General features: G+C 60.4%; 54 protein-coding genes (1 of these 54 running past the window's edge). 30 read left to right on the top strand and 24 right to left on the bottom strand.

All coding sequences use genetic code 11. The features are described from left to right. Window positions 1-58 precede the first annotated feature (58 nt). Together RBB49_RS25850 and RBB49_RS25855 are read right to left on the bottom strand one after the other, a co-directional pair. The gene (locus tag RBB49_RS25850) at window positions 59-976 is read right to left on the bottom strand and encodes a methylated-DNA--[protein]-cysteine S-methyltransferase (RefSeq protein ID WP_306145832.1); all 918 of its coding nucleotides are present in this window, start codon (window positions 974-976) and stop codon (window positions 59-61) included. Window positions 977-1,061: 85 nt separating this feature from the next. Next, entirely contained in the window at window positions 1,062-1,502 is a 441-nt protein-coding gene (locus tag RBB49_RS25855) for an Lrp/AsnC family transcriptional regulator (protein WP_306145833.1), read from the bottom strand. A 127-nt stretch (window positions 1,503-1,629) separates the two neighbouring features. Between RBB49_RS25855 and rocF the strand changes: the two genes are divergently transcribed. Beyond that, complete coding sequence (rocF, locus tag RBB49_RS25860) at window positions 1,630-2,571, top strand: arginase (protein WP_306145834.1); 942 nt, start codon at window positions 1,630-1,632, stop codon at window positions 2,569-2,571. A gap of 11 nt (window positions 2,572-2,582) precedes the next feature. After that, window positions 2,583-3,668: an ornithine cyclodeaminase gene (locus RBB49_RS25865; protein WP_306145835.1), complete on the top strand. Its 1,086-nt coding sequence runs from the start codon at window positions 2,583-2,585 to the stop codon at window positions 3,666-3,668. A 69-nt stretch (window positions 3,669-3,737) separates the two neighbouring features. Here RBB49_RS25865 and pyrF read toward each other — a convergent pair whose 3' ends face one another. Next, on the bottom strand, window positions 3,738-4,472 hold the full coding sequence (gene pyrF / locus RBB49_RS25870; RefSeq protein WP_306145836.1) for an orotidine-5'-phosphate decarboxylase: 735 nt from the start codon (window positions 4,470-4,472) through the stop codon (window positions 3,738-3,740). A gap of 68 nt (window positions 4,473-4,540) precedes the next feature. After that, window positions 4,541-5,389, bottom strand: coding sequence for an SDR family oxidoreductase (locus RBB49_RS25875; protein WP_306145837.1), 849 nt, complete (start codon window positions 5,387-5,389; stop codon window positions 4,541-4,543). A 178-nt stretch (window positions 5,390-5,567) separates the two neighbouring features. Here RBB49_RS25875 and hisB point away from each other — a divergent pair, with 178 nt between their 5' ends. From hisB to coaA, 9 genes are read left to right on the top strand one after another with little or no spacing between them, the layout of a single operon-like run. Then, window positions 5,568-6,161 (top strand): imidazoleglycerol-phosphate dehydratase HisB, encoded by a 594-nt coding sequence (hisB, locus tag RBB49_RS25880; RefSeq protein WP_306145838.1) that lies wholly within the window; start codon window positions 5,568-5,570, stop codon window positions 6,159-6,161. A 14-nt stretch (window positions 6,162-6,175) separates the two neighbouring features. After that, a complete protein-coding gene (locus RBB49_RS25885) occupies window positions 6,176-6,679 on the top strand; it encodes a DUF2628 domain-containing protein (RefSeq protein WP_306145839.1) in 504 nt (167 codons plus the stop codon). Continuing rightward, window positions 6,676-7,329 carry an imidazole glycerol phosphate synthase subunit HisH gene (gene hisH / locus RBB49_RS25890; protein WP_306145840.1) on the top strand — a complete coding sequence of 218 codons (654 nt, stop codon included), beginning with the start codon at window positions 6,676-6,678 and terminating at the stop codon, window positions 7,327-7,329. The genes RBB49_RS25885 and hisH overlap by 4 nt, the downstream gene beginning before the upstream one ends. Before the next feature lie 16 nt (window positions 7,330-7,345). Further along, on the top strand, window positions 7,346-7,633 hold the full coding sequence (locus tag RBB49_RS25895; protein WP_306145841.1) for a DUF1330 domain-containing protein: 288 nt from the start codon (window positions 7,346-7,348) through the stop codon (window positions 7,631-7,633). A gap of 19 nt (window positions 7,634-7,652) precedes the next feature. Further along, on the top strand, window positions 7,653-7,940 hold the full coding sequence (locus RBB49_RS25900) for a DUF1330 domain-containing protein (RefSeq protein ID WP_306145842.1): 288 nt from the start codon (window positions 7,653-7,655) through the stop codon (window positions 7,938-7,940). Window positions 7,941-7,945: 5 nt separating this feature from the next. Next, entirely contained in the window at window positions 7,946-8,689 is a 744-nt protein-coding gene (gene hisA, locus RBB49_RS25905) for a 1-(5-phosphoribosyl)-5-[(5-phosphoribosylamino)methylideneamino]imidazole-4-carboxamide isomerase (RefSeq protein ID WP_306145844.1), read from the top strand. Continuing rightward, a complete protein-coding gene (gene hisF, locus RBB49_RS25910; RefSeq protein ID WP_306145845.1) occupies window positions 8,686-9,465 on the top strand; it encodes an imidazole glycerol phosphate synthase subunit HisF in 780 nt (259 codons plus the stop codon). The genes hisA and hisF overlap by 4 nt, the downstream gene beginning before the upstream one ends. Before the next feature lie 23 nt (window positions 9,466-9,488). After that, window positions 9,489-9,812 carry a phosphoribosyl-ATP diphosphatase gene (locus RBB49_RS25915; protein ID WP_306145846.1) on the top strand — a complete coding sequence of 108 codons (324 nt, stop codon included), beginning with the start codon at window positions 9,489-9,491 and terminating at the stop codon, window positions 9,810-9,812. Window positions 9,813-9,852: 40 nt separating this feature from the next. Beyond that, window positions 9,853-10,818, top strand: coding sequence for a type I pantothenate kinase (coaA, locus tag RBB49_RS25920; protein ID WP_306145847.1), 966 nt, complete (start codon window positions 9,853-9,855; stop codon window positions 10,816-10,818). A gap of 97 nt (window positions 10,819-10,915) precedes the next feature. Here the strand turns inward: coaA and RBB49_RS25925 are convergent, their stop codons facing one another. The 4 genes from RBB49_RS25925 to RBB49_RS25940 form a co-directional block, all read right to left on the bottom strand. Next, the gene (locus RBB49_RS25925; RefSeq protein ID WP_306145848.1) at window positions 10,916-12,607 is read right to left on the bottom strand and encodes a methyl-accepting chemotaxis protein; all 1,692 of its coding nucleotides are present in this window, start codon (window positions 12,605-12,607) and stop codon (window positions 10,916-10,918) included. A 196-nt stretch (window positions 12,608-12,803) separates the two neighbouring features. Further along, entirely contained in the window at window positions 12,804-14,624 is a 1,821-nt protein-coding gene (locus RBB49_RS25930; RefSeq protein WP_306145849.1) for a hypothetical protein, read from the bottom strand. A gap of 100 nt (window positions 14,625-14,724) precedes the next feature. Continuing rightward, a complete protein-coding gene (locus tag RBB49_RS25935) occupies window positions 14,725-15,282 on the bottom strand; it encodes an ActR/PrrA/RegA family redox response regulator transcription factor (protein ID WP_306145850.1) in 558 nt (185 codons plus the stop codon). A gap of 97 nt (window positions 15,283-15,379) precedes the next feature. Continuing rightward, entirely contained in the window at window positions 15,380-16,705 is a 1,326-nt protein-coding gene (locus RBB49_RS25940) for an ActS/PrrB/RegB family redox-sensitive histidine kinase (RefSeq protein ID WP_306145851.1), read from the bottom strand. A 176-nt stretch (window positions 16,706-16,881) separates the two neighbouring features. On the opposite strand from RBB49_RS25940, the gene secB reads away from it, so the two are divergent. Further along, entirely contained in the window at window positions 16,882-17,385 is a 504-nt protein-coding gene (secB, locus tag RBB49_RS25945; RefSeq protein ID WP_306145852.1) for a protein-export chaperone SecB, read from the top strand. A gap of 85 nt (window positions 17,386-17,470) precedes the next feature. Here the strand turns inward: secB and RBB49_RS25950 are convergent, their stop codons facing one another. The 3 genes from RBB49_RS25950 to hrcA are packed head-to-tail and all read right to left on the bottom strand — an operon-like array spanning window position 17,471 to window position 19,861. Further along, a complete protein-coding gene (locus RBB49_RS25950) occupies window positions 17,471-17,878 on the bottom strand; it encodes a carboxymuconolactone decarboxylase family protein (protein ID WP_306145853.1) in 408 nt (135 codons plus the stop codon). Window positions 17,879-17,923: 45 nt separating this feature from the next. Next, on the bottom strand, window positions 17,924-18,727 hold the full coding sequence (locus tag RBB49_RS25955) for a molybdopterin-synthase adenylyltransferase MoeB (RefSeq protein WP_306145855.1): 804 nt from the start codon (window positions 18,725-18,727) through the stop codon (window positions 17,924-17,926). A gap of 45 nt (window positions 18,728-18,772) precedes the next feature. Continuing rightward, on the bottom strand, window positions 18,773-19,861 hold the full coding sequence (hrcA, locus tag RBB49_RS25960; protein ID WP_306145940.1) for a heat-inducible transcriptional repressor HrcA: 1,089 nt from the start codon (window positions 19,859-19,861) through the stop codon (window positions 18,773-18,775). Between the two features lie 158 nt (window positions 19,862-20,019). On the opposite strand from hrcA, the gene rph reads away from it, so the two are divergent. From rph to RBB49_RS26000, 8 genes are all read left to right on the top strand, one after another. Further along, window positions 20,020-20,733, top strand: a complete 714-nt coding sequence (gene rph / locus RBB49_RS25965; protein WP_306145856.1) for a ribonuclease PH — start codon at window positions 20,020-20,022, stop codon at window positions 20,731-20,733. Window positions 20,734-20,745: 12 nt separating this feature from the next. Continuing rightward, a complete protein-coding gene (rdgB, locus tag RBB49_RS25970) occupies window positions 20,746-21,387 on the top strand; it encodes an RdgB/HAM1 family non-canonical purine NTP pyrophosphatase (protein ID WP_306145857.1) in 642 nt (213 codons plus the stop codon). Between the two features lie 5 nt (window positions 21,388-21,392). After that, a complete protein-coding gene (gene hemW, locus RBB49_RS25975) occupies window positions 21,393-22,556 on the top strand; it encodes a radical SAM family heme chaperone HemW (RefSeq protein ID WP_306145858.1) in 1,164 nt (387 codons plus the stop codon). Window positions 22,557-22,837: 281 nt separating this feature from the next. Beyond that, window positions 22,838-24,442 (top strand): polyhydroxyalkanoate depolymerase, encoded by a 1,605-nt coding sequence (gene phaZ, locus RBB49_RS25980; protein ID WP_306145859.1) that lies wholly within the window; start codon window positions 22,838-22,840, stop codon window positions 24,440-24,442. Between the two features lie 277 nt (window positions 24,443-24,719). After that, window positions 24,720-25,148, top strand: a complete 429-nt coding sequence (locus RBB49_RS25985; protein ID WP_306145860.1) for a DUF2852 domain-containing protein — start codon at window positions 24,720-24,722, stop codon at window positions 25,146-25,148. 132 nt (window positions 25,149-25,280) lie between these two features. Then, window positions 25,281-26,018 carry a M48 family metallopeptidase gene (locus tag RBB49_RS25990; RefSeq protein ID WP_306145861.1) on the top strand — a complete coding sequence of 246 codons (738 nt, stop codon included), beginning with the start codon at window positions 25,281-25,283 and terminating at the stop codon, window positions 26,016-26,018. A 202-nt stretch (window positions 26,019-26,220) separates the two neighbouring features. Continuing rightward, entirely contained in the window at window positions 26,221-26,343 is a 123-nt protein-coding gene (locus RBB49_RS25995; protein WP_306145862.1) for a hypothetical protein, read from the top strand. Between the two features lie 24 nt (window positions 26,344-26,367). After that, window positions 26,368-26,802 carry a hypothetical protein gene (locus RBB49_RS26000; RefSeq protein ID WP_306145863.1) on the top strand — a complete coding sequence of 145 codons (435 nt, stop codon included), beginning with the start codon at window positions 26,368-26,370 and terminating at the stop codon, window positions 26,800-26,802. An 84-nt stretch (window positions 26,803-26,886) separates the two neighbouring features. Here RBB49_RS26000 and RBB49_RS26005 read toward each other — a convergent pair whose 3' ends face one another. The 10 genes from RBB49_RS26005 to RBB49_RS26050 form a co-directional block, all read right to left on the bottom strand. Beyond that, a complete protein-coding gene (locus tag RBB49_RS26005; protein WP_306145864.1) occupies window positions 26,887-29,169 on the bottom strand; it encodes a transglycosylase domain-containing protein in 2,283 nt (760 codons plus the stop codon). A 149-nt stretch (window positions 29,170-29,318) separates the two neighbouring features. Next, the gene (locus RBB49_RS26010) at window positions 29,319-30,254 is read right to left on the bottom strand and encodes a GNAT family N-acetyltransferase (RefSeq protein ID WP_306145941.1); all 936 of its coding nucleotides are present in this window, start codon (window positions 30,252-30,254) and stop codon (window positions 29,319-29,321) included. A 294-nt stretch (window positions 30,255-30,548) separates the two neighbouring features. Further along, complete coding sequence (locus RBB49_RS26015; RefSeq protein WP_306145865.1) at window positions 30,549-32,951, bottom strand: response regulator; 2,403 nt, start codon at window positions 32,949-32,951, stop codon at window positions 30,549-30,551. Between the two features lie 204 nt (window positions 32,952-33,155). Further along, entirely contained in the window at window positions 33,156-34,235 is a 1,080-nt protein-coding gene (gene trpS, locus RBB49_RS26020; RefSeq protein WP_306145867.1) for a tryptophan--tRNA ligase, read from the bottom strand. A 120-nt stretch (window positions 34,236-34,355) separates the two neighbouring features. Then, the gene (gene murJ / locus RBB49_RS26025) at window positions 34,356-35,918 is read right to left on the bottom strand and encodes a murein biosynthesis integral membrane protein MurJ (RefSeq protein ID WP_306145868.1); all 1,563 of its coding nucleotides are present in this window, start codon (window positions 35,916-35,918) and stop codon (window positions 34,356-34,358) included. Between the two features lie 32 nt (window positions 35,919-35,950). Next, window positions 35,951-38,785 (bottom strand): [protein-PII] uridylyltransferase, encoded by a 2,835-nt coding sequence (locus RBB49_RS26030; RefSeq protein WP_306145870.1) that lies wholly within the window; start codon window positions 38,783-38,785, stop codon window positions 35,951-35,953. 203 nt (window positions 38,786-38,988) lie between these two features. Further along, entirely contained in the window at window positions 38,989-39,360 is a 372-nt protein-coding gene (locus RBB49_RS26035) for a helix-turn-helix domain-containing protein (protein ID WP_306145871.1), read from the bottom strand. A 4-nt stretch (window positions 39,361-39,364) separates the two neighbouring features. Beyond that, window positions 39,365-39,934 carry a Smr/MutS family protein gene (locus RBB49_RS26040; protein ID WP_306145872.1) on the bottom strand — a complete coding sequence of 190 codons (570 nt, stop codon included), beginning with the start codon at window positions 39,932-39,934 and terminating at the stop codon, window positions 39,365-39,367. A gap of 3 nt (window positions 39,935-39,937) precedes the next feature. Beyond that, complete coding sequence (locus tag RBB49_RS26045) at window positions 39,938-41,059, bottom strand: murein transglycosylase A (RefSeq protein ID WP_306145873.1); 1,122 nt, start codon at window positions 41,057-41,059, stop codon at window positions 39,938-39,940. A 107-nt stretch (window positions 41,060-41,166) separates the two neighbouring features. After that, window positions 41,167-41,889, bottom strand: coding sequence for a Tim44/TimA family putative adaptor protein (locus RBB49_RS26050; protein WP_306145874.1), 723 nt, complete (start codon window positions 41,887-41,889; stop codon window positions 41,167-41,169). A 379-nt stretch (window positions 41,890-42,268) separates the two neighbouring features. Here RBB49_RS26050 and RBB49_RS26055 point away from each other — a divergent pair, with 379 nt between their 5' ends. The 4 genes from RBB49_RS26055 to polA all read left to right on the top strand — a co-directional run bounded on the left by RBB49_RS26055 (window position 42,269) and on the right by polA (window position 47,578). After that, window positions 42,269-42,790 (top strand): FxsA family protein, encoded by a 522-nt coding sequence (locus tag RBB49_RS26055; protein ID WP_306145875.1) that lies wholly within the window; start codon window positions 42,269-42,271, stop codon window positions 42,788-42,790. A gap of 119 nt (window positions 42,791-42,909) precedes the next feature. After that, entirely contained in the window at window positions 42,910-43,941 is a 1,032-nt protein-coding gene (locus RBB49_RS26060; protein ID WP_306145876.1) for an acyltransferase family protein, read from the top strand. A 118-nt stretch (window positions 43,942-44,059) separates the two neighbouring features. Continuing rightward, window positions 44,060-44,527 carry a RidA family protein gene (locus tag RBB49_RS26065; RefSeq protein WP_306145877.1) on the top strand — a complete coding sequence of 156 codons (468 nt, stop codon included), beginning with the start codon at window positions 44,060-44,062 and terminating at the stop codon, window positions 44,525-44,527. 75 nt (window positions 44,528-44,602) lie between these two features. Continuing rightward, entirely contained in the window at window positions 44,603-47,578 is a 2,976-nt protein-coding gene (gene polA, locus RBB49_RS26070; protein WP_306145878.1) for a DNA polymerase I, read from the top strand. A 316-nt stretch (window positions 47,579-47,894) separates the two neighbouring features. Here the strand turns inward: polA and RBB49_RS26075 are convergent, their stop codons facing one another. Further along, window positions 47,895-48,716, bottom strand: coding sequence for a cyclase family protein (locus RBB49_RS26075; RefSeq protein WP_306145879.1), 822 nt, complete (start codon window positions 48,714-48,716; stop codon window positions 47,895-47,897). A 137-nt stretch (window positions 48,717-48,853) separates the two neighbouring features. Next, on the bottom strand, window positions 48,854-49,762 hold the full coding sequence (locus RBB49_RS26080) for a LysR substrate-binding domain-containing protein (protein WP_306145880.1): 909 nt from the start codon (window positions 49,760-49,762) through the stop codon (window positions 48,854-48,856). Window positions 49,763-50,141: 379 nt separating this feature from the next. On the opposite strand from RBB49_RS26080, the gene RBB49_RS26085 reads away from it, so the two are divergent. Next, window positions 50,142-50,390: a hypothetical protein gene (locus RBB49_RS26085; RefSeq protein WP_306145881.1), complete on the top strand. Its 249-nt coding sequence runs from the start codon at window positions 50,142-50,144 to the stop codon at window positions 50,388-50,390. Between the two features lie 105 nt (window positions 50,391-50,495). On the opposite strand, the gene RBB49_RS26090 is transcribed toward RBB49_RS26085, so the two are convergent. Next, window positions 50,496-50,750, bottom strand: coding sequence for a hypothetical protein (locus RBB49_RS26090; protein ID WP_306145882.1), 255 nt, complete (start codon window positions 50,748-50,750; stop codon window positions 50,496-50,498). A gap of 303 nt (window positions 50,751-51,053) precedes the next feature. Here RBB49_RS26090 and RBB49_RS26095 point away from each other — a divergent pair, with 303 nt between their 5' ends. The 5 genes from RBB49_RS26095 to RBB49_RS26115 form a co-directional block, all read left to right on the top strand. Next, window positions 51,054-52,580: a YifB family Mg chelatase-like AAA ATPase gene (locus tag RBB49_RS26095; RefSeq protein ID WP_306145883.1), complete on the top strand. Its 1,527-nt coding sequence runs from the start codon at window positions 51,054-51,056 to the stop codon at window positions 52,578-52,580. Between the two features lie 102 nt (window positions 52,581-52,682). Then, a complete protein-coding gene (locus tag RBB49_RS26100) occupies window positions 52,683-53,000 on the top strand; it encodes a heavy metal-binding domain-containing protein (protein ID WP_306145884.1) in 318 nt (105 codons plus the stop codon). An 8-nt stretch (window positions 53,001-53,008) separates the two neighbouring features. Beyond that, entirely contained in the window at window positions 53,009-53,602 is a 594-nt protein-coding gene (locus RBB49_RS26105) for a GNAT family N-acetyltransferase (protein WP_336623442.1), read from the top strand. A 116-nt stretch (window positions 53,603-53,718) separates the two neighbouring features. Beyond that, window positions 53,719-55,467: a sigma-54-dependent Fis family transcriptional regulator gene (locus RBB49_RS26110; protein ID WP_306145886.1), complete on the top strand. Its 1,749-nt coding sequence runs from the start codon at window positions 53,719-53,721 to the stop codon at window positions 55,465-55,467. A 169-nt stretch (window positions 55,468-55,636) separates the two neighbouring features. Next, window positions 55,637-56,855, top strand: the 5' portion of a protein-coding gene (locus tag RBB49_RS26115; protein ID WP_306145887.1) for an NAD(P)/FAD-dependent oxidoreductase. Its footprint extends 581 nt past the window's final position; the window shows 1,219 of its 1,800 coding nt (coding positions 1-1,219); it begins with the start codon at window positions 55,637-55,639; the stop codon falls past the right edge of the window.

Here is a 56,855-nt window from a genome sequence, read left to right on the forward strand (position 1 = left end):
CTCCCCCTTGTGGGGAGGGGTTAGGGGTGGGGGTCTGCGAAACGTTCAATCGAACTACTCAAACGCACTCCAGGACCGGCCCCGACAGACCGGTTTCCCAGCCGAGGATCGCGCGTTTACGGGTGAGGCCCCAGTGGTAGCCGCCGATCTTGCCGCCTTTGGCGAGCACCCTGTGGCATGGCACCACGAAGGAGATCGGGTTGCGCCCGACCGCGGAACCGACGGCGCGGGAGGCTTTCGGGTTTCCGATCGAGGCTGCCACATCGGCATAGGTTGCCGCCTGCCCCATCGGGATCTTGAGGAGCGTCTGCCAGACCCGGATTTCGAAATCCGTACCGATCATGACCACGTTGAGCGGCTGATCCTCCTGCCACTGCCCCGGATCGAAGACGCGCGCGGCATAGGTGCTTGTTGCATCCTGGTCGTGGACATAGCGAGCCGCCGGCCATCGGCCGCACATGTCGTTCAGCGCGCTTTCCTCGTCGCCCGGGTCCGCGAAGCCGAGACCGGCCAGGCCCTTGTCCGTGACCATGATCAGCACCTGCCCGAAGGGCGAGGGATGAAATCCGTAGGCAATCTGAAGGCCGGCGCCCCGCGCCCGATAGTCGCCCGGTGTCATGGCTTCGTGTGTGATGAAAAGATCATGCAGACGCGACGAACCGGAAAGCCCGACCTCATAGGAAGCGTCGAGCACACTCGCGGAGTCCCGCAGAAGCGCCTTCGCGTGATCCAGTGTGATCGCCTGCAGGAACTGCTTGGGCGTCAGTCCCGCCCAGCGCGAAAACACGCGTTGCAGCTGGATCGGCTGCAATCCGGCTTCCTTCGCCAGCATCTCCAGTGTTGGTTGCTCGCGCCAGTCCAGCGTGATCCGTTTCAGGGTCTGCCTGACGACTGCATAATTGTCTGCCGCCTCTTTGCCGACGGAGATCGGCTCCGGTCCCGGGGCAAGGCTGGACAGGTCGATTGCCTTGGTCATCTTGAACTCGCCATCTGATCAACTCTGAAGCCAATGTAAGCGCCGTTTCACCCGCATGCGACCCGTTTTGCGAGGCGGCTGTTTGTTAAGTCGGAAGAACAGCCGGACCCTTGCGGGTGTTGAGCAGGATATTGGTCTCCGAGGCGGCAATGCCCTCGATCAGGCGGATCCGGTTGAGCGCATCGTCAAAGGCGGCAAGATCCCGTGTGGCGATATCCAGCACAAGGTCCCACTTGCCGTTGGTGGAATGAATGGCCCGCACTTCCGTCATTGCGCTCAAGGCGCGGATGACCGGATCCGTGTTGTGGCCATCGACAACAAGCAACGTAACCGCCCGGATTGGCAGGTCTCGCCAGTCGTCGCGCAAAACAGCCGTAAATCCGAGGATCTCTCCGCTGGCCTGCAACTTCTCCATGCGTGCACGCACCGTCGCGCGGGACACCTTCAGGTCGCTTGCCAGATCGGACACCGCCCGGCGTCCATCGTGGCGTAGCAGGGTGATTAATCGCAGATCGAGATCGTCCATGTGATCATTCTGATAAGTGAAGCCTATCAAAATGATAAAATTGATTGCTCATTTGTTCAAGTGACCGGATTTACTCCGCCACCGGATGTCCGCACATTTCAAGGCGAAGGTTCGGTTGGAGGCTGATTTGAACGAATTCACGAAAGAAATTGCCCTGGTTGGCGCGCCCGTTGACGACGGTGCGGGTCAGAAGGGCTGCCTGATGGGTCCCGATGCCTTTCGCACGGCGGGTCTTGTTGAGCAGCTCGAGGCGCTGGGCCACACGGTGTCCGATCACGGCAACCTGCGTCCGGCCGATGTCGGCAGCCTGTCGTCCCCCAACCCGGTCTTGAAGAACTTCAGATCCTACGCCGGCTGGACACGTGCGCTTCATGCAAAGGCCACCGGTCTGGGACAACAGCAGCTGTTCCCGATTTATCTCGGCGGTGATCACGCCATGGCAGCGGGGACAGTTTCCGGGCAGGCCAGGGCCGCCGCGGAGCGCGGCCGTCCTCTCTTCGTGCTCTGGCTCGATGCCCATTCCGATTTTCACACGTTTGACAGCACCGGCAGCGGCAATCTGCATGGAACGCCGCTTGCCTTTGCCTGCGGTCTTCCGGGCTTTGACGACCTGCTCGGCGAGCCGCTGCTCCACACCGTCGATCCGAACAATGTCGAAATTCTCGGCGTCAGGTCCATCGACGCGGCCGAGCGTGACATGCTGCTCAGCCACGGTGTCGGTGTCAGCGACATGCGCCGGGTTGACGAGGAAGGCATTGCCAGCCTGATGCGGCCGTTCCTCGACCGCGTGCGGGCGCAAAACGGACTGCTTCACGTCAGCCTTGACGTTGATTTCCTCGACCCGGAAATCGCACCTGCGGTTGGAACGACGGTTCCAGGCGGCGCGACCTTCCGCGAAGCGCATCTGGTCATGGAACTGCTGCACGACAGCGGCCTGGTGACCTCGCTCGATCTTGTCGAACTCAACCCGTTCCTGGACGAACGCGGAAAAACCGCGCGCCTCATGGTCGATCTGACCGGCTCCCTTTTCGGACGCCGCGTTTTCGACCGTCCGACACGCAGCTTCTAGAGGGCTTTTCAATGATACGTCACAACCACAATCCGAAGCCGTCCGAGCTCGCCTTTGTTCCCTTCGTGAGCGTCGACGACATGATGCGCAACATCCGCACCATTGGCGTCGAAAAGGCGATCAAGGGCATAGCCGACTATATCGAGCAGGACTTCCTGCGCTGGGAGAGCTTCGACAAGAAGCCCCGCATTCCGGCCCATGCCCCGCAAGGCGTGATCGAACTGATGCCCACCAGCGATGGTGAGACCTTCGGCTTCAAATATGTCAACGGCCATCCGCAGAACGTGCGCGAAGGCCTGCAGACGGTGACCGGGTTCGGTGTCCTGTCCGAGCTTTCGACCGGGTATCCGGTGCTTTTCACCGAAATGACCATCCTGACGGCACTGCGCACGGCGGCCACCTCCGCCCTGGCCGCGAAGTACCTTGCGCCGCAGGGCTCAACGACAATGGCGATCATCGGCAACGGAGCCCAGTCGGATTTTCAGTGCCTTGCTTTCAAGGAAATGCTCGGGATAACGGATATCCGTGCCTACGACATCGACGTGAAGGCAAGTCTTCGCCTGGAGCGGAACCTTGCCTATTCCGGGCTCAACGTCACCATCTGCAAGACGCCTGAAGACGCCATCGAGGGCGCGCAGATCATTACGACGGTCACGGCCGACAAGAAATACGCAACGATCCTGACCGACAACATGGTCGGCTCAGGCGTGCATATCAACGCGATCGGCGGTGACTGCCCCGGCAAGACCGAACTGCACAAGGACATTCTTCTGCGGTCCGATATCTTCGTGGAGCTGCCTGAGCAGACCCGGATCGAGGGAGAGCTTCAGCAGCTTCCCGGGGACCACCCGGTCACCGAACTCTGGCAGGTCTATGCCGGCAAGGCGGCGGGCCGGACTTCTCAGGACCAGATCACCCTGTTCGACAGCGTCGGGTTTGCCATCGAGGATTTTGCGGCCCTGCGTTACATCCGCGATCTTCTTCCGACCACGGGCCATTTCGAGAAGCTCGATCTTCTCGCGGATCCGGACGACCCGCGCGACCTTTACGGCATGGTGCTGCGATCGGCAGCTGTCGGCGACAATCAGGCGGCATAAGTCAGAAAAAGACCGCCATCTCCAGACTGGCCACCGCGGAAGCGGTGGCTTTTTTGTCTGGCAGGCCTTTCAGGCTCCGCTGAGCGCCGCTTCGATTTCCGCGACAACCGCATCGGCGGCGGCACCCGGGTCTTCTGCCTTCGAGATCGGCCGCCCGACGACGAGATAGTCGCTTCCCGCGCGAATCGCGTCTTCCGGCGTCATCACCCGGCGCTGATCGTCGGCGGTGCTGCCCTTCGGGCGAATGCCGGGCGTCACGATCACCAGTTCATCTTCAAGGATTGCGCGCAATTTCTGCGCTTCCGTTGCCGCGCATACGATCCCGCCCATGCCTGCGTCTCGCGCGTCCCTGGCGCGCGCGGCCACAACGTCGGCAACGGGACCGCGATACCCGGCGGCGACCAGATCGTCTTCGTCCATCGACGTCAGGACGGTAACGCCGAGCAGACAAAGGGCCGGATTGCCTTCTTCCGCGAGACCCTTGACCGCGGCGCGCATCGTCTTCGGATAGCCGTGCAGGGTGACGAAGGTCATGCCCATCCGGGCAACGTTGCGGATCGCGCTGGTGATCGTGTTGTCGATATCGTGGAGTTTCACGTCGAGAAAGATCTTCTTGCCGTCAGCGGCAAGCTCGCGCGCAAATTCCAGTCCGCCGGCAAACTGCAATTCCATGCCGATCTTGTAGACCCCGACCTTTCCCTCGGTCCGGCGGACCAGTGCTTCGGCGTCCTGAATGGTCGGGACGTCGACCGGAAGCATCAGGCGGTCAAGCGCGGTCTTGGGGGCGAACGGGCTGGTCGGCATGGAGCGGGCTCCTTTCAGGGCGGCGGGAAGACGCCTGTCCTTAACACTCCGGTTGCCGTGTGACCAGCCTACGACTTTCCCGATTTCTCGAATTCGGCAAAAGCGTCCTTGAAGTCCGCATGCCAGCGGGAGAGCGGCGGTCTGTTTTCGATAATGTCACCAATGGCCCATTCGGCCCGGCGTTTGTCGCGTGTCGTATCGACGTCGTTGTCCGGACACAGGATATAGAAGTCACCGGCCGACATGCGTTCGAGAAAAAAGTCGACGGTCTGTTCGCTGGTCCAGGCCGATGCCGGTTTTTCCGTGAAGAATCCCGACGTCATGCCGGTATAGGTAAAGCCGGGAACAAAGAGATGGACCGAAATCGGCGCACCTGCTTCGCGCAGTTCGTGGGCAAGTTGCTCGCTGAGCACCTTTACGGCGGCCTTGGTTGCGTTGTAGCCGGGGTTTCCGGGCGGGGTCGTGATGCCCTGCTTGGAACCGGTGTTGATAATGACCGCCGGACGGCCGGCCTCGATCATGCGCGGCGTAAACGCCTGGACACCTCTGAGGACACCAAAGAAATTGACGTCCATCATCCGTTCCCACGCGTCATAAGCCTCCCAGGTCTTGGAGGACATGCCGATCCCGGCATTGTTCATCAGAACGGCGACCGGCCCGGCGCCAAAAGCCGTATTGGCGAGTTTTTCCACCTGCGCCATGTCGGAGACATCCGTCGCGACGCCAAGAACCGGTTGGCCTGCACCCGCAATCTTGCTGATTTCCTGCGTTGCCGCGTCCAGCTTCTCTCCCGGCAGATCGGCCAGAACAACCCCGAGACCGGCCTCGGCGAACCGCTGCGCCGCGACAAGCCCGACCCCGCTCGCGGCCCCGGTCACCACCGCAAGGCCACCTTCCGACACGGATTCCTTGAACATGATACTGCCTCCTGAATCACTCTTCCGGCCGATGATGGCACAGGAATGCAAAAGAGTCGGCACACATTCAAAAGGGCATACCGGCGCGTCTTCGACCGGTTTGCACGATGTGGTTTCTTTAGTCGGCTCTCCCTGCTACAACACCGCCGGTTCCTAACCACAGCAAGGACAGCAGCTTATGCGCACAGCGAGTGTATCGCGCGACACCAAGGAGACCCGTATTTCCGTCGAAATCAATCTCGACGGCACGGGAGCCTATGACGTTCAGACCGGTGTCGGTTTTTTTGATCACATGCTGGAACAACTGTCGCGCCATTCGCTCATCGACATGAAGGTGCGCGCCGAGGGCGACACCCATATCGACTTTCACCACACCGTTGAAGACACGGGGATTGCGCTTGGTCAGGCGATCTCGGCCGCGCTGGGCGACATGGCCGGGATAACTCGGTATGCCGACACCCATCTGGCGATGGACGAAGCGCTGACACGCTGCGCGCTCGACGTGTCCGGCCGTCCGTTTCTGGTCTGGGACGTGACCTTCGACCGGGACAAGGTGGGCGACTTCGACACGGAACTCTTCGAGGAGTTTTTCCGGGCCTTTGCCATGAATGCCGGGATCACCCTTCATGTCGCCAATCTTTACGGCTCCAATTGCCACCATATCGCGGAAACCTGTTTCAAGGCGGTTGCGCGTACTTTGCGCAAGGCTGCCGAGATCGATCCGCGCCAGGCGGATCGCATTCCGACCACAAAAGGCCAATTGGGCGGCTGAAGGACGACCGGCATATGAGTACTTATGTTGTCATGGCCCCGCCGGAGTTTCAGGACCTGGCGGGAGACCCGCGTGAGAGCGACCGGCTGCTGTTTGTTCCGGACCGTTTTTCCGTTCTGGCTTTCGTTTTTTCGTTCATCTGGATGCTCGTGCATCGGATGTGGATGGTTTTGCTGGGGTATCTGGCGCTCACCTTGATCATCGAGTTGCTGGCGCTGTCGCTCGGAAGCCAGGCGACCGGCATCGTTGCGCTGACGATTTCGCTCTTGTTCGGTTTCGAGGCACAGGCTTTGCGCCGCTGGTCGCTGGAGCGCAAGGGCTGGCGCGTCGTCGGCATTGTCGACGGCGCCAGCCCCGCCGAGGCCGAGTTGCGGTTTCTGAACAAGGAAGCCGTCCGCATGACACCGGCACCTGTCCAGCCCGAACCGCCGGCGCGTCCTGTCCGGGCACCGATCGTGCCACGGGTCGGCAGCGAACGGGTGGTCGGCCTGACCCTCGGTCCGGAGGCACGGCAATGACGGTCGCCATCATCGATTACGGTTCGGGCAACCTGCGCTCGGCGGAAAAGGCGTTCGAACGGGCGGCGCGGGCGCATGCGCACACGCCAGATGTCATTGTGACGGCCGATCCCGACCGCGTCCGCAAGGCGGACCGGATCGTGTTGCCGGGCGTCGGTGCCTTTGCCGATTGCAAACGGGGTCTTTGGGCCGTTGACGGGATGCCGGAAGCGCTCCGGGAGGCGGTGCGCGACCGGGGCCAACCCTTTTTCGGCATCTGCGTCGGCATGCAGCTGATGGCTGAACGCGGCCTGGAGTTTGAAACCGTCGAGGGTCTCGGCTGGATTGAGGGCGACGTTTCGGAAATGAAGCCGTCGGACCCAACGCTGAAAATCCCGCATATGGGCTGGAACACGATCGACGTCCGTCCTGATGGTCACGCGGTGTTCAAGGGCCTGGAAACAGGGCCGAAGGGACTGCACGCCTATTTCGTGCACTCCTATCACTTCGCCTGCGCCGGGGACGGTGATCGTCTGGCGTCATTCGATTATGCAGGCACCTTCACGGCTATGGTCGCCAGGGACAACATGATCGGCACCCAGTTCCACCCGGAGAAAAGCCAGCGGCTGGGTCTTGGCCTGATCGCCAATTTTCTCGACTGGACACCGTAGCGCGCGGGAGGCTCACATGAAAAAGGGCTATTGGATCGTTCATGTCGATGTGACGGATGCGGAGAATTATCCGAAATATCTTGCGGCGGACGCAATCGCCTTTGAAAAATTCGATGCACATTTCCTCGTGCGCGGCGGGGACATGACCGGCCCTGAGGGACCTGTGCGCAAGCGCCATGTCGTGATCGAATTCGAGAGCTACCAGAAGGCGCTGGACTGCTACAATTCGCCGGAATATCAGGCGGCGGCCAGGTTGAGACAGAAATTTTCCGACAGTGACATCGTCATTGTCGAGGGAACGTAGGAAAAACGGGAGAAGACGCGTGAGCAAGGGATACTGGATAGCACGGGTGGATGTCCGCGACCCGGACAACTACCCGCAATATGTGGAAACGGCGAAACCCGCCTTTGAGAGGTTCGGGGCGAATTTCCTGGCGCGCGGCGGCAAGGCCGACGCCATCGAAGGCCCGGGCCGGGCGCGTAACGTCGTCATCGAGTTTCCGAGCTTTCAACATGCGGTCGATTGCTATAACTCCCCTGAATATCAGGAAGCGGTGAAAATCCGCCAGAAAGTTGCCGATGGCGAAATCGTCATCGTGGAAGGAATTTGACGAGAATGATCCTTTTTCCCGCCATCGATCTGAAGGATGGCCAGTGCGTGCGCCTGAAGCTCGGCGATATGGACCAGGCAACCGTCTTCAACGACAACCCGGGCGCCCAGGCGAAAGCCTTTGAAGTGCAGGGTTTCGAATGGCTGCATGTGGTTGACCTCAACGGCGCTTTTGCCGGCGAAAGCGTCAATGGCGCTGCCGTGGACGCCATTCTGGCGTCGACGCGGAACCCGGTTCAGCTGGGCGGCGGGATCAGGACGCTCGATCATATCGAAACCTGGCTTTCAAAGGGCATCGCGCGGGTCATTCTTGGGACCGTTGCGGTGCGCGACCCGGATCTCGTGAAGGCGGCGTGCCGCAAGTTTCCGGGTAAGGTCGCCGTCGGCATCGATGCGAAGGGCGGTCATGTCGCCGTCGAAGGCTGGGCGGAAACCTCCGAGCTGACCGCGGTCGATCTGGCAAGGCAGTTCGAGGATGCCGGTGTGTCGGCGATCATCTATACCGACATCGACCGCGATGGCGTCCTGAAAGGGCTCAACATCCCCTCGACACTGGAACTGGCAAGATCCGTTTCCATTCCGGTGATCGCTTCAGGTGGCCTCGCGTCAATCGATGACATCCATCGTCTGCTGGAACCGGACTGCGCCATTCTGGAAGGTGCCATTTCCGGCCGCGCGCTTTACGACGGACGGCTGGACCCGAAAGAGGCGATGGACCTGATCCTGAATGCGCGGAGGAAAGCCTCGTGACCCTCAAGGCCCGCGTCATTCCCTGTCTCGACGTGAAAGACGGCCGCGTCGTCAAGGGCGTCAATTTCGTCGATCTCGTTGATGCCGGTGATCCCGTTGAGGCTGCCAAGGCCTATGACGCGGCCGGTGCTGACGAGCTTTGTTTTCTCGATATCACGGCCAGTCATGAAGGCCGGGACACGATCTACGATGTTGTCCGGCGAACGGCTGAGGCCTGTTTCATGCCGGTCACCGTTGGCGGCGGTGTCCGGACGGTCGAAGATATCCGCAAGTTGCTGATTGCCGGGGCCGACAAGGTTTCGATCAACACGGCCGCCGTCAAGAACCCGGACTTCGTTCGCGAGGCGGCGGAGAAATTCGGCGCACAATGCATTGTCGTTTCCATTGATGCCAAGCAGGTGAATGCGCCGGGCGAGCCCGAGAAATTCGAGATATTCACCCATGGCGGCCGCAATCCGACCGGCATTGACGCGGTCGAATTTGCCAGGAAGGTCGTCGAACTCGGCGCTGGCGAGCTTCTGGTCACCTCCATGGACCGGGACGGCACCAAGGCGGGGTACAATATCGCCCTTACGCGCGCGATTGCTGATGCCGTGCCGGTGCCGGTGATCGCGTCAGGCGGTGTCGGCACGCTCGATCACATGGTCGAGGGCATACGCGACGGACACGCGACGGCGGTGCTTGCGGCATCGATTTTCCATTTCGGCGAATACACCATCCAGGAAACCAAGCAATACATGGACGGCGCCGGTGTTCCGATGCGCCTGGACCCATAAGATTCAAAACGAGCTCTAGCCAAATGACCAAGTTCACACTGGACGATCTGGATGCCATAGTCGCAGCGCGCGCAAAGAGCGATGATGAAAAGTCCTATACGCGCAAACTGGTGAACAAGGGCGTTGCAAAATGCGCCCAGAAACTTGGAGAAGAGGCGGTCGAGGCGGCGATTGCAGCGGTGCAGCAGGATCGGGAAGAACTGACTGCGGAAGCCGCCGATGTGCTTTATCATTTGTTGGTGGTTCTGAATGTATCCAGTGTTTCGTTGAGCGACGTCATGGCGGAACTGGCGAAGCGCACGGGACAGACGGGACTTGAAGAAAAGGCCTCCCGGCCTCAGGACTAGGCGCCGGCCGCAAGGCGGACGCAGCGGAAACTGCGAGACGATGGATCAGAAAGTCGCAACCGCACTGGACATGGATTTGTCCCCCTACCGGGTGTTCAGCGAGCGCCAGTGGTCCCGGTTGCGCGCAGATCACCCGATGACGCTCGACGAACATGAGGTCGAACAGCTTCAGGGCCTCAATGCTCCGGTGTCGATGGAGCAGGTCGAAACCATCTATCTGCCGCTGTCCCGGCTGCTGGCCTTTTATGCGGAAGCCAAAATCGGCATTCACCAGGCAACACAGAATTTCCTGGGCCATCGGGATGGCAAGACGCCGTTCATTGTCGGTGTTGCAGGCTCGGTTTCGGTCGGCAAGTCAACGACGTCCCGCGTGCTGCGCGAACTCCTGGCGCGCTGGCCCGCCAGTCCCAAGGTCGATCTGATCACGACGGACGGATTTCTTTATCCCAACGCGATCCTCGAGGCCGAAGGCCTGATGAGCAAGAAGGGTTTCCCGGAAAGCTTCGACCGTCCCCGCCTTCTGAAATTCCTGTCCGACATCAAGGCGGGGCAACGGCATGTCCGGGCACCGGTCTATTCGCATTTCTACTACGACGTCATGCCGGGTCACACGGTCACGGTCGACAAACCGGACATCCTGATCGTCGAGGGACTGAACGTTCTGCAGACCCGGGAACTGCCCAAGGACGGACGCGCCGTTCCGTTCGTTTCGGATTTCTTTGACTTCTCGGTCTATATCGACGCGGATGAGGACCTGCTTCGCAAGTGGTACGTCGACCGTTTCATGCGTCTGAGAGAAACCGCTTTCCGCGATCCGGGCTCATACTTTCACAAGTATTCGCGTATCAACGACGAGGAGGCCGTCGAGACGGCGACCCGGATCTGGAACGACATCAACCTGATCAATCTGCGGGAAAACATCCTGCCGACACGCCCGCGTGCCGACCTGATCCTGACCAAGAATGCCAGCCACCGGATTTCAAAGGTCGCCTTGCGCAAGGTCTGAAATCAGGAATTTCCGCCAGGCTGCAGTGCCTGTGACAGAAGACATGAAAATGCCCTCTCCCAGGTGGAAGAGGGCATTGTTTCTTTGAGCGGTACCTTTAAGCGACGGAACGCTTGCGGACCTCTTCCAGGAAGGTGGCAACCTGGTTGCGCAACTGCCCGGCATTGCCCTGCAGTTCCTGCGCCGACAGGTCGACCTTCTCTGCCGTGTCCCGCGTGTTTTCGGCAGCGGTTGCAACGCTTTCGATGTTTGTCGTCACGTCGACGGTGCTTCTGGAAGCCTCCGTTGCATTTGTCGCGATTTCCTGCGTGGCAACACCCTGCTCATCGACCGATGCGGCGATCGAGGACGCGATTTCGTTCATGTTGTTGATGATCTCCGTCACCGAGGAAATCGCGCTTGCCGCATGACCGGTTTCTTCCTGGATGGCCGAGATCTGGCTCGAGATCTCTTCCGTTGCCTTGGATGTCTGGTTCGCCAGTTCCTTGACCTCGGCGGCAACGACGGCAAAGCCCTTGCCGGCCTCACCCGCACGGGCGGCCTCGATCGTTGCGTTCAGTGCCAGAAGGTTGGTCTGCTCGGCGATGGCCTGAATGAGCGTGACCACCTCGCCGATCCGGCTCGCCGATTCCGACAGGCCATTCATCCGTTGGTTGGTGGATTCAGCTTCGCCGGCTGCCCGGGCCGCGATCTCGCTGGAAGACTGCACCTGGCGGCGGATTTCGTTGACGGAAGCGGACAGTTCTTCCGCGGCTGCCGCGACCGTCTCGACATTGTGCGAGGCTTGTGACGACGCGTTGGAAACAAGGCCGCTCTGTTCGGTTGTCTGCGCCGCGACGCCGGTCATTGTCGAGGAAGCGGACTGCAGGTTCTGGACCGAACCGTCGATGACGTTCAGCATGTCCATGATCTGGCGGTCGAATTCGCCGCTGAGATGCTGGATTTCAGTTCCCTTGCGGGCCGCATCTTCCTGCGCTTCGTTCTGTTGAACTTCCAGCGAGCGCCGTTCCGTTTCGTTGTGCACGAACACTTCCATCGCGGAGGCCATCTTGCCGATTTCGTCGCCGCGGTCAGTGCCCTCGATCCGGATATCGGTGTTGCCGTCAGCGAGCGTCGCCATATTGGCGGTCAGGGACCGAAGCGGACCGACAAGGCTGCGGATCGCGAACAGGGCAATCGCACCGGCGATGACAGCGCCAATGGCCGCGAGGACGATGATCAGGACGGCCTGGTTCCAGTATGCAGCTTCAAGGTCATCGATATAGACCCCGGTGCCGAGCATCCATCCCCAGTCTGCGAAACCAACGGCATAGCCCCACTTTTCAATCGGTATATCGCTGCCCGCGCGCGGCCAGAGATATTGAAGGCTACCGCCGCCCGCCTGTGCGAGCTTTACCAATTCCGGAATGATCCGAACCCCGTTTGCATCCTTCAGATCGGAGAGGTCTTTACCGATAATCTTCGTGTTCACGTGAGAAAGCGTGACGGACTTGTTGTCGAAAACGAAGATGTAGTTGGTGCCGTCCTCGAAACGCATCGCCGCGATCGCTTCCAGCGCGCGCTTCTGCGCTTCCTCCGTTGTCAGTGTCCCGTCTTCTGCCATTTTGTGGTAACCCGCCGCGATCGTTCTCGCGGTATGGGAGATGTCTTCGATCTTGACGAGGCGCTCCTGCATCATCGCGTCTTTCAGCGAAACGAGCGAAAATGCCGCCAGCGCGACGGTGAAGATGGCGATTACGAAAACCGGAGTGCAGATTTTCCAGGCCAGAGGCCAACGTGTAAATGACATGCCGTGCTACCCAAAGTTAAACTTTGAAATAGCTTAGTCGGCAAGTGTTAAGGAATGCTGCAATGCACCTGTACTTTGGTGCAAAAAATTCGGGCAAATACTTAGGCGATTTTGACAGTATATTCTTCTTATAAGGGAAGAATAAAAACCCTCACCTTCCGGTAGAAGGGCGAATTTTTCAATTCTGCCGCTGACCTTATCTGCGCGCGCAGAACACGTCTCTCAGGCCGGGGCGCGACCAGGTCGCGTTCTGCAGCTGGCCCTTCAAGGTGTGGCCCTGCCCTTCGTAGTGAAAGGTGTTCGGACTGCCGAGCCGCTGCAATGTTACCGCGCCGTATCCCATTTCCGCGACAGTGGCGGACTGGCCATCCGGCGAGAACACGACATTCAGGTCGATACCGGCTGTGCAGAGGTAATCCGCGACATTGGTGCGGGCTGCCTGCTGCTGAAAATCGCCCTGGTTGCCGCCGCCGATACTCCCGGGCGGAACCGGACCGCCGCCATTGTTGGCAAACGGGTCGTTCTGAAAGCCGCCCTGGTCTCCGAAGCCGCCATTATTGCCAAAGCCGCCGGCGCCGTTGTTGCCGAAACCGGCCTGACCGCCGATGACAACCTCGCGGTAGGGCGCCTGAGTGACATAGATGCCCCGGCACTCGCCGGTGGCGCCGCGTACGGTCCAGGCGTGGGAGACATAGGTCTGCTGTTCAAGAACCTGCCCCGGTTCGAGGCGGGCATACGGACGTTCACCGCCGCGATAGTCGACCCAGTTGACTTCAATCGTGTCGCGGCCGGAATTGCGGAACACGATCTGCCCCGGACGCACCGCTTCGACAGACCGCACGCGGCCCAGTTCGTTGCAGGACAGGTCTGCCCCCGCGTCTTGCCCGCCGTCAGCGACGATCTGCTGCGGCAGCGCGCAGGTTGCCACGAACAGCCGGACCGGATTGGCGCTGCCTTTCAGGGAAACCTGATAGGCGGGCAGCCCTTCAATCGAGATCGACAATTCCGATTGCTTGATCATTGCTTCCCAAAGCGGATCGGTCATTTCGATATTGACCTCGGGCAGGGACACGCCCTGGGAATTCGCGTTGGACGAGCCGAAGGCATTGAAGCTGCCCAGATAGTCTCCGGCAGAAATGCGGATCGCCTGGGGCATGCCTTCCTGCAATCCGGCCGGGGCCTGCTGGAAGGTGATCTTCGCAAATCCGGCTTGTGTCGTGCAGTCGGCCCTGAAATCCCGATCATCCGTCTGCGGCACGGCGTGCTGGATGACCGACGGGGAGCCTGGTTGACCGCCGGGATCGGCAACCCATTGCCGTGCTTCGTTCGGCGTCACGACAACCGCTTGTGCATTCGAACCGCCGGATATGCTGTCGCGGATCGTTGTTTCAAAGTCGCCCGGCGCGGTCGAGGCCACCGTGTCGCCGTTCGGATCGGAGCTGGAGATCGGCGTTTCGACCTGTTCGAGCGGCGGAAGACCGCCATTGTCCGACGGCGGCGATACCTCGACGATGGACGTTTCGGTGCCTTGTCCTGCCTGTTCGACGGAAGGTGTTTGTGTCTGGCCTGAACTTGTTGCCGCCGGCGCATTGGCAACGGGCCCGGCAGCAACCCCGGAAGAGGTGCCAACGACCCGGGCGGTTGCCCCCGGTTTGCCATCGCTGCTCACGTCGACGACGAGCGTGCTGCCGCTGCAAAGATTGGCATCGCGATGCAACACCCGGCTGTTTTCCAGCGTGACTTCCAGTTTCACGTCACAGCCGGGCAAGGTGTTGTCGCTGCCCATCGTATCGATCACCACACCCTTGTCGTCGCGGCTGATGATGGGCCGGTATTTCTTGTCCACCGTGATGGAACGGATTCCGGGGTCGGCGGGTTCAACGTTGATCCGCACGGTCTCCGGTACGGACTGGGCAAATGCACCGGCACTGTAGGTCAGGAGACAAAAACTGCAGGCCGCAAGCAGGCGGGTTTTGATCAAAGGTCTGTTTGAACTGCAGGCAGCAAGACGCCGCATGGACGATCTCCGTCGGAGCGCAAGAAATTTCTATCGTGAATACTTAGGCAAAGTGGCGCTGAAAGGGCAACCCTGCAATCGGTTTCAACACAGACCTTTGTCAGCGCGGCGCTCTCTTGGCGAGGATACGCTGCAAGGTTCTGCGATGCATGTTGAGGCGGCGCGCAGTCTCCGACACGTTGCGGTCGCACAATTCGTAGACACGCTGGATGTGCTCCCAGCGGACGCGGTCGGCCGACATGGGGTTTTCGGGTGGCTGCGCCTTGTCTTCCGGCTTGCGGGCCAGTGCCGCGACGATATCGTCCGGATCGGCGGGCTTGGCGAGATAGTCGATGGCGCCGAGTTTGACTGCCGTAACGGCCGTTGCGATGTTGCCGTAACCTGTCAGGATAATCGCGCGCGCATCGGGGCGCTTCTGACGGATTTTCTCGATCACGTCCAGGCCGTTGCCGTCCTCGAGACGCATGTCGACGATCGCATAGGCGGGCGCGATGCGAAGGATCTTGGCGGCAGCATCCTGAACGCCGTCGGCGGTTTCGGTCGCAAATCCGCGCTTTTCCATTGCACGCGCCAGCCGCTGCTGAAACGGCTTGTCGTCGTCGACGATCAGGAGACTCATGTCCCCTGATCCGTTGAATGAAGTCATCTGGTCCGTCATGGCTCGTTACCGTCTATTCTTACGTCTTCTTGCGCAGAATGGATGATCGTTCCGAAAGAAACCTGCCCAATAATCTGCTTTTGTTGTCGTTATGGGGCTAAAAGGGCGTTTCGTCCACTCCAACGGGTCGTTCGAAGACTGTGCGCGGCCAGCTGACGCGGATATGAGCACCGCTCTCGGGCGGGGCTCTGTTCTCCAGTTGCAGCTTGGCACCCGTGCGTTCCAGAAGGGTTTTTGCGATAAAGATCCCAAGTCCGAGGCCGCCGCCCTTGCCTGTTTGCTGGGACCTGTTGCCGCGGACAGATACGTAAGGGTCTCCGATCTTGCCGAGGATATCCATGGAAAATCCCGGCCCATCGTCGCGGATGGAAATCGACAGTGTGTTTTCATCCCACTGCGCGGAGACATCGACACGCGACCTTGCGAAATCAACGGCGTTTTCGACAAGGTTTCCAAGACCATAGCGGATCGCGGCATTGCGCGTTCCAACCGGCTCGGCACCCTCGCCGCCATTGGTGGAGTGAATCGCAACCCCGGTGCCGCGATGGGGATCGACGACGTCTTCAAGAAGTTGCGCGACCGGCATGCGTTGATAGGTCTGGTCTTCCTCGCTGGAAAGACTGGTCAGCTTCTTCAGGATCTCGCGGCACCTTTCGGCCTGCGAGCGGATCAGGGCGACATCCTCGCCGCGATGATCCTGCGCTTCAAATTCGTCGGTCAGCTCCTTGGCGACGAGATAAATGGTCGCAAGCGGTGTTCCGAGCTCATGGGCAGCCGCGGTCGCCAGTCCGTCAAGGGCATTGAGGTGCTGTTCACGTGCCAGAACGAGTTCGGTTGCCGTGAGAGCGTTAGCGAGCTGCCGCGCTTCTTCCGCCACCCTGAACGCGTAGACCGCCATGAAGCCGAGTGTCAGCACCAGCGCGATCCAGATCCCGACAGAATAGATAACGGGCAGCTTGAAGACTTCCGTGTCGGGCCAGGGCAGCGGATAGTGAAAAACCGCCAGAAAGCTGGCACAGGCAGTCGCAAGGACCCCGAGCATGAAGGTGTAGCGCGCGGAAAGCCCGGCGGCGGACACCATGACCGGTGCCATGAGCAGGAACGCAAACGGATTGCCCAACCCTCCTGTCAGGAACAGGAGGCCACTCATCTGCACGATGTCATAGGCAAGCTGCAGGGCGGCCGCGCGTTCCGACAGGCGCATGGCGGACGGCCAGCGGATCTTCAGGAAAATGTTGAGCCAGGCGGACAGCGCCACCATGGCGAAGGCCGGTCCGGCGGGGAGCTCGTACCCAAGACCCACGTGCACGACCAGAAGGGCGGCGGTCTGGCCACCGACCGCGAGCCAGCGCAGGCGCACCAGCGTGTCGAGCTTCAGACGCCTTTGCGTCAATGTGATGTTGGACGCGCTTTCATCCGTCATAATCCCCTTTTGAATCGGAATCCGGGTCCTGACAAGGCCATTGCACTTGTGCCCGCCCTTTTGAGATGTTAGCCAGCCGCTGAAAAGGTTGTTCGGACGACGCGGGCCGGCGGCCATATTGAGGGATACCGGTATTCTTCATCACAGATCAGCACCGCGAAACGGAATGAAACAACATGACCGATACGAATGACGGCGGCGCACAGCCGCAGACGGAAGGCGCTGCTGCTGCACCCGGCATGCATATCCTGGGTCAGTACATCAAGGACTTGTCTTTCGAGAACCCGAATGCGCCGCGCGCCCTGACCCAGGGCGATCAGCCCAAGCTTGATATCAATGTCAACGTGGGTGCCCAGCAGATGGGAGATGACCAGTTTGAGGTCGTTTTGACGCTGACGGCCAAGGCCGAACGCCCGGACATGGTCATGTTCAATGTCGAACTGGTCTATGCGGGCCTTTTCAAGCTGACCGGCGTTCCGTCCGAACACATGCACCCGTTCGTCATGATCGAGTGCCCGCGCATGATCTTCCCGTTTGCGCGCAACATTCTGGCCGAAGCAACCCGGAATGGCGGCTTCCCGCCGCTGATGCTTGATCCGATCGACTTCGCCCAGCTTTATCGCCAGAACATGTCACAGCAGGCTGCCGGACAGGGTGAAGGCGCGGCAAAGCCGAACTGACCTTCCCGATCCCTTTCAATTCGGAACCCGCGTGGTGTTTGGCTCCACGCGGGTTTTTTGATGCCGGTTCGCAAGTTTCGCGCGTTCAGCCGACCTCGAATTCCGGGTCGACCGGCACCTGCAGCGACGTGACCAGCGTGTTGGTCATCGCGGCCAGTCCGATAATCTGCAGCAACTCGCCGTGCTCTTCATCGCTCATGCCCTTGGCCCGGGCCGCAGCCGTGTGCGAGTGGACGCAGTAGCTGCAACCGTTTGCGGCGGAAACGGCGATATAGATCATTTCGCGGGTCTTCGGGTCGAGAGCGCCGGGGACCGCCATCACCGATTTGACCTGAGCCCAGGTCCTTTGCAGGCCCGGTGGGTCCTGTGCCAGTGCGCGCCAGACATTGTTTATGAAATCGGACCCGCGGGTTTCGCGGATGTCGTCAAAAACAGCTTTGACTGCGGGGATCGCTTCAGCTTCCGCATCCGTCATCAGTTTTACAGTCGCCATTGCTTCCTTCTCCGAATTGTCGTGCCGATTGCCTGACCGCCGAACTCAGGCTTCTTCCAGAAGCGCTGCCCAGCTTTTCGGGTCAGACCCGTTGAGCGGGTTTTTCGCGGAGCGTTTGTAGCGAATGGTTTCCATCCGGAAGCTCCTTGCATCGAACATGATCATGCGCCCGACCAGTCCCTCGCCCGTCCCGGTGATCTCCTTGATCACTTCCATGGCCTGCATGGTTCCGACAATGCCCGTCAGTGCACCCAGGACGCCAGCTTCCGCACAGGTCGGCAGCAGACCGGCACGCGGCTTGCGCGGAAACAGGCACCTGTAGGTCGGATTGGGTTCACCGCTCGCGTTCTCTTCAAACGGTCTCAGCGTGGTGATCGATCCGTCGAACTGGCCGACTGCCGCCGTTACCAGAGGTTTCTGAGCAAAAAAACAGGCATCGGACACCAGGTAGCGCGTGTCGAAATTGTCCGAACCGTCGACCACGAAATCATAGTTCGAGATGAGGGCAAGTGCATTGTGGCCGGCGAGCCGCGTGGGATGGGGTTCAACGCTAACATTCGGGTTGAGGCGGGCGATCGCTTCCGCGGCGCTTGCCACCTTGGGCTCGCCAAGCCGGTCCGTGTCGTGAATGACCTGGCGCTGAAGATTGGAGAGCGACACCGTGTCATCATCGACGATCCCGAGCGTGCCGACACCGGCAGCTGCCAGATACTGCAGCACCGGAGCTCCGAGCCCGCCCGCCCCGATCACGAGGACACGGGCCTTCTTGAGCTTCTGCTGCCCGGCACCGCCGATCTCCTGCATCACGATGTGGCGGGCATAGCGTTCAAGTTCTGCGGGCGAAAGCATTCTCAGGTCCTGCGAAGTCGGGTTTGAAACGAAATCTGTGCGCGCTTACTTCAGGATCCGGCTGACCAGGCGCGCGGTGTAATCGACCATCGGTATGACCCGGGCATAATTCAGCCGTGTTGGACCGATCACGCCGAGAACACCGACGATTCGCTGATTGCTGTCCCTGTAGGGAGACACCACGAGCGACGATCCGGAAAGGGAGAACAGGTTGTTTTCCGAGCCGATGAAGATGCGCACGCCGTCGCCTGATTCTGCGAGGCCCAGAAGCTGGATCAGATCTTTCTTGTTCTCAAGATCATCAAAGAGAAGACGGATACGCTCAAGGTCTTCAACAGCGTCAAGGTCGGTGAGGAGATTTGAGCGCCCGCGCACGATCAGCGTGGCCGGGTCGCTGGCGGTCTCGCCGCCCCAGACAGCAAGGCCGGCATTGATGACCTTCTGGCTGAGCTGGTCGAGTTCGGCCTGATCGGCATCGCGCACCTTTTCCAGTTCACCCTTGATGTCGGAAAGTGTGCGGCCCTGAATCTGGGCATTCAGATAGTTCGTCGCCTCCACGAGCGCGGATGCGGGCAGATTGGACGGAAGGTCAATGACCCGGTTTTCGACCGACCCGTCCTCGCTCACGAGAATGGCCAGCGCTTTCAACGGCTCGATCCGGACGAACTCGATATGCTTCAGGCGCATGTCGTTCTTGTGCGTCATGACCACGCCGGCGCCCATGGACAGGCCGGAAAGCATCTGGCTGGCTTCTGTGAGAACCTGCTCCGCCGAATTTGCTTCGTTTGAAGCGCGTACCTGAACCTCGATCTGCTGCCGCTCGTCTTCCGTCAGATCGCCGACTTCCAGCAGGGCGTCGACAAAAAAGCGCAGGCCGATCTCTGTCGGCAGACGTCCGGCGCTTGTATGCGGTGAATGCAGCAGGCCCAGGTGTTCCAGGTCCGACATGACATTGCGCACCGACGCCGGCGACAGCGACATGGACAGATTGCGCGACACATTGCGTGAGCCGACCGGCTCTCCGGTTTCCAGATAGGTTTCCACGATCGAGCGGAAAATCTCGCGGGATCTCTTGTCGAGGTCGCTGAGGCTCAAGGTGTCTTCTCCAAATGCACACTGCCGATACTGGACGATTTTCGTCTTACACCCAAGATATAGGCGCAAAATGGGGCTGACGTGAAGCTGGCCCTTTACCTCGGGCGAATTTGAGGTCTACAAGGCGCAGGAGATCAGCAGGAAACAGTCGTTTCCGGGCAAAAGCAATCCGCTGGCGAAGGTCGAAAGGAAATTTCATGCGTCCGTCAAAACGCGCAGTCGATGAACTCCGGGCGGTCACTCTGGAACGCAGTGTTTCAAAACATGCTGAGGGCTCGTGCCTCGTCAAGTTCGGCGACACCCACGTGCTCTGCACGGCAAGCCTCGAAGAACGCATTCCGCCCTGGCTGCGGGGCCAGAATCGCGGTTGGGTGACGGCCGAATACGGGATGCTGCCCAGGGCGACCGGAGACCGCATGCGCCGTGAGGCAAGTGCGGGGAAACAGTCCGGCAGAACCCAGGAGATCCAACGCCTGATCGGACGCTCGTTGCGAGCGGTCGTCGACCTTGAAGCGCTCGGCGAGGTCCAGATCTCGGTGGACTGCGATGTCATTCAGGCAGACGGGGGCACCCGCACCGCATCGATCACGGGTGCCTGGGTCGCGCTTCGCGACTGCATCGAGTGGATGCGCGCGCGCGACATGGTGTCCGGCGACGTGCTGAAGGACCATATCGCTGCCATTTCCTGCGGGATCTATGAGGGCGTGCCCGTCCTTGATCTGGATTACGCGGAAGACAGCACGGCCGAGACGGATGCGAATTTCGTGATGACCGGGTCCGGCGGGATCGTCGAGATCCAGGGAACCGCCGAGGGAGCGCCGTTTTCCGAGGACGAGTTCACACAGCTGCTCGGTCTCGCAAAAGCGGGCATCGGCCGCCTTGTGGACCTTCAGAAGATGGCAATTCTATAGGGAGCCAGGCGGATGGGCCATCGCAAACTCGAACCCGGAAAACTTGTCGTTGCAAGTCACAACAAGGGAAAGATAAGAGAAATCAACGAACTGCTTGCGCCGTACGGGTTTGATGTCGTCTCCGCCGGGGAGCTGAACCTGCCGGAGCCCGAGGAAACAGGAACAACATTCGAGGCAAATGCCGCCTTGAAGGCGGTCGCGGCCGCGGAAGGCTCCGGCCTGCCGTCGCTGGCCGATGACAGCGGGTTTTGCGTGGCAGCGCTCGGGGGCGATCCGGGCATTTATTCCGCCCGTTGGGCCGGTCCCGACAAGGACTTTGCAATGGCCATGCGGACCATCGAGGAAAAGCTTCAAACCGGCTTTTCGTCCGGCGCGGAACAAAATCGCCGGGGGTCTTTTGTCGCCGTGCTCTGCCTGGCATGGCCGGACGGGCACCAGGAGTATTTCCGGGGCGAAGTCGAAGGCGATGTCGTCTGGCCGCCGCGCGGAACGGAAGGCTTTGGCTACGATCCGATGTTTCAGCCGGACGGGCATGACCGCACTTTTGGTGAAATGTCCCCGGAGGAAAAACACGGCCTTTCGGACGATCGGGAACCGTTGTCGCACCGTGCCCGCGCCTTCACGCTGTTTGCCGAAGGCTGCCTGAAAGGATAGCCGACGTGACAGCGCAAGGGGCAAATGACGGGGGTTTCGGGATCTATGTTCACTGGCCGTTCTGCGCGGCCAAATGCCCGTATTGCGATTTCAATTCGCATGTGCGCCACCAGCCCGTCGACCAGTCCCGCTTTGCCGGCGCGTTCAGGCAGGAGCTTTCCTATTTCGCCGAACTCACCAGGGGAAAAAGGGTCGAGTCGATCTTTCTGGGCGGCGGAACACCGTCGCTGATGGAACCGGCCACGGTTGAAGCCATCCTGACCGCAATTGCAGACCGGTGGACGCTGGACGACAATGTTGAGATCACGCTGGAAGCAAACCCGTCATCCGTTGAGGCCAGCCGGTTCCGGGGCTATCGTTCGGCGGGGGTCAATCGTGTCTCGCTTGGCGTCCAGTCCCTGCATGACAGTGATCTGAAACTGCTCGGCCGGCTGCATGATGCCGCCTCCGCGCGCAAGGCCATAGAGACGGCCCGCGCGACATTCCCGCGGCTCTCCTTCGATCTCATCTACGCCCGCCCTGGCCAGACGCTGGCCGATTGGGCCGACGAACTGAACGAAGCGATTGCGCTCGCTGCCGACCACCTGTCGCTCTATCAACTCACGATCGAGCACGGCACGCCGTTTTATGCCCTTCATCAGGCGGGAAAACTCAAGATGCCGGATCCTGATCTTGCAGCAGAGTTTTTTGAGCTGACACAGGAAGTGACGACGGCGGCCGGTCTGCCCGCCTACGAGGTCTCCAACCACGCCCGTCCCGGTGCGGAATGCCGCCACAACCTCGTCTATTGGCGCTATGGCGACTATGTCGGCGTCGGGCCGGGCGCGCATGGGCGGTTGAGCGTCGGAGCAACGCGCCTTGCCACGTCGACCGAACGGCACCCGGAATCCTGGCTGGAAAGCGTCGAGACCGCAGGCCACGGATTGATCGAGAATGCCGGTCTCAACGAAGAGGAGCAGGGCGATGAATACCTGCTCATGGGATTGCGTCTCAAGGAAGGGATTGATCTGGGCCGCTACGAGACGTTCTCTCACCGGTCCGTTGATCCGCGCAGACTGAAAGCGCTCCTGGAGCATGGAATGGTCGAAGAAATCGGGGAAAACCGGGTTCGTGCGACCCGCGAAGGCTTTTTTGTGCTCGATGCGGTTGTCGCGGACCTGGCGGCCTGACACCGGTGCGCTCGGGCAGTCTTTAATTCTACCAAATTGATTTAAATAAGGTATCTCGCTTTTGCGGTGCGAATATGTTCGGCGCCGAAACGAGTTTCCTAATGCATTGATTGGCTTAGGTCCCGTTTAACATAGCAAATAGCAGTATTGCAGGCGGTTGCACGGCTGGCTATTCTGCTGCGATGCAATAGATGGTGCCAAAACAAACGGGCCGCGCAATAATGTATACAAATTTCGTCAAGGGGGCGGGCGGCGGCTTCGTAAATCAGGGAGACGCGTCATTGCCGTTTTATCATCTTTATGAGCTGAATCACGCTGCAATGGCGCCGTACCGGGCGGTCGCCGACATGATGCGGCTTTATTTTCAAAATCCTTTAAATCCCTGGACACACACGAGTTTCGGCCGACAGATCGCAGCGGGATGCGAAGTTCTCGAGCGCACGACACGCCGTTACGGCAAACCGGAATTCGGACTGAAGGAAACCACCGTTGGCGGCGTTCGCGTTCCGGTACGCGAGAATATCGTCTGGAGCCGCCCCTTCTGTGACCTGATCCGATTCGAGCGCGGTGTCACCTCGCACCGCAACGATCCGAAAGTCCTGATCGTCGCGCCGATGTCCGGGCACTACGCGACCCTTTTGCGCGGTACGGTCGACGCCCTGATGCCGAACGCAGACGTCTACATCACCGACTGGATCGATGCCCGCATGGTGCCGATCCAGGAGGGCAAGTTCGATCTGGACGACTACATCGACTACATCATCTCCATGCTGCATTTCCTGGGTCCGGATGCACATGTGCTTGGCGTTTGCCAGCCCTCCGTTCCCGTGCTTGCGGCTGTTGCCGTGATGGAAGATCGCGAAGATCCCTATGTTCCCTCCACGATGACGCTCATGGGCGGGCCCATCGACACCCGCGTCGAGCCGACCGCGGTGAATGACCTCGCGGTGTCGAAGGGCATCGAATGGTTCAAGAACAATGTCGTGATGAAGGTCCCGTTCCCGCATCCCGGCTTCATGCGCGATGTCTACCCGGGCTTTCTCCAGCTCTCCGGGTTCATGAGCATGAACCTCGACCGTCACATGACCGCGCACCGCGAATTTTTCCAGCATCTCGTGGAAGGCGACGGCGACAATGCCGAGAAGCATCGCGAGTTCTATGACGAATATCTCGCGGTGATGGACCTGACGGCTGAATTCTATCTCCAGACGGTCGAAACCGTCTTCATCAAGCACGCGCTGCCGGAAGGAACGATGGAGCACAACGGCAGGGTCGTTGACTGCACCAAGATCAAACGCACCGCCCTGCTGACTGTGGAAGGCGAAAAGGACGACATTACCGGCCGTGGTCAGACCCGCGCTGCGCATGATCTTTGCACAAGCCTGCCGGACGACATGAAAGCGCACTACGAACAGCCGAATGTCGGTCACTATGGCGTATTCAACGGCTCGCGCTGGCGCTCCGAAATCGCCCCGCGCGTTATGGATTTCATCCGCTCGAACCGTGCCGGCATGCCGAAGAAACCGGCTCCCAAGCCGGAAAAAGCGGCGGCGCCTGTGAAGACAGCGGCCAAGGCTCCCTCAGCGAAGGCAAAGCCCGAACCTGCGGCCAAAGCCAAGCCGAAAAAGGCGTCCGCTCCGCGTCCGCTTGAGGATATCCTGCTCGCGAAACCCGATGGTGCCGCGGACAATCTCAAGGAAATCAGCGGGGTCGGCCCGAAGCTCGAATCGACGCTCAACGAGGCGGGCATCTTCCATTTCTGGCAGATCGCCGCGCTGACGGCAGAGCAGATCGAGGCCCTTGACGGCAAGCTCGATTTCCGCGGCAGGATCGAACGCGACCAGTGGATCGAGCAAGCCCGCAAGCTTTCCGAAAGGGTCAGCTGACCGGAACGAAAAAGGCGCCGTGTGGGCGTCTTTTTTTGTCCCACCAGCGTGTCGCCCGGCATGAACAATAGAAAAACTTGATCTTTGCCGACAGCGCGATTGCATCCTGGTAACGTCAGCGCTTTTTATAGAAAAAACAGATACTTGGCCGTCTCGATTACGCTACCTCAGATATCGTTTCGAACCCGGATCCTTTTGTGACGATCATCACAAATCCTTGAAGCAGGCGTCCGCAATGCCCACCTGAAGAGCGTGGATGTCTTAAATGGATAGGATGATGACGACGACCAAAAGTTGCATGATTAAACCTGCCTGGACGCCTGTTACCATCGGTCTGATGGTGCTTGGGTTTGTGGTGTTCTGGCCGCTTGGCCTTGCCATGCTGGCCTATATTCTGTGGGGCGACCGTTTCGAGTGCATGGCACGCGACGCCAGGGATCAATGGCGTGGAAGCCAGCTGAAGGGAGCATTCGATCAGATGTCAAACACCACTGCATATGCGCGTACCGGTAACGTCGCGTTTGATGATTACCGCGAGCGTGAACTCAAGCGTCTTGAGGAAGAACGCGCAAAGCTGGACGCGATGCGCGCCGATTTTGACGACTTCCTGCGCGAATTGCGCCGGGCACGCGATCAGGAAGAATTCGATCGCTTCATGGCCAACCGTGGCCGGTCGAGTGGCGGAAGCGAAGCAGCGCCTTCCTGACCACTCCTCCTCCCAGATCCGTCACGGGACGGCCTGACCGGAAGCGGCGCTTATCAAGCGCCGCTTTCGTCATTTTTCAGTGAGCCAAAATTCACTAAAATCGTCACAAGTGATTCGACCGGACCCCGTGACATGCTCCTGCGACGCGGCAAGGCAAACTTGCCGGACCACATAGAAATCGAAACGGACAGCAGCGCGATCCGGATCCGCTTGCGCGCGAACCCGCGCGCGCAGCGCTATCTGCTCCGCCTTCCCGCGGACAGTTCCGGCCCGGTTCTGACAGTCCCAAAGGGTGGCGATCTGAGGCGGGCGGAGCATTTTGCCCGTCAGCACATAGACTGGCTCATCGAACGGCTTCAGGACCGCCCGCAGCATGTCAGCCTCGCGCCGGATGACGTCTTTCCGCTGCGCGGTGTCGACCATCGCATCCTGCCGACCGGAACCTTGCGCGGCCTTGTGTCCGCCGGCGTTGCCGATGACGGCACACCGGCCCTTTTTGTGCCGGGCGCGGACGATCACGTTCCGCGCAAGGCGACGACCTGGCTCAAGTCGGAAGCTCGAAAGGACCTGGTCAACCGCGCACAGTTCCATGCGGCCAGGATCGATCGGAAGATCACGGCGATCAGCGTACGCGATACCAAAAGCCGCTGGGGGTCCTGTGCATCGAACGGCAAGCTCTCATTTTCCTGGCGCCTGATCCTGGCGCCGCCGGAAATCCTCGACTACGTCGCCGCACACGAAGTCGCGCATTTGAAGGAAATGAACCATTCGAGCCGGTTCTGGCGGCTTTGCCGGGAACTGGCGCCGCAAACGCCAACGGCACGTATCTGGCTCAAGGAAAACGGGACGTATCTGCACGGTTTCGGTTGAGGCAGGCCTGTCGTTTCGGGCCAGTGCCTGGGCTTTGGCGCAAAGGTATGGTTCCTTAGGTGATGGACTCATCAATGAGGCCGAAATGGTTTGAGGTGGCTTGCTTCTCCTCAAGGAGCGGAAGCGCGGGAAATGTGGTTCATTTTCAAGCCTTTCGCAACGCGGAGGAGGCGCAAGCCGGTCAAATCCGAAGGACATGGAAATGGCTTCACCCCGCGGCGCCAGCGTGCTTGACCGGGCAGGAAGCCCGTTCCGCGCACCCTTCCTGACGGGATTTCGCCATTTCGCATGCCATTTCAGTCTCATTGATGAGTCCATCACCTAGCGTTACGATGCTCAGGAGGCCGATATGCGAATTTTCTCAAAAGCTGTGAAAGCCGCCTCTGCCGCTGTCTTTCTGTCGGCGCTCGCAATGCCGATGGCCGGTACGGCTTTGGCGGACAGTTGCTGGAACCACAATGGATCCATCATGAGGCTTCAGGCGCAGGGCAATCAGCGCTGGCTTTCCTATGAAATTCCCCGCGACGTTCTGAGGGTAGCCGGGGTGCAGCGCGGGACACTTCTTTTCAACGGCGTCAAGAACGGCAACTGGTATTCGGGAACGGCACGCGTTTTCTCAAAATACTGCCCCGGCTCGCCGCTGGAATACTACGTTGAAGGCCCGGTACGGGGTGACCAGTTGCAGGTTACGGTCACCGGAACGAGGGAAGTCTATAACCAGTGCCGGCCGACCGGCCGGGTGAAGACGGATACGCTCGTTTTCACCTTCAGCCACGACTGCTGAAACCCGATACCATCCCGTTACCAGAAGCTGCAACCGCTCGGCAATTTTCGAACACTATGAGCGCTATTGAATCTGCCTGAGGCTCTAACCGCCGCCGAAGATATTGCGCAGCAGACCGAGCGGTCCGCGCCGTTCGTCGTTGCCGCCGCCTGCCCCGCCATCACCACCGCCGATGGAACCAGGCGGAATCGGATGCCGCCCGGAGCTGACTGCATTGCGCGGCTGGCCCTGTTCCTGCGGCTTGCGCGGTGCTGCCACGCTGACGGGCAGGTTCGGTACACCCGGAAGATCCGCAACCGGCAGGCCGTTGTGGGCAACGTCCATTACCGCTTTCCAGGTCGCGGCGGGCAGGCTCCCCCCGGTCGCTTTCTTCGTCGGTGAATTGTCGTCGTTGCCGAACCAAACGGCGGTGGTCAGGTTGCCGGTATAGCCGATGAACCAGGCGTCTCGGAAATCCTGGCTTGTTCCGGTCTTGCCTCCCGCAGGGCGTCCGCTGTCGAGCCGCGCCTTGCGTCCGGTCCCGGTCAGCAGGGTTTCGGACATCATCAGGTTCATGTTGCCGACATCGCGCCGCTGAACCACACGCCCGCGGCCATCGCCGGATCTGGAGTAGAGCGTCTTCCCGTCTACGGTCTTGATCCGCCGGATGATATGCGGAAGGACGCCATAGCCGCCATTGGAGAACGGCACGTAGGCGGACGCAATCTCGAGCGGGGTGACCTCGGAGGTTCCCAGCGCCAGCGACAGGTTCTTGTTGAGATCTGACGTGACGCCGAGGCGTTTCGCCGTGCTCGCGACCGTCCCGGCACCGACCTCGTGTGCCAGTCTCGCAGCAACCGTGTTGATCGACAGGCTCAGCGATCTGGTTAGCGTCACCGGACCATAGTGTTCCTTGGTGTAGTTCTTGGGGGACCAGCCGCTGATGGTGATCGGCTGATCCTGCCGCACGGTTTGCGGTGTCATGCCGTTTTCAAGTGCCGCCAGGTAGACGAAAGGCTTGAACGCCGATCCGGGCTGCCGCTTGGCATAAGCCGCACGGTTGAACTGGCTCTTCGCGTAATCCGCGCCACCGACCATAGCCTTGATCGCACCTGCCGTGTCGAGGGTCACGATCGCACCCTGGGAGACGCCAAGCTTTTGCCGGTTTTCCGCAAGCGCCGATCGCAGCGCGCCCTCGGCGGCCTGCTGCATGGATGCATCGATCGTCGTGTCGACAATGATGTCGCCCTCGATGGAGCCAACGAAGTGCGGCAGCACATCCATGACATAGTCGGCGACATAGTTTTCGCTGGCAGTGGTATGCCGCCGGATCGCTTTTGCCGGCGCGGCAATGGCGGTTTTCGCTTCGTTCGAGCTGATATAGCCTTCCTCGTGCATCGCGGCCAGCACCAGCTGCGCCCGGTCCTCGGCAAGGTCCGGATTGCGGGCCGGCGAATACCGGGACGGGGCTTTCAGCAAACCGGCGATGGTGGCCGCTTCCGCGACCGTCATGAGACGCGCGGATTTGCCGAAATAGCGGCGTGCCGCCGCATCGACGCCATAGGCACCCGACCCGAGATAGACCCGGTTCAGATACATTTCCAGGATTTCGTCCTTGGAATATTCCGCCTCCAGCCAGAAGGCGAGCACCAGTTCCTGGATCTTCCGCTTTATCGTTCGGTCCGGTTCCAGAAACAGGTTTTTCGCGAGTTGCTGTGTCAGCGTCGAGCCGCCCTGCGAAACGCGGCCGGACGTGAAATTGGTATAGGCCGCCCGCATGAGACCGATCGGATCGACCCCGAAATGCGAGCGGAAACGCCGGTCCTCAATGGCGATGACGGCATTTGGCAGATAGGGTGGCAACTGTTCCAGACGCACGGCTTCGCCGCCCGTGTCGCCACGGTTGGCGAGCAGGTCGCCGTTGAGCGCGACGATCTTGACGTTGGGCGGACGCACGGGAACCTGCCATTCGGACGTCGGCGGCAGGTAGGCGGCGTAGTATCCGATCACACAGACCACGCCGATCACGCACCAGATCCCCGCGACGGCACTCCAGTAGACGCTTCGCTTGAAGATCCGGCCGACGACGGCGGGAATTCTGATCCTTGACGTGCGTTTCCGGCTGCGCCGCTTTGCGCCGGATCTCCCGCCGCGGCGTTTGCCTGTGCTGCCCCGGGATTTGCCGCTCTGGGATTTTGCGGGCTTCTTGGGACCGGTCTTTTTGCGGGTCGTGGATCCTGACTTGCGGCCTTTCGATTTGGGGCCGGATTTCGACGAGGGCGCAGCAGTGCGGTCCTGCGGTCCAAGGCGCAGGTCAAGCAGACTGCTGCTGCTATCTTCCCCGAATGTCGGTTCAATCCTTGGCTGGCGTTTCGCCCGCGATGCCATTGATCATCCGTCCCGTCGTCAGTTCCGGCACGCGCCGGCTTCCCCCGGGATGATCTTAAATTGCGGCAATTTAAGGGGGCGTTAAGGCTTGGCGCAGGACATCCGAAGCATGTCCTGGCGAATATCTTCCCCGCGCGGACCGGGAATCGTCAGCTGTATCGGCTGGCATCCGCACCGTAATAGTTCACGTAACGCGTGTTGAGATGCGTCACAGGCACGATGATGAGAACGTCCGTCGTGCCGAACTGATTATCGACGACCGCGCCATCTCCGATGAAAGCGCCAAGGCGCAGATAACCCTTCACCAGTGGCGGCAACGCGCGGAGCGCGGCCTTCGGGTCCACCTCGTCGGCGGGCATGCGGTTCATTTCGACATAGCGGTCGGCCACGGCCCGGACGCGCCACTCTTCGGGTGCCCGCGCATTGTGGTGCAGGAAGGAGAGCCGTTCTGCCAGGGCGTCGGGGCTGGTGCCTTCAATCGAAGCACAGCCGAGCAAGACATCAATCTTGTGGCGCAGAACATAGGACCATATTCCGTGCCAGAGCAGTTCGACCGTCTTCTTGTTCCGGTACGGTTTGAGCACGCAGGAGCGTCCCAGTTCCAGAAAGCGCTTGTCCGGATTGGCGTCGACAAGTTTCTGTATTTCAAATTCACCCGCCGTATAGAACCCGTTGTGCTGATCGGCGACTTCCTGGCGCAGAAGGCGGTAGGTTCCAACGATCTCCGGCTTCAGCCGGCCGAGCTTGTTTCGCTTCAGGGAAGCATGATCGACGACGAGCAGATGATCGCAATAGGCATCGAATGGATCCGCATCGCGGCGCGTTGCAAGTGTATTGGCATCCGCGATCGCCGACATTTCCTCGTAAAAGACATCGTAGCGCAGCCGTTGGGCTTTCCTGACTTCCTTGAAGTTCCGGGCCAGCCGCACCTCAAGCGATCCGATGCGCCCAAGGGTATCGCCCGATTTGACCGGCGTTCGGTGCGGATGCGACGGCCAGGTGGTGCCGGCGGTTGCATTGCCGCTGCGAAATCCGGGCGTGAACCTGCGAACAAGCTTCCTTGGAGAAAACAGTCCCTGCCGCATTATGGACATTCCACCCTCTTGCATTCCGTTCTGGCACGTAAGGAGAAGTTCCAGGCAGAAGCCTGTCTCCCCTTGTTTTTACCTTTGCCGGAGCGCAGGCCCCGTGAGCGTCTGGCACGCATTGACCTCGCCGTAGAGCATACTAATCCGACAACTGCATGACATTCGGGTTTTTCCGTTAGGCCCTGTCAATACAGCTTAGCTCAATCCTGTTTTTTTGTGAAATTGCGCACGGCATGCACACGATTGACCCGGGTCTCGAAACGGACGCCGATCAGATCGGGGCGCCGTGCATCAGTCGCGATTGATCGACACCAGCGCGTCGGAGATTGATTCGACCGTAAGCGGTTTGGTCAGATATCCGGCGGCACCGGCTTTTGCGGCCTTGTCGCGGGCGTCCTGCATGACGTCTGCGGTTACCATCAGGATCGGCACCGGTTTTTGTCCGTGAATGTGTTCATTTGCACGAATTTGCCGGATGGCTTCGAAACCGTCCACACCCGGCATGTGCAGATCCATCAGGATTGCGTCGAACCTTTCTTTCGAGGCCTCCTCGACGGCTTTTTCACCGTCCACGACCATGATCGGGATATGTCCGAGCTTGCGCAGCAGCGCTTCGCTCAGAAGGCGGTTGATGTCATTGTCCTCCGCAACGAGCAGCCGGAGCGGACGGGCCGGAGCATTGAAGTTTCGAATTGCCGTGTGCTCGTCCACCGTTTCGGCGCTGGCATCCCAGGCGAAATCATCCGTCTTGCCGGTCAGAAGACCGGAAAGGATATGGATCAGCGTTTCGATCCGGACGGGCCGGATCAGGTAAGCGGCGTAGCCGGCGGAGCGCAGCTGGACCAGCCGGTCGCGCTCGGGTGGCGAGATCAGAACGATGGCAGGTGCCTCGCACCCGGTCAGGCGGGCGGACGCCAGCCAGCCGCCCGCATCCGATACCGCCGAGTTGTCGACAATGATGAGATCCGCGCCGGACAGTGTCTGTTCCAGATCGATGCTGCCGGGCACTTCAACGGTGACGTTGGCCTGGTGAAGCTCAAGCCGCCTTGCCAGCAGCGGGCATTCGATCCGGCTGCCGCTGACAAAGACGATCTTCTTGCCCTTGAGGCTGTCGAGCCGCGGATCCGTTTCGGCCGTGAGATCTTCAGGGATCGGCAGGGACACCTTGAAATGTCCGCCGCCCCAGCCGGAAGGCCGCGCGGTGATCGCGCCGCCCATCAGGCCTGCAAGCCGCTGCGCGATGGCAAGGCCAAGGCCGGTTCCGCCGAATTTCCGCGCGGGGCCGTGATCAACCTGTTCGAATTCCTGGAAGATGCGCTCCGCCTCGGCGGCGTTGAACCCGATCCCGGTGTCGTGCACGTCAATATCCAGGAAGGTTGAACCGGGGCCATCGCTCCGACCGGTCACCTCGACGGATATACCGCCCTCATCCGTGAATTTGATGCCGTTTCCGATCAGGTTGAACAGGATCTGACGAACCCTCGTCGCGTCAAGCGTCACGGTCTCCGGCAGGCGCGGATCCAGCATCGTGCCGATCTCAAGACCTTTTGCATGCGCTTTTGGCGCCAGCAGTTCAACGACGCTCTCCGACAGGGTGCCGACCTTGACGGGTGCATTCTGGATTTCCAGCTTGCCCGCCTCGACCTTGGAAAAATCAAGCACTTCATCAATCAGGAGAAGCAGGGTTTCGCCTGACGTTTCGAGCGCTTCGATATAGGCGGACTGCTCCTTTGTCAGGCGCGTGTCCCTGAGCAGAGAGGCCATGCCGAGTATGCCGTTGAGGGGGGTGCGGATCTCGTGGCTGACCGTTGCAAGGAAGCGTGACTTGGCCTCGTTCGAGTTTTCCGCCGAATGGCGCGCGGCCAGCAGTTCCTCCTCGATCAGCCGCCGCTCGGTGACGTCGCGCAAGACTGTCTGAACCAGCTGCCGGTCGGTGGCCGTGTCGCGGACCGGGATATCGATCCGTGAAAACCAGCGCGGCCCCTGGGCGGTGTGAATATGGAGATCCTGAAAGGTCGTTCTTCCCGAGAGGTTCAACTCCGACGGCGCCTGTGTCTGGACCCCGTCCGCGTCGACCAGTGGCAGCTTCATGGCGTTGCCTGGGACCAGGTCGTGCATGTTTCCAAACACATCTTCTGCGGCGGAATTGACATACTGGATGACACCGTCGGCATCGCGCCGCACGACGACGTCACCGAGCGTTGCGAGGATGCTTGCGTGCCTTTCGTCGGATTCCCCCAACTCCCAGGCCTTGTCTTCGAGTTCCTCGATCCGCGCCATCAAACGTCTGATCTTGGCGTCTTTCGACTGGATCGCCTCGACGGACCGGTGCATGTCGTCGGCAAACATGCGCCAGACTGCCAGTCCGCCTGCAAAGAAGGCAAGGCCGACGCCCAGAAACCGTGTGATGCCATCGCCCGCGACCAGGAAAAGCGCTGCTCCCAATCCCAGGACGAGACCGGCAACAGCCAGGTGCTGAAGCGCTTTCCGGGGTGCTGAAACGGGTTTGTCGGTCGCGCGGCGGCCCGGTCCGACATCGGGCTCGGAAACATCCACAGGCACGCCAACGTCGCCCGGCATCGGCTTGATCTCGTCCGCGGCCAAGCTTTGTGTGGCAGAAACGTGAGGGTTCGCCTCAGTTTCCCGGCTGCCGGTTTCAGGGCTCTTGATCTTGTTGCCGTTGTGACGTGCCAAGGGGATGTCTCTCTTAGTGGGTCAATGCCCGAGAGAGTGCCGCTTAATCTTTTAGAAACCGTTTCACTGAGTGCGTGCTGTCGAGAATTGCGGCAAGCGGTGGATGCATGCGGTGTGTGTTTGGAAGGCGTGTCGCCTGCTGGTCTCGACCAGAAAAGAAGGGTGCGCCTTGCCCTGCCGGATCATGCAGGGCAAGGCATTGCTTTATCTGACGTCCAGGAAGCCGATGATCTTGCGAACGTCTTTCAGGACCGGTTCGGCGATGGCGGATGCTTTTTCGGCGCCCGTCTTCAGAACCGAATCGATCTGGGCCTTGTCATCCATCAGCCGCCGCATCTCATCCGTCATCGGCGACAGTTTGCCGACGGCAAGATCCGACAGGGCCGGCTTGAAGGTCGAGAACTGCTGTCCGCCGAAGTCCTTCAGGACATCTTCCTTGGAGCTGCCGTTGAGCGCCGCGAAAATCCCGACAAGATTGTCGGCTTCCGGGCGGTTCTCAAGACCGTCGACTTCGCTTGGCAGCGCGTCCGGATCCGTCTTGGCTTTCCGGACCTTCCGGGCGATCGTGTCGGCGTCGTCGGTCAGGTTGATGCGCGACAGGTCCGAGGGGTCCGATTTGGACATTTTCTTGGTGCCGTCGCGCAGCGACATGATCCGTGTTGCCGGCCCGGCAATCATCGGTTCGGTCAGCGGAAAATACAGCTGTTCGGGCAGCTCGGGAGACGGTGTCGGATTGGGAACGCCAATTCCGAGGTCCTTGATCCGGTCGCCGAAGTCGTTGTTGAACTTTGCGGCAATATCCCGTGTCAGTTCAAGATGCTGCTTCTGATCGTCGCCCACCGGGACATGCGTCGCACGATAGGCAAGGATGTCGGCCGCCATCAGGTTCGGGTAGGCGAACAGTCCGACGGACGCGTTTTCCTTGTTCTTTCCGGCCTTTTCCTTGAACTGCGTCATCCGGTTGAGCCAGCCGATCCGCGCGACACAGTTGAAGATCCACGCGAGTTCGGCGTGTTCGCGCACCTGCGACTGGTTGAAGATGATCGATTTGTCCGGATCGATACCGGCGGCCATATAGGCTGCGGTCACTTCGCGCGTTGCGTTGCTGAGTTCTTCCGGGTCCGGAAATCCGGCCGTGATGGCGTGGGAATCGACCACGCAGAATATCGTCGGCATCTGGTCCTGCAGGGGAACCCAGCGAGACACCGCTCCAAGATAATTGCCAAGGTGGAGGTTGCCGGTTGGCTGAACGCCTGAAAAGACACGGGGCTGGAACGCCGTCATTTTAAATCCCTTTATTGGTGCGGCCGGTTGGAAGGGCGCTGTGAAACTTTGGGCGCGCCGGGTGTAAGCCCGCAAAGCCGAGGATGCAAGCGGTATTGCATGGCAACCGCAGTTTGTTTGTCAGGTGTTGCGCCGCGTCAACGTCCGGAACATGCTGATGAGATCCGCGCCGCCGCTCACTTGTGCGAACACCGCGAAGGTCACAACCCCGGTCAGCACCAGGAGGCCGAGGCTGGCCGCACGGACGATCAGCCAGGATCCGGACAGAGACGGTGCGAGAACAATGGCTGCAAAGTGAATGGCCACACCCATCAGCAGGCTCGCCAGCAGCACCAGAACCAGCCGCCGCAGAAGCGCGAAATCAGGAACAAAGTGGCCGCGCTGGTAAAGGACAATGATCAGAAGCCCCGTGTTGACCCAGCCTGCGATCGTCGTGGCAAGGGCGATGCCCACATGCTTGAAAACGGGAAAAAGGGCAAGCGAAAGACAGACATTCACCGCCATGCCGACAGCGGCGAATTTCATCGGTGTTTTCGTGTCCTCCCGCGCGAAATAGCCGGGTGAGAAAACCTTGTTGAGCACGAATGCGGGCAGGCCGAAGGAAAATGCCATCAGCGCGGCTGCGGTTCCGTCAACGGCAGCGGCGTCGAAACGGACGCGCTGAAACAGCACGGACACGATCTCGTGGGGAACGACGGCCAGCGCAACCGCGGCCGGCAGTGTCAGAACCAGGGAGATTTCGAGGGCGCGGTTGAGGCTTACCTGGTAGGCGCTGACCTCGCCGGCCCTTAGCTGCCGGGTCAGGCTGGGCAACAGAACGACGCCGATGCCGATGCCGATCACGCCGAGGGGAAGCTGGTAGAGGCGGTCTGCGAAATAGAGCATCGCGTTCGCACCGTCCTGCAGCGAGGCGATGATCGTTCCAACGGCGATGTTCAGCTGTGTGACCCCGCCTGCAATGATGCCGGGGACCCCGAGCACGAGCAGGCGTTTTGCGGATTTGGTGTAGCGGGGCCGGAACACCGGTATCCTGAACCCGAGCCGCTTCAGGTCGGCGATGACGACCAGAAGCTGGACGATCCCGCCGAAGGTGACGCCGGCACTCAGGATAATGCCGAGTTCGGTGTTGTCCTCCACGCCTGCCGCCAGAACGCTGCCCAGAACGATACTCATGACCACGTTCAGCATCACCGGTGCGAAGGCCGCGGCGGCAAAGCGCTGGTAGGTGTTCAGGATCCCGGCGAGGAAGGCCAGAAGCGACATGAAGATCAGGTACGGAAAAGCGATCCGCGCCATCAGGACGGTCAGGTCGAACTTGGCGCTGTCGGTGCTGAAGCCTGGTGCCAGACCCCAGACAACGAAGGGCATGAATATCTGTGCGAGCGCCGTCAGCGCGAGCAGGCAGAACAGCAGCGCAGCGCCGATTTCACCCGCAAAGCGCCTTGCGCCTTCATCGCCTTCTTCTTCGACCGCCCGGCCGAACAGGGGGATGAAGGCAGAGTTGAACGCGCCTTCGGCAAACAGCCTGCGGAACAGGTTCGGCAGGCGGAAGGCCACGGCAAAGGCGTCGGCGACGGGCCCGGTCCCGACAGCGGCAGCCAGGAGCACATCCCGCACGAAGCCGAGCACCCGGCTCAACATGGTCGCGCCGCCGACCGTCGTGAAGTTACGAACAAGGCTCATTCAGGCGGCGCTCCCGGGAAAATGTGCAGCATTCACGAGGCCTGACGCTGGACTTTTCTGGAGACCGGTGCGGCCGGATCAAGCTCAAGGCGGCCCTTCACGGCATCGGTGAGACGCTCGCGGATGATTTCCTGCCGCCCGATATTGGAGATCTTCTGGCCCGTCAGGTCAGTGACGTAAAAGACGTCGACGGCCTTTTCGCCGAAGGTCGAGATATGGGCCGAGCCGATATTGAGATTGAGCGTCGCGATGGAGCGTGTCAGGTCGTAGAGCAGTCCGGGCCTGTCGAGGCCGGAAATCTCCAGAACCGTGTATTCATCCGAAAGCGCGTTGTTGACCAGGATCTCGGTCGCCACCTTGAAGGCCTTCACCCGGCTTTTCATCGAGTTTTTCTTGGTCACCGGTTCCGGAAGACGTTCGTCGCCTCTGAGTGTCGTCCGGATCAGCCGGGTGATCCGTTCGCCTCTGCGGCGTTCGTCGTCATCGTCGGGCAATTCGCGGCCGATGAATATGGTGTCGAGCGCGTAACCGTCCGTTGTCGTGTCGATCTGTGCGTCGACGATATTTGCGCCGGTGGAAAAGCAGGCACCCGCGATGATGGACAGAAGGCGCGGGTGGTCGGGCGCCATGATATTCAGTTCGGTGACGCCCTCGAACGCGCGGGGAATGACATCGAAGGCAAGCCGTTTGCCGCCCTTGTCCGCCTTGCGCAGCAGTTCGGCGTGCGTCAGCAGCCGCTCCGGTTCGGTGCGAAGCCAATAGGCCGGGTAATGGCGCTTGAGATAGGCGGTCCGGTCCTTCTTGCTCCAGTGTTCCAGCTTGGTCATCAGGTCGGTTTTGGCCGACTCGATCGCCTCGTTGTGGGACATCTTGGAGTGTCCGCCGGACAGGTGTGGTTCCGTGGCATAGAAGAGGGTTCTGAGAAGCTGACCCTTCCAGCCGTTGAAAACGCCGGGTCCGACGGCGCGGATGTCGGCGACGGTCAGGATCAACAACATCTTCAGCCGTTCCAGCGATTGAACGGTCTGGGCGAAATCCGTGATGGTCTTGCGGTCGTTCAGGTCGCGCGACTGCGCAATGGTGCTCATGTCGAGATGATGCTCGATCAGCCATGCGACCGTTTCGGTTTCCGCCTCGTTCAAGCCGAAGCGCGGGCAGATCTTGCGCGCAACCCGCGCACCGGCGACGGAGTGGTCCTCGGGCCGGCCCTTCGCGATATCGTGCAGGAACATCGCCACGTAGAGCACCTTGCGGTTCTGCAGGGTCAGGATCAGGTCCGTCGACAGGGGGTGATCTTCTCCGGAATTCCCCCGCTCGATTTCCGCCAGCACCCCGATCGACCGGATCAGGTGCTCGTCGACCGTATAGTGATGATACATGTTGAACTGCATCATCGCGACGACCTTGCCGAAGTCGGGCACGAACCTGCCCAGAACCCCGGTCTCGTTCATCTTGCGCAGGATCGTTTCCGGCTTGTTGCGCGATGTCAGGATCGACAGGAACAGCCGGTTTGCCTCCGGGTCGTTCCTGAGGCTGCTGTCGACCAGCTTGAGCGAATGCCTGATCAGCCGCGTCAGCTTGGGGTGCAGGTAGTAATCGTGCTTTTCGGCGAGCTGGAAAACCCTGAGAAGATTCGCGGGAGCGGTTTCGAAGATCTTGTCATTGGTAACGTTCAGCCGGTTGTTTTCGACAATGAAGCCGGGCGCGCCTTTGACCGGCTTGACGGAATCGGTGACGCGGCCGCTGCGCAGGCGGCGCATCATGCCGGAAAATCCCTTGCCGCGCGGCTCCTTGACGTGCTCTTCCTCCAGCGCCGCGCAAATGATGCGGGTCAGGTCGCCGACATCCTTTGCAACAAGGAAATAGTGCTTCATGAAGCGTTCCACATCGCGCATGCCCGGATGCTGGGTGTAGCCGAGCCGGATTGCGATTTCGCGCTGGAATTCGAAGGCGAGCCTTTCCTCGGGACGTCCCGTCAGGAAGTGAAGATGGCAGCGCACTGCCCAGAGAAAGTCCTCCGACTTGGCGAACCGGGTATATTCGGACCGGGTCAGGACGCCTTTCTTGACCAGCTCTGACTGTTTGTCGACGCGGTAGTGGTATTTCGCGATCCAGAACAGCGTGTTGAGGTCGCGAAGTCCGCCCTTTCCTTCCTTGATGTTGGGTTCGACCAGGTAGCGTGATGTGCCCTGCCGCCGGTGCCGCTCATCGCGCTCCAGCAGTTTCGCCGCGATGAATTCGGAGCTGGTTCCGTTAACGACATCTGTGCCGAAGCGTTTGATGAGCTCATCGAAAAGGGGGGCGTCGCCCCAGATATGCCGGGCTTCCAGAACGGCGGTGCGGATCGTCATGTCGGATCGGCTGAGCCGGATGCATTCGTCCACGTTCCGGGTTGCGTGGCCGACCTTGAAGCCCAGATCCCAGAGCATGTAAAGAATGTACTCGACGACCTGCTCACCCCAGGGCGTCTGCTTGTAGGGCAGGATGAACAGCAGATCGATATCAGATCCCGGAGCGAGCGTTCCACGCCCGTAGCCGCCCACGGCGGCGACCGACATGCGCTCGGCGGCGGAAGGGTTCTTGACCCGGTAGACATGCCTGACGGCGAAGTCATAGATCACGCGGATGAGCTCGTCCTGAACATGGGACAGGCGTGACGCGCAGAGCAGTCCGCCGCCGTCTTCATTCAGTTTTTCCTGTACGCGGTCGCGCGCCGTTTTCACTTCTGACTTCAGAAGGTTCAAGACGGTTGCCCTGACTTTGCTGTCCGATCCGTCGCCGTCGGTGTCGCCTGTAAGTGCGGTCAGGCGGGAGCGGAGATCATCCGCATCGATCAGTCCGGCGAGTTCTTCCTGGCTGGGGTGCATTGTTTTGTCGGCAATCCGTTCGGCAAATCAGAAGGTCAGGTTGGGTTTCGAGTGCTGGTTATATAGGGATCGCACCATAAGGACACGTAAAACTGAAAACACTGCTGCCGTTTGGGAAAACTTGCCCGCTTCGGTGTTCGGCATTCGTGTCGCGGAGTGTTTTGCAACCGGTTTTTGCGGCCTCTGCGCCAATGCGATCCGGTTCAGACGTCGTCTTTCGCTGCCGCTACGCGGAGCTGATGCAGAAGTCCGGCGAGCGAGTCTTCCGACAGGACCTCGATTTTCAGGGCGAGCTGGTTGGCAAGTTCGGTGGCCTTGGGATGCATCCCCGCCGTGTCGATGGTGATCCGCGGGTCAGAGAGTTCCGCAAGACGCTGGATCTCTTCCGCTTCATCCCAGATGACGTTGAAATAGGTGATGATCCTCTGCACCAGAAACCAGGTCGGCTTGCCTCTCTTGCCGTGTTCGAGCGCTGAAAGATAAGCGCTGGAGACGGAAAGCGCTGCTGCCATTTCCTTCAGGGAGACGCCTCTTTTTGCCCTGAGTTCCCGAATTTTTGCCCCTAGCGGTGTCACGGTTCTACCTTCTTTTACGGATCCGCACGTAGAGCGCCCCCGCTCCACCGTGGCTCGCATGGGCTTCCTCATAGCCCAGGACCACCGAACGCATATCCGGCATGGCAAGCCATTGAGGCACCATTCTGCGTAAAATCCCGCGTTCGTCCATATAGGCGTGGCCCGGCCCCCCGCCTTTGCCGGTGATAACCAACACAACTTTGTGACTGCTGGCCTGCGCCTGGTAGAGAAATCCGCGCAGCCGGTCATGCGCCTGGAATTGCGTCAGGCCGTGCAGGTCGATCCGCGCATCGATCGCACGGACACCTTTGACGATCTTCCTGCGATACCGGGTTTCCAGCTGATGAAGGGGAAGCAGGTCGGGGGTTTTCTTTTCCGGTGCGGGTGCCTTGATGGCCGTCGCCGTCGGGGCCGATTTCACCGCCGTGCGCGGTTTGTCTTTCTTGTTGCTCTCAAGGTCCGCCTCCAGAAGCCGGACCCGATCCGGATCAAGCGGTGTGAGCGTTTTTGCGACCTTGCCCCAGAGCTCCCGGTCTTCAGGTGACAGGCTGCCCTTTTTCCCCCTTTTCGTCATCGGTCAGTCCGTCATTGCTTGCGGGTCCGGACGTACCGGATCCGGCACAAGAACAGTGAACGTCGCCTCGTGCCGAATGTCACCGGCAATCCGGCCGGCTCTGTCACCGGACCCTGTGAAGATATCGCCGCGCGCACGACCCCTGATGGCCGAGCCGGTGTCGTCCGCGATCATCAGCCTTGAAAAGTTCCGTCCGCTCCCGTCCGGGTCCTTGAAACCGGCCTCGACGAAAACAAAGGCGCCATATGGAAGATACGCCGGGTCGATCGCCAGGCTGCGGCCGGCAACCAGAGGCAGGCCTGCCGCTCCGACAGGGCCGTCATCCGGTCCGGCCTCCAGAACCTCGCGAAAGAAAATGTAAGACCGGTTTTCGCCAAAGAGTGCATCGCGCCTTTCCGCGTTCTCGGAAAGCCACGATCTGAGACCCGCCATGGTGAAGTCCTCCGGCGTGCCCTCGCCGCGCTGAACGAGAAGCTTTCCGATACCGGTATAGGGATGCCCGGTCTTGCCTGCATAGCCGACACGCATCACGCTGCCGTCAGTCAGGCGCAGTCGCGCCGAGCCCTGCACGTGGATGAAATAGGCGTCGACCGGGTCAGAGAGCCAGACCAGTTCCAGGTTTTCGTCGTCGAGCGCACCGGCCATGATGCCGGCCCGGTCCGGCAATTCCGAAAACCCGTTGGCTGTTCGGCGACCGTGGCTGATCTCCGGCGGCCATCCGGCCGGCCTGGTTTCCGCCGCGATTGCCTCCAGGCCCTCCGGTTTGCGGTGAAGCGGGAAGGAAAAGTCGTCCGTCCGGTTGCGCGAGGCGGTCACTTCCGGCTCAAAATACCCGGTCACGAAACCCGGACCGGTGATGCGGTGCGCGGTAAACCGGGTCTCGAAGAACTGCCGGGCGGCGTCAGGTGTTGCAATGCCCGGATCGGCGGCCGCGTGGCAGAGGGCCTTCAGATTTGCAGGTTCGTGGCCGGAAAGGCCGGTTGAACCGAAGGCACCGGGTTTGCTGCAGAACCGCTGGAATGCGGCGAGTGCCTTGTGATGATCGTCGTCTTCCCAACCGGCAAGATCACTGAAATCGATTTTCTTCAAGTGATCGGGAAGTCCCGGGCTTTGCGGTGTGGCCATGGCGGCTCCTGCAAAGAAAAGCGGCGCGGCCAGTGCCGCGCCTCTCAAACAGATGGAAAACCGGCGAAGAACGGTGCCCCTCGCCCACCGGTTCGTTCGCGTCATTGTCACTCGGCGGATTCGGTCGCGACCAGTTTCCAGTTCGGATCACGCGAATTGGTGTCGCGCGCGAAGGTCCAGATATCGACCACCTCGGTAACTTTCGCCGGATCGCCGTCCACGACTTCACCGGCCTTGTCGCGCGTTGCGGAAATCAGCTGGCTGTGGATCTTGACCGTCACCTGGGCAACCGATCCCTTGAGGGCTGCCTCGACGATTTCCGACTTGTCGATGCCGACAAATGTCGACTCGATCGTCTCGCCGCGCTTTTCCCGGTCGTCGATTGCGCCAACGAAACCGTCAAAGACCTCCGGTGACAGGAGATTCTTGAGAGCTTTCTTGTCGCCGTCGGCGAAGGCCATCACGATCATCTCGTAGGCTGCGCGCGCACCGCCGAGAAACTCACTCGGTTCAAAGCTGCGGTCGACGGACAGGATCTGTTTCAGGGCGCTGTTGAGCGCGGAGCCTTCCGGAGCGACCTTGTCGATCACCACATCACCGCCCTGAGCCTGTTCCGGCATCATGTCGGCGGGCTGGTCGCCCTGGTTGGGCAGCGGAATGACATTGTCCTGGCCGTTGGGCTGTTCGTTCGTCTGTTCCGGCTTGGAATAGGGGTCGAAAGGTGGCCGCTCGTTGCCGGTGCGTTTGCCGAGAACGGATCTCAGTCTGAACAGGATAAAAACAGCAAGTCCCATGAGGACGAGATTCAGTGGGTCGAAAATTTCATTCATCTTACGTTCCGGCTACCCTTTGGAGGCATTTCAAGCCGCCTCTTGCATGTTCAGCTGAAAGCTGCCTGCTCTCGATATCTGTTACCACCTTATTTAGGGGGCTCTTGAACCAGCATCCAGACCCGAGGGCAAGACTGAAATTTCTGCAATGGTTATCTTTCCTGCGCGCGCCTGCTCGCATTTTTGTGATCGAATGTCTACGTTAGGCGAGGTCATGCCCTCATGAAAGGGGCCGGAACATCGCGGCAAACGCGGCTCTGATCCTTGAAAATCAAAGGGATTCCTGCCGATTCGCGCCTCGTATCCAGCCAGGTTCATACATACCGGCCCATTGCATGGGAACATGACCTGAAACAACTTATCAGACGATGGAGGTCCCGTGGGACTTTATATCATTGCCGCACTTATTTTGCTGCCCCTGATTGAAATTGCGGTTTTCATCTGGGTCGGCGGACTGATCGGCGTGCTGCCAACCATTCTGCTGACAGTCATTACGGCGATGGCAGGCACGATCATGCTGCGCCAGCAGGGGCTGTCGCTGCTCATGCGCATGCAGAGCGAACTGGATGCCGGGCGCGCACCTGGCAACGAGGTCATGCAGGGTGCAATGATTGTTCTGGCGAGTATCCTCCTGCTGATCCCCGGTTTTGTGACCGACGCGATCGGGCTGCTCCTGTTCATTCCACCGGTTCGCTCGGCGCTGGCGAACTTTATCGTGTCCCGGTCGAACGTGGTGATCGTTCAGGGCGGTGCGGCCCATGGCCGGCGTGACGACCATGTTGTCGACCTTGACCAGGGCGACTGGTCTGAAAAGGAAGAGCCCGGTGCCGACACAGCGTCTGGGGGCGGTCAGCCGAAAATCAGCCCGTGGCGCGACGGGCCCGACGACGCGAAGTCCTGACGCGGCAACAGCAGGGTCACTAAAACGTGACATGGGCTGTATGCGTAATATTTACCAGTTGAGGTTACGTCTGACCTTCTGTTTGCGGTGAAAACCGCCTGGAACGGAAGGTTCGAACCATGGGATCCGCGCGCGTCGACTGGGTCGATACGGCCAAGGGCATCTGCATTATCTTCGTCGTGATGATGCACTCGGTACTCGGCGTCGAGGCCGCTGCCGGTGAAACCGGCTGGATGCACGCCGTCGTTGCCTTTGCAGCTCCGTTCCGCATGCCGGACTTCTTCCTGATCTCGGGCCTGTTCCTCGCCAACGTGATCACGCGCGACTGGAAGCTCTATCTCGACCGCAAGGTTGTTCATTTCGCCTATTTCTACGTTCTCTGGATGACAATCCAGTTCGCCGTCAAGGCACCCATTTTCGTCGGCGACATGGGCACCATGGGCACGCTGGAGTTCTATTTCCTGAGCTTCATCCAGCCTTTCGGCACCTTGTGGTTCATCTACATGCTGCCGGTCTTTTTCGTCGTCTGCAAACTTGCGCATGACTACCGCGTGCCCTGGCAGCTGATGCTTGCCGTCGGTGCCCTCCTGCAGATCGCGCCGATCCATACCGGTCTTCTTCTGGTCGATGAATTCGCTTCCCGCTTCGTCTATTTCTACGCCGGCTACATCTTCGCGCCGCAAATCTTCCAGCTCGCCGACTGGGCGCGCGAACGCATCGGCGTGAGCGCCGCCTATCTCATCGGCTGGGGTGTCGTGAACGGCGGTCTTGTTTATCTCGGCTGGGCGCATCTGCCGCTGATCGCCCTTGCGCTGGGCGCAGCCGGCGCCGGTGCCATCATCCTGACCAGCGCGCTCATCGTGAAGTTGGGCAGCCTGGGCTTCCTGCGCCATTTCGGCGAGAACTCCATCGTCATCTACCTGGCGTTCTTTTTTCCGATGGGCGTGACCCGCGTCATTCTCTTGAAACTCGGTTTCCTCGACATTGGCACGGCATCGCTGATCGTCACCGCCATTGCCTGCGTCAGCCCGATGATCCTTTACTGGATCATTGCGAAAACCAATCTCGGCTGGTTCCTGTTCAAACGCCCTGAATGGGCCTATCTCGGCGGCACCTTCGGCCGCAAGCGCGCACCGCAAGCGGCGGAGTGACAGGAAACGTCGGGAATTGTTCCTTTAGGACTTTCCTGGAAATCCGCAGACGGATAGGGTGCCTGACGTTGGGAGAGCTCAGGCCTCCCGCCCCTACCCTTTGGCGGAAATTCAGAAAATGAACGAAATTGAAACAAGCCTTGCACGCTTGGGAATCGTGCTGCCACCAGCCCCTCCTGCGCTTGGAAACTTTGCTCCTTATCTGGCTGATGGTTCTTTGCTCTACATATCGGGTCAGATTTCCGCAGACATGCAAGGCAAGCCTATCACCGGAAAGATAGGCTGCGAGCAAACGCTGGAGCACGGGTATGAAGCGGCCCGCTGCTGCGCCATCAATCTCCTGGCACGTGCAAAAGCGGCCCTCGGCGATCTCGATCGCATAGAAAGGCTTATCAAGCTGGGTGCATTCGTAAATTCAGCGTCAGACTTTGCCCAGCACCCCAAGGTGGTCAATGGTGCCTCGGATCTGATGACTGAGGTCCTGGGACCGGAAAAGGCAAATCATGTTCGCTTTGCTGTCGGCAGCAGCAGCCTTCCGTCCAACGCCAGCGTGGAAGTCGAAGCCGTGTTCCGATTTCGTGAATAGCCGCCAAAGTCCGGCCCAGATTGCCGTCTTGCGAAGGACATAATTTACTTCTTCCCTCGCCGACCTACTCGGGGCATGATCCGCGCCATGTCGACGCAAGATTCTGCCCCCGCCCTCACCGCTGACGACCACCTTATCCTGGTCGACGGTTCCACTTTCATCTTTCGCGCCTATCACGCGCTGCCGCCGCTGACGCGCAAGCCCGACGGGCTGCCGGTGGGTGCCGTCTCCGGCTTCTGCAACATGCTCTGGAAGCTGCTGCAGGAAGGGCTGACACCGGAAGAGGGCGACGAGCCGACCCATTTCGCGGTGATTTTCGACCATTCGTCCAAGACGTTCCGCAATGCCATCTATCCCGAATACAAGGCCAACCGGCCGGAACCGCCGGAAGATCTTGTGCCGCAATTCGGACTGATCCGTGAGGCAACCCGGGCCTTCTCCGTGCCTTGTGTCGAACAGGAAGGTTTCGAGGCCGACGACCTGATCGCGACCTATGCCCGCCAGGCTGCTGACATGGGGGCTCAGGTCACCATCGTTTCCGGCGACAAGGACCTGATGCAGCTGATCGGGCCGAAGGTCGGCATGATCGACACCATGAAGAACAAGGTCTTCGGCGAGCCGGAAGTGTTCGAAAAATTCGGCGTCGGGCCGGACAAGGTCATTGAGGTGCAGTCGCTTGCCGGCGACAGCGTCGACAACGTTCCGGGCGTGCCGGGCATCGGCCTGAAAACAGCGGCGCTTCTGATCAACGAGTTCGGCGACCTGGAAACGCTTTTGGCCGGAGCGGACACCATCAAGCAGAACAAGCGCCGGGAAAACCTGATCGAATTCGCTGACCAGGCGCGGGTTTCCAAGGAACTGGTGACGCTGAAGCAGGATGTGCCCGTCGAAGTGCCCGTCGGGCATCTGACGGTCACCGATGTCGATGGTCCGAAGGCGGTCGGATTTCTGAAGGCCATGGGGTTCAGCACCCTGACCAAGCGCGTTGCGGAAGAAACCGGGGCCGATCTTGCCAATGTCGAACCCGCCGATTTCCAGGTCCCCGGCTGGGATGTGCCCGACCAGAAGGGCCGCATGGTCGAGCGTGTCGAAGCGAGCGGGAGCGCCGCAGAGGCAGCTGGCGATGGCGCCGGGCCGGACGGAATGATGGTACCGCAGACGGTTGCCGATGCCCGGGTGGAAGCCGTCAAGGCGATCCCGATCGATTCAGGCGCCTATGAAACGGTGACGACCGTCGAACGGCTCAAGGAGTGGTGCGATGCTGCCCTTGAAAAGGGCTATGTTGCCTTCGACACCGAAACCACGTCGCTCGATGCCATGCAGGCGGAACTTGTCGGCCTGTCGCTGTCATGCGAACCGGGAAAAGCCTGCTACGTCCCGCTCGCCCATGTCGATGGCGAGGGTGACCTTCTGGGCGGTGGCGGCCTGCTGCCGGACCAGATCCCGCTGAAACAGGCGCTTGAGGTCATCAAGCCGATGCTGGAGGACCGCTCTGTCCTTAAGATCGCGCAGAACCTCAAATATGACTGGCTGGTGATGACCCGCTACGGCATCGATATCAGCCCGTATGACGACACCATGCAGCTCTCTTACACGGTTGACGCCGGCAAGGGCGGCAACGGTATGGACGAACTGTCCGAGCGCTGGCTCGGCCACAAGCCGATCCCGTTCAAGGAGGTCTGCGGCTCCGGCAAGTCGATGATCACCTTCGACAAGGTGCCGATCGACAAGGCAACGGCCTATGCGGCCGAGGACGCCGATGTCACCCTGCGTCTCTGGATGATCCTGAAACCGCGCCTTGCCAGTGACCGCATGGCGACGGTCTACGAGATGCTGGAACGCCCCATGGTGCCCGTTCTGGCACGCATGGAAAAGCGCGGCATTTCTGTCGACCGGCAGATGCTGTCGCGGCTCTCCGGCGATTTTGCGCAAGGAATGGCAGGGCTGGAATCGGAGATCTACGAGCTCGCCGGCGAGAATTTCAACATCGGTTCGCCCAAGCAGCTCGGCGATATTCTTTTCGGCAAGATGGGCCTTCCCGGCGGCAAGAAAACCAAGACCGGTGCCTGGTCGACTTCGGCCCAGGTGCTCGAAGACCTGGCGGCGGAAGGGCACGAACTGCCGTCCAAGATCGTTGCCTGGCGTCAGCTCTCCAAGCTGAAATCCACCTATTCCGACGCGTTGCCCGGTTACATCAACCCGGAAACGGGCCGCGTGCACACGTCCTACGCGCTGGCCGCGACCACGACGGGCCGGCTGTCCTCTTCGGAACCGAACCTTCAGAACATTCCGGTGAGGACCGAGGCAGGCCGCAAGATCCGCCAGGCCTTCATCTCCACGAAGGGTCACAAGCTCGTCTCTGCCGACTACAGCCAGATCGAACTGCGCGTGCTCGCGCATATGGCCGACATTCCACAGTTGAAGAAGGCGTTCGAGGACGGGCTCGACATTCATGCCATGACCGCGAGCGAAATGTTCGGCACGCCGATAGAGGGCATGGACCCGATGGTGCGCCGTCAGGCCAAGGCAATCAATTTCGGCATCATCTACGGCATTTCGGCCTTTGGCCTGGCCAACCAGCTCGGCATCTCGCGCGGCGAGGCCGGAGACTACATCAAGACCTATTTCGAGCGTTTCCCGGGCATTCGCGACTATATGGAAGCCACCAAGAAAAAGGTGCATGCGGACGGTTACGTCAACACGATCTTCGGCCGCAAGGCGCATTACCCGGACGTGAACACCAAGAACCCGAACATGCGTTCGTTTTATGAGCGCGCGGCCATCAATGCGCCGATCCAGGGGTCTGCCGCCGACATCCTGCGCCGCGCCATGGTGCGCATGGAAGACCGGCTGTCAGAGGCACGGCTCGACGCTCAGATGCTGCTGCAGGTCCATGACGAACTGATCTTCGAGGTCCCGGACGCGCAGGTCGACGATACGTTGCCGGTCATCCGGGACGTCATGGAAAACGCCTGTGAACCGGTGCTCAAGCTGTCCGTGCCGCTCAAGGTCGACGCCCGCGCCGCCGACAACTGGGACGAGGCGCACTAGTAATTGCGTCGCAAACGAGAATGCCTTGGATTGTCGTCCCGGTTTGCCGTGTATGCGGCAAGACCGGGATCCAGTATGCCGTGTGGCCCTTGATTGAAGCCGACGGCGAAACAAGTGGTTACTGGGTTCCGGCCTTCCGCTGCGCTTCAGCCGGAATGACAACTGCATTGACTGAGGATCGCGCCACCAGACACAACTCAGTTTGAAGCGAACATCTGTGGATCAACCAAGTATGACCTGACCTGTCAGAACTGACGTTTCACGCTTTGACAGGATCGCCCGTCCCATCGCTGTTCAACAAAGCACGCGGCCGACCCTAAACCATCGCCATGACGCGCGAGGGTCCGCCTGTACCGCCCCGGAACTTGGGGGCGCCGACAACGAGCGTTGCACCGCTGGCCGGGAGCGCATCCAGGTTGGCGATGCATTCAATGCCCCAGCGATTGCTTGGCAGCCAGGCATAGTGGACGGCGAAATCAGGTGACGGGCCAAAGTCGAGCGAAAGCGTGTCGACCGCGAGGCCGACGACATTGGCCTCTTCCATCAGCATTTGCGCCGCTTCCAGGTGGAAGCCGGGGAAATGCATGACGCCGTTTTCGTCGGCATTGCGGAACTTGTCCGTCGGAACCTGAACGCCCCATCCGGAATTCATGGCGACACAGGCCCCGTCCGGGATCGCGCCATTGGCCGAGATCCAGGCCTTTAGATCATCCGGGGTCACCTGGGCATCCGCATTCTCGGTGGCCTTTGCCTTGATATCGATAATGCACAAGGGAGCAACGAGGTTCTCGACCGGGATTTCCGCGACGGACTGGCCGTCTTCGGAAAAATGCAACGGCGCATCCATATGCGTGCCGGTGTGTTCGTTGTAGGTGAGGTTGAAGAGATTGTAACCGTCCTTGGCGAAATCAACGAGCTTCTCCTTGAAGAACTGCTGTTCTCCCCCGAATGTCGGGAAGGTCTCGTAGAGCTCGTGGGTCATGTCGGCAATCTTGGTGGGCGTTTGCGCCATCGCGGGCATGGCACCGGTCGCTGCAGCGGTCGCGGCTAGCCCGGCACCGACGGCCGTCGCTTTGAAGAAATCCCGCCGTGACAACATGCGGTTCTTGACCGAATTGATAACGCATAGATCGCACATGACATGTCCTTCCCGTTGTTTGCCAAAGGGAAATGCTGCCTTTCAGCCGGGGAAATTGCGAGTCAAAAAAGAGTTTTGTTTGATTTGATGCGGAATTTCGGCGGGAAGGACAGCAGCGAATCCAGATCCTTGCGGTGTCAGACCACCCGCAGTTCCGGCTGACTTTTGCCGGTCAGCGCCGAACGCGATGGGATTGCATTCTGCAGCAGTTCGCTCAGGTGCGCTTCAAGGTAGTCGACAATGGGTGACTGCGCCTTGGCCGGTGTATAGACCGCCAGCCTTGTTGCCGGCAGGGCGGGAAAACCGTCCTGTTCCTTCAGGATCCTGAAGCCGTCGACTATTGCTCCCGATGGCAGGCAACAGACACCGGCCCCCGAATTGACGGCAACCTGGGCGGCGGCAACGCTCGTGGTGGTGATGCGCTCGTACCATTGGCGCCCCGCTCCTGCGAGGGCGCGAAAGGAAATATCGCGGAAAGGGCAGGGTTCCGGGAAGAGTATGAGCGGCACCGGGTCGCTCGGGGCAAAGGCATCTCCGGCTGCCCAGTGAAGCTGTTCTTCCACGACGCCGGCCGGTTCCGGTTTGGCAGGACTCACAAGGGCAATCGCCAGATTGAGCTCGTTTCGGGACAACTTGTCATGAAGCGTGGCGCTGTCCGCAACGGTCATCTCCAGTTTTACGTTCGGGTGAATGCGGACAAAGTTGCAGAAGATGGATTGGAGCTGCCCGGTCGTGGACCATTCCGGCAAACCGACGTGAACGGTGCCGGTCAATTCCGGCGCGGACAGTCTCAGGCGCGCTTCCTCGTGCGATTTCAGGATATCCGTGGCGTGTTGGTAGAGAATTCGCCCTGCGGCGGTCAATTCCATGGAACGCGCCGCACGCTCGATCAACGGTTTGCCGACCCGGTCCTCGAGCCGGCGGAGCTGGGTGCTGACGCAAGGCTGCGTCCGGTTCAACCTTGCGCCGGCGAGTGTCACGTTGCCCATTTCGGCAACCGCCACAAAGGCTTCCAGCAATTCGATGTTGAATCGGCCAACGGTCAAGCTGCGTTTTTCCACCTCGGTCCCAATCTGCTGGCATTGCCAGTGTGGTTTCTCACCTCAGGTCAGAATTACGCGTAATTTAGAAGGAATTCAACCATAAATTTATGAAACTGAAAAAGCCCGTATATCGGGAATCGAAACTGCCGGCGAGCATCTGTCCAGCGTCAATCGGTGTCTTGACCGGCGTCCGCGTGTTGCAGCGGCAAGGGCGCTGAAAGGTGTGTGCGTACCCGGTTGTGCGGCTTGCAGTACCGGCGGCGACAGCATCTCAACAATGCATGCATAACACTCTTTTATGATCGGGCGCAGCCGCATAACCGCATTGTTCTGGTTTTTATTGAGGCCGGCAGGCAGTATAGTGGCGTGCTTAGAGAACAATATGCGTAATGGTGTACCCATGATCGTTTCAAACACGACGAACGACGAACTTCAGATCGACACCGAGCTTTGCAGGGCAATGTTCGAAAAAGACCCTGACAAGATGATCGAACTGGTTTCCGAATGGCTGGAAACCAATGGCTTGTCCATGAGTGAAACCTTCAGGATGCCGGCATATCTCGACAAGGTTCTGGCGGATGCAGCCGGATATTCCGGTTCAGACCGCTCAATGCGCGTTTACGCGTCCTGACGGAACAGGCTCAACGGTCCGGACGTCTCCGGCCGTAAGAGCTGTTTGCAGCCGACAAGCGGACGGCGCGGCCCGGCGCCACGGGCAGACAGTCTCAATCGCACCTTAAATCGCGATATCGTTATATGCTTCGTCGCTTTCCAAAGCGTCCAGATCGTATTCGGACCAGTCATCGTCTTCAAAGAGCTCAAAATCATCTGATCCGTCATCGCCGAAATCGTGACCATACTGATCGAGAGCATTGTCGCTCAGATTGTCCATGATGGCATCGACGTCACCAAACCTGCGGGACGACACACCCATGTCATCCAAATCGTTTTCGTAAGCTGCGTGTTCACTGCGTTCACCAAAATACGGCATGTCATTTCCTCCTGTTAAGCGGGTTGCGCTGAGAGAGAAATGGGGCCTGCAGCGAAAAATCAGTGTGACGTTTGTCACCGGATCGCGGCCTGGGTGCAAAAACCCGACGCTTTTGTGCGCCGGGTCACACTTGACGAAGCGGAATGCGACCCTGCGGCCTCTCGCCAGTCCCGAATGAAACCTTCTTTCCTGCCAAAATTGCCTTCCCTGGACGATTCAGCAGTATTGCGTTCCATATTTGTTCTTGAACCGCCGTAGATATTGTGTTTCCCTCCGTCTACATCTTCAGGTAGAGGAGAGCGCATGGTCAGCCGGGTTACCACGGTTGCCTTTCAGGGGATCGAGGCCGTTCCCGTCGACGTGCAGGTGCATGTCGGTCCGGGCATGGTCGCCTTCAATGTCGTCGGTTTGCCGGACAAGGCTGTTGCGGAAAGCCGCGAACGCGTCCGTGCGGCGCTCTCCGCGTCGGGCCTCGCGCTTCCGGCCAAACGCGTCACCGTCAATCTGGCACCTGCCGACCTGCCCAAGGAGGGTTCCCACTACGATCTGCCGATTGCGCTGGGCGTGATGGCGGCGATCGGCGCAATCCCGGGTGAATTCCTGGAAGGGTATGCCGTGCTCGGCGAGCTGGGGCTGGACGGGACGCTGGCGCCCGTTGCCGGCGTGCTTCCGGCGGCCATGGGGGCAAACGGGCTCGGCAAGGGGCTGATCTGCCCGCAAGCCAGTGGCGGCGAGGCCGCCTGGGCGGATGCGGACATGGACATTCTCGCCCCCCGCTCGCTGATACAGCTCGCCAATCACTTCAAGGGCACACAGGTGCTGTCGCGTCCGGCGGCAAAACTCCATGGCAACGCCGGGGTGCTTCCCGATCTGGCCGAGGTCAAGGGCCAGGAAAGTGCGCGGCGTGCCCTTGAAGTCGCCGCAGCGGGCGGCCACAACCTGCTGATGACGGGTCCGCCCGGATCGGGCAAATCCATGCTGGCGAGCCGGCTTCCTTCCATCCTGCCGCCGCTCACGCCCAGGGAACTGCTTGAGGTGTCGATGATCGCCTCGCTCGCCGGCGAACTGGCGGAAGGAAAGCTCACCGACAAGCGCCCCTTCCGCTCGCCGCACCATTCCGCGTCGATGGCGGCGCTGATCGGCGGGGGGCTCCGGGCAAGGCCGGGCGAGGTTTCGCTCGCCCATAACGGTGTCCTGTTTCTCGACGAACTGCCCGAATTCAACCCGCAGGTGCTCGACAGCCTGCGCCAGCCGCTGGAAACGGGTGAGGCCGTGATTGCCCGGGCCAACCACCGCGTGACCTACCCTGCCCGTATTCAGCTGATTGCCGCCATGAACCCGTGCCGGTGCGGCAATGCAGGCGAACCGGGACATGTCTGCCGCCGCGGCGAGCGGTGCGTGGCTGAATATCAGGCCCGCGTTTCCGGACCATTCCTGGACCGGATCGACCTCAGGATCGACGTACCGGCAGTGACCGCGTCCGATCTGATCGGCCCGGCCGAAGCCGAACCGTCCGCGCGTGTTGCCGCACGGGTCGCCGAGGCGCGCCGCATCCAGGAAAAACGGTTCTTCGATCTCGGCGTGATCTGCCGGACAAACGCCCAGGCGCCGGCGTCGGTTGTCGAGACCATGGCGCAACCGGACGACCTGGGTCTGGCCTTCCTGCGCGATGCTGCCGAAAAGCTGCAGCTGAGTGCGCGCGGATATCACAGGGTGCTCAAGCTGGCGCGTACCCTGGCCGATCTCGACGGCAAGGAATCCGTGTCCCGCATTCACCTTGCCGAAGCCTTGAGCTACCGCGGCCGGGACATGTCCCGTCGGGCGGCGTGAGCGGGGCGGTGCCGCAATCCGGCGCTGCCGGCGAGAATTCGATTGAAGATCCGCGCTAATGGCCCCATGTCTGAGCATGTCAACATCTGAGGGAGACGGCATATGCTGGTCACGACGACGAATACCATTCAGGGCAAGGATCTCGACTACAGGGGGCTGGTGACGGGCGAGGCCATTCTGGGTGCCAACCTCTTCAAGGATCTGTTCGCCGGTATTCGTGACATCGTCGGTGGCCGCTCGGGTGCCTACGAGGAAGAACTCGCAAAAGCGCGCAAGATCGCTGTTGACGAAATGTGCCAGCAGGCGCAGGCGATGGGCGCGAACGCAGTCATCGGGGTCGACCTTGACTATGAGACGGTCGGCCAGAACGGGTCGATGCTGATGGTCAGCGCAACCGGCACGGCTGTCTGGATCCGCTGATCCGCGTCATGTCCTCCGAATTCAGGATTGAAACCGGCTTCCCGGATGGTCAGAGACCGGTCGCCGCCAGGCTTTTCTGGTCCGCATTTCGCGGAAAACTGGAAAGGGTCATGAAACCGGAGACACGGGCGCTGGCTTTCCTTGAAGAAGCGCTCGATCCGGACTTCGCTATTAGCGCGGTCTCCCATGAGGGCACTCTTCTGGGCCTCGCAGGCTACAAGACCGACAAAGGCGCTTTCGTCAACGGAACGCTCGCCCAGATGGCAGGTGTTTATGGCCGTTTCGGCGGTCTCTGGCGCGGGATGTTGCTGGACCTGCTCGAACGCGAGCCGGAACCCGGGTCCCTTTTGATGGACGGAATTTTCGTGAGCGAGGCGGCGCGCGGCAACGGTGTCGGGACCGCACTCTTGCAGGCGATATTCAAAAAAGCCGCCGAGGACGGCCTGCACCGAGTCCGCCTGGATGTCATCGATCGGAATGTCCGGGCCCGGTCGCTCTATGAACGTATGGGCTTCCGCTCCGTTTCAGAGGAACACACGGGCTTCCTGAAACACATTTTCGGGTTTTCCTCCGCGACACGCATGGAAAAGCCGATCCCGTAGCGGCACGCCTTCAAAACGGACACCTCGGCGGCAAGAAACCGACCGGCACTTTCGCACATGTTGTGCGCCCGCCGTTTGTCGCGCTATCGTTATCCGCAATGCCAAGGGAGGATGGCATGCGCGACGTAGAACATGTCAGCGAAATCGACCGGGTCCTGAAAGGACAGGAAACCGGCAGGGACGAACTTGTCTCCGAAAGCTGGCGGCGCTGTGTTCAAACCTACGGCATGGACCCGACGCGGCCGGAAGGGCCGCATGTCGTCACCGAACAGCAGCTCAAGGAACACCAGGAACAATCCGAACGCCTGATCGCGACGGCCCGATCCGGTCTGCAGACCCTGTTCAAACAGGTCGCCGGCCACAACTACGTGCTGCTTCTGGCGGACGCAAAGGGCATCAGCGTCGACTTCTTTGGCGATCTCCGGTTCGAGGAAGAGCTGCGCCGCGCGGGTCTTTATCTCGGCTCCGACTGGTCCGAGGATCTTGCCGGCACCTGCGGTGTCGGCTCCTGCATCGTGACCGGCGAAGCCGTCACCATTCATCAGGGTGATCATTTCGGCCTGTCGCACACGCCCCTGTCCTGCACCGCCGCGCCGATTTTCGACACCAGCGGCAAGCTTGCCGCCGTTCTGGATATTTCGCTGTTGCGCTCGCCCAGCCCCAAATCGAGCCAGAACCTGGCGATGAACCTGGTGAAAGCGTCCGCCAGGCGCGTGGAAATGGCCAACCTGATGGCGATGACGCGCCGTGAATGGGTGCTGCGGTTCTCGACATCTTCGGAATTTCTGGAGGTCGATCCCGAAGCCGCTGTCGCGCTTGATGAAAGCGGCCGCATCACCGGCATGACGCGTGGCGCCCTGGAGTTTCTTTCACCTGGCGGAGCCCCCGACCTTATCGGCACCCGGATCGACATGCACATGGATCTTGAGATCGACGATCTGCCGGAATACATGCGCGGGCGGCCGACCGAGGAGCGGGTGCTCAGGCTGCGCGATGGCCGCGGGCTTTACGGTCATGCGATCGCGCCGCAGACATCCCGCGTTTCGCGGCCACATGCGATCGGGGCCCTGTCCGGCCCCCTGCGCAGTTTCTGCGGGCCCGATCCGGCCCTGATCCAGCTGGCCGGGAAGGTCGAAAAGCTGGCCGCGACCCAGGTCCCGATCCTGCTTTCCGGCGAAACCGGGACGGGCAAGGAAACCCTTGCAAGGGCCGTTCATGTTCTCGGACCGGCGAACCGCTCCTTTCATACGCTGTGCTGCTCCGACCTGCGCAAGGAAAAGGTCGACGCGATTTCAGATGGCGCGGCGGGAACGCTGTTTCTGCGTGGTATCGAACGTCTGGATGAGGTCGGCCAGTCCGTCCTTCTGGCACTACTGGAGGCGCGCAGCGATCTGCGTGTCGTGGCCACTGCACGCCTTGGCGATGACAACCCGGACAGTCTCAAAACGATCAGGCCCGAACTCTATTTCAGGCTTGCAGGCGCACTGATTTGCGTTCCGCCGCTGAGACACCGCAAGGATTTCGACTGGCTCACGGACCGCCTCCTGCGGCGGTCTCCCAAGGACTTCCGGTTGTCGCCTGCCGCCCGTGCCGAACTCAACAGCCGCCACTGGCCCGGAAACATCCGGGAACTCTCGACAGCACTCGAGGTCGCCATGGCGCTGGCGGACGGCTCCGTGATCGATCTGCAGGACCTGCCACCGCCGGCGATGTCCGAACAAGCGGCGGCCGATCCGGCCGAGGACCTCGAAGCCCTGCTCGAGGCCTGCGACGGCAACATGTCGCTGGTCGCACGGCGGCTCGGTGTCAATCGCTCGACGGTGCTGCGGCGGATGCGCAAGGCCGGGCTTGTCCGGACAAACTGAACCCTTTCCCGGTTTCCCAGCCTATGGGTCTTTCCGTGTTGCGTCTTGTTGCGCGCGCAACATCAAAACGATTTTGTGACGCGCCCTCGGCCAAACTGCCAAGTGCGCCATGGCGCACACCCTGTCTGCTCTGCAATTCTTTCCGTCATGAACGAACGGGAGGAATGAAATGCTAGACACACCATTAGTCCACCAGACTGAGACCTTTCTCAAATCCTTCGGCGATGCGCTGGCAGCCGGTGACATTGAAGCGGCGGTCAACCTGTTTCAGGACGACTGCTACTGGCGGGATCTTGTCGCCTTTACCTGGAACCTGAAGACCGTCGAAGGCAAGGACCAGGTTCGCGACATGCTGACCAGCCAGCTTGGTGCGATCGGCCCCAGCAACTGGACGCTGGCCGAAGGGGAAGTTCCGACCGAGGAAGGCGGCGTGATCACGGCGTGGATCCGGTTCGAGACGAAACTCGCGCGCTGTTTCGGTCTCATCCGGCTGAAGGATGACAAGATCTGGACACTGCTGACAACCATGGTGGAACTGAAAGGTCACGAGGAACCCAAGGGCTTTCAGCGGCCGCTTGGTGCGAAACACGGCGCCGGCAAGCATCGCACCACCTGGAAGGAGGAGCGCGAGAAGGAAGACGCGGAGCTTGGCTATACCCAGCAGCCCTATTGCGTGATCATCGGCGGAGGACAGGGCGGCATCGCGCTCGGTGCGCGCCTGCGCCAGCTCGGCGTTCCGACCATCATCGTGGAAAAGAACGACCGTCCCGGCGACAGCTGGCGCAACCGCTACAAGTCCCTCTGCCTCCACGATCCGGTCTGGTACGACCATCTGCCCTACATAAAGTTTCCGGAGAACTGGCCGATCTTCAGTCCGAAGGACAAGATCGGCGACTGGCTCGAAATGTACACCAAGGTCATGGAGCTGAATTACTGGACCCGCTCCGTTGCCAGGTCAGCCAGCTACGACGCGGCGACCGGAGAGTGGACGATTGTCGTCGATCGGGACGGCGAGGAAGTCACCTTGCGTCCGAAGCAGCTGGTGATGGCGACCGGCATGTCCGGCAAGGCGAATGTTCCGGCATTTCCCGGCATGGCGAAATTCCAGGGCGACCAGCATCATTCCTCGAAACATCCGGGCCCTGATGCCTATCGTGGCAAGAAGGCCGTTGTTGTCGGCTCGAACAATTCCGCCCACGATATCTGTGCAGCGCTTTGGGAAAACGATGTCGATGTCACCATGGTCCAGCGGTCCTCGACCCACATCGTGAAGTCGGACACGCTGATGGATGTCGGGCTTGGCGCGCTTTATTCCGAAGAGGCCGTCAACGCCGGCATGACCACCGAAAAGGCGGATCTCATCTTTGCCTCGCTGCCCTACCGCATTC

Source organism: Roseibium sp. MMSF_3412 (assembly GCF_030733265.1).
Taxonomy (GTDB): Bacteria; Pseudomonadota; Alphaproteobacteria; order Rhizobiales; family Stappiaceae; genus Roseibium.

Excerpts from the sequence above, each read along its gene's own strand:
- pyrF (WP_306145836.1), bottom strand. The coding sequence starts at position 4,472 with ATGCCGACCAGCCCGTTCGCCCCCAAGACCGCGCTTGACCGCCTGATG.
- RBB49_RS25855 (WP_306145833.1), bottom strand. The coding sequence starts at position 1,502 with ATGGACGATCTCGATCTGCGATTAATCACCCTGCTACGCCACGATGGA.
- RBB49_RS26060 (WP_306145876.1), top strand. The coding sequence starts at position 42,910 with ATGGGATCCGCGCGCGTCGACTGGGTCGATACGGCCAAGGGCATCTGC.
- RBB49_RS26000 (WP_306145863.1), top strand. The coding sequence starts at position 26,368 with ATGCGAATTTTCTCAAAAGCTGTGAAAGCCGCCTCTGCCGCTGTCTTT.
- hisB (WP_306145838.1), top strand. The coding sequence starts at position 5,568 with ATGCGCACAGCGAGTGTATCGCGCGACACCAAGGAGACCCGTATTTCC.
- RBB49_RS25995 (WP_306145862.1), top strand. The coding sequence starts at position 26,221 with ATGGCTTCACCCCGCGGCGCCAGCGTGCTTGACCGGGCAGGAAGCCCG.
- trpS (WP_306145867.1), bottom strand. The coding sequence starts at position 34,235 with ATGACGGCGTTCCAGCCCCGTGTCTTTTCAGGCGTTCAGCCAACCGGC.
- RBB49_RS25885 (WP_306145839.1), top strand. The coding sequence starts at position 6,176 with ATGAGTACTTATGTTGTCATGGCCCCGCCGGAGTTTCAGGACCTGGCG.
- RBB49_RS25895 (WP_306145841.1), top strand. The coding sequence starts at position 7,346 with ATGAAAAAGGGCTATTGGATCGTTCATGTCGATGTGACGGATGCGGAG.
- RBB49_RS26050 (WP_306145874.1), bottom strand. The coding sequence starts at position 41,889 with ATGAATGAAATTTTCGACCCACTGAATCTCGTCCTCATGGGACTTGCT.
- RBB49_RS25940 (WP_306145851.1), bottom strand. The coding sequence starts at position 16,705 with ATGACGGATGAAAGCGCGTCCAACATCACATTGACGCAAAGGCGTCTG.
- hisH (WP_306145840.1), top strand. The coding sequence starts at position 6,676 with ATGACGGTCGCCATCATCGATTACGGTTCGGGCAACCTGCGCTCGGCG.
- RBB49_RS26100 (WP_306145884.1), top strand. The coding sequence starts at position 52,683 with ATGCTGGTCACGACGACGAATACCATTCAGGGCAAGGATCTCGACTAC.
- RBB49_RS26030 (WP_306145870.1), bottom strand. The coding sequence starts at position 38,785 with ATGCACCCCAGCCAGGAAGAACTCGCCGGACTGATCGATGCGGATGAT.
- rph (WP_306145856.1), top strand. The coding sequence starts at position 20,020 with ATGCGTCCGTCAAAACGCGCAGTCGATGAACTCCGGGCGGTCACTCTG.
- RBB49_RS25990 (WP_306145861.1), top strand. The coding sequence starts at position 25,281 with ATGCTCCTGCGACGCGGCAAGGCAAACTTGCCGGACCACATAGAAATC.
- RBB49_RS25865 (WP_306145835.1), top strand. The coding sequence starts at position 2,583 with ATGATACGTCACAACCACAATCCGAAGCCGTCCGAGCTCGCCTTTGTT.
- RBB49_RS25935 (WP_306145850.1), bottom strand. The coding sequence starts at position 15,282 with ATGACGGACCAGATGACTTCATTCAACGGATCAGGGGACATGAGTCTC.
- RBB49_RS26085 (WP_306145881.1), top strand. The coding sequence starts at position 50,142 with ATGCGTAATGGTGTACCCATGATCGTTTCAAACACGACGAACGACGAA.
- RBB49_RS25930 (WP_306145849.1), bottom strand. The coding sequence starts at position 14,624 with ATGCGGCGTCTTGCTGCCTGCAGTTCAAACAGACCTTTGATCAAAACC.
- RBB49_RS26095 (WP_306145883.1), top strand. The coding sequence starts at position 51,054 with ATGGTCAGCCGGGTTACCACGGTTGCCTTTCAGGGGATCGAGGCCGTT.
- RBB49_RS26040 (WP_306145872.1), bottom strand. The coding sequence starts at position 39,934 with ATGACGAAAAGGGGGAAAAAGGGCAGCCTGTCACCTGAAGACCGGGAG.
- RBB49_RS26090 (WP_306145882.1), bottom strand. The coding sequence starts at position 50,750 with ATGCCGTATTTTGGTGAACGCAGTGAACACGCAGCTTACGAAAACGAT.
- RBB49_RS25955 (WP_306145855.1), bottom strand. The coding sequence starts at position 18,727 with ATGCTTTCGCCCGCAGAACTTGAACGCTATGCCCGCCACATCGTGATG.
- RBB49_RS26005 (WP_306145864.1), bottom strand. The coding sequence starts at position 29,169 with ATGGCATCGCGGGCGAAACGCCAGCCAAGGATTGAACCGACATTCGGG.
- RBB49_RS25915 (WP_306145846.1), top strand. The coding sequence starts at position 9,489 with ATGACCAAGTTCACACTGGACGATCTGGATGCCATAGTCGCAGCGCGC.
- RBB49_RS25985 (WP_306145860.1), top strand. The coding sequence starts at position 24,720 with ATGACGACGACCAAAAGTTGCATGATTAAACCTGCCTGGACGCCTGTT.
- polA (WP_306145878.1), top strand. The coding sequence starts at position 44,603 with ATGATCCGCGCCATGTCGACGCAAGATTCTGCCCCCGCCCTCACCGCT.
- hisA (WP_306145844.1), top strand. The coding sequence starts at position 7,946 with ATGATCCTTTTTCCCGCCATCGATCTGAAGGATGGCCAGTGCGTGCGC.
- secB (WP_306145852.1), top strand. The coding sequence starts at position 16,882 with ATGACCGATACGAATGACGGCGGCGCACAGCCGCAGACGGAAGGCGCT.
- RBB49_RS26075 (WP_306145879.1), bottom strand. The coding sequence starts at position 48,716 with ATGTGCGATCTATGCGTTATCAATTCGGTCAAGAACCGCATGTTGTCA.
- coaA (WP_306145847.1), top strand. The coding sequence starts at position 9,853 with ATGGATCAGAAAGTCGCAACCGCACTGGACATGGATTTGTCCCCCTAC.
- RBB49_RS26110 (WP_306145886.1), top strand. The coding sequence starts at position 53,719 with ATGCGCGACGTAGAACATGTCAGCGAAATCGACCGGGTCCTGAAAGGA.
- rdgB (WP_306145857.1), top strand. The coding sequence starts at position 20,746 with ATGGGCCATCGCAAACTCGAACCCGGAAAACTTGTCGTTGCAAGTCAC.
- RBB49_RS26045 (WP_306145873.1), bottom strand. The coding sequence starts at position 41,059 with ATGGCCACACCGCAAAGCCCGGGACTTCCCGATCACTTGAAGAAAATC.
- RBB49_RS25875 (WP_306145837.1), bottom strand. The coding sequence starts at position 5,389 with ATGTTCAAGGAATCCGTGTCGGAAGGTGGCCTTGCGGTGGTGACCGGG.
- RBB49_RS25925 (WP_306145848.1), bottom strand. The coding sequence starts at position 12,607 with ATGTCATTTACACGTTGGCCTCTGGCCTGGAAAATCTGCACTCCGGTT.
- RBB49_RS25950 (WP_306145853.1), bottom strand. The coding sequence starts at position 17,878 with ATGGCGACTGTAAAACTGATGACGGATGCGGAAGCTGAAGCGATCCCC.
- RBB49_RS26010 (WP_306145941.1), bottom strand. The coding sequence starts at position 30,254 with ATGCGGCAGGGACTGTTTTCTCCAAGGAAGCTTGTTCGCAGGTTCACG.
- RBB49_RS26105 (WP_336623442.1), top strand. The coding sequence starts at position 53,009 with ATGTCCTCCGAATTCAGGATTGAAACCGGCTTCCCGGATGGTCAGAGA.
- murJ (WP_306145868.1), bottom strand. The coding sequence starts at position 35,918 with ATGAGCCTTGTTCGTAACTTCACGACGGTCGGCGGCGCGACCATGTTG.
- RBB49_RS26065 (WP_306145877.1), top strand. The coding sequence starts at position 44,060 with ATGAACGAAATTGAAACAAGCCTTGCACGCTTGGGAATCGTGCTGCCA.
- RBB49_RS25850 (WP_306145832.1), bottom strand. The coding sequence starts at position 976 with ATGACCAAGGCAATCGACCTGTCCAGCCTTGCCCCGGGACCGGAGCCG.